Annotated in this window: 40 protein-coding genes and 1 tRNA gene (2 of these 41 running past the window's edge); 36 read left to right on the top strand and 5 right to left on the bottom strand. The window is 42.0% G+C overall.

Features of this window, described 5'->3' with window-relative positions:
- A protein-coding gene (gene rsmI / locus RIL182_RS20330; RefSeq protein ID WP_044998828.1) for a 16S rRNA (cytidine(1402)-2'-O)-methyltransferase crosses the window boundary here: on the top strand, nucleotides 1-265 show its end. 581 nt of this gene lie to the left of the window's left edge; the window shows 265 of its 846 coding nt (coding positions 582-846); its start codon lies off the left edge, out of view; it ends in the stop codon at nucleotides 263-265.
- Between the two features lie 5 nt (nucleotides 266-270).
- Here the strand turns inward: rsmI and RIL182_RS20325 are convergent, their stop codons facing one another.
- Nucleotides 271-2,079, bottom strand: coding sequence for a DUF885 domain-containing protein (locus RIL182_RS20325; protein WP_006856606.1), 1,809 nt, complete (start codon nucleotides 2,077-2,079; stop codon nucleotides 271-273).
- Nucleotides 2,080-2,294: 215 nt separating this feature from the next.
- On the opposite strand from RIL182_RS20325, the gene RIL182_RS20320 reads away from it, so the two are divergent.
- Complete coding sequence (locus tag RIL182_RS20320) at nucleotides 2,295-2,915, top strand: hypothetical protein (RefSeq protein WP_006856607.1); 621 nt, start codon at nucleotides 2,295-2,297, stop codon at nucleotides 2,913-2,915.
- A gap of 138 nt (nucleotides 2,916-3,053) precedes the next feature.
- Here the strand turns inward: RIL182_RS20320 and RIL182_RS20315 are convergent, their stop codons facing one another.
- Entirely contained in the window at nucleotides 3,054-4,781 is a 1,728-nt protein-coding gene (locus RIL182_RS20315) for an IS1634 family transposase (protein ID WP_055195878.1), read from the bottom strand.
- Nucleotides 4,782-5,081: 300 nt separating this feature from the next.
- On the opposite strand from RIL182_RS20315, the gene RIL182_RS20305 reads away from it, so the two are divergent.
- The 9 genes from RIL182_RS20305 (at nucleotide 5,082) to rpsR (ending at nucleotide 10,361) form a co-directional block, all read left to right on the top strand.
- Complete coding sequence (locus RIL182_RS20305; RefSeq protein WP_006856610.1) at nucleotides 5,082-6,746, top strand: two-component system response regulator; 1,665 nt, start codon at nucleotides 5,082-5,084, stop codon at nucleotides 6,744-6,746.
- 52 nt (nucleotides 6,747-6,798) lie between these two features.
- Nucleotides 6,799-7,323, top strand: a complete 525-nt coding sequence (locus RIL182_RS20300) for a spore maturation protein (RefSeq protein ID WP_006856611.1) — start codon at nucleotides 6,799-6,801, stop codon at nucleotides 7,321-7,323.
- Nucleotides 7,324-7,389: 66 nt separating this feature from the next.
- A tRNA-Met gene (locus tag RIL182_RS20295) sits at nucleotides 7,390-7,463 on the top strand.
- Nucleotides 7,464-7,636: 173 nt separating this feature from the next.
- Nucleotides 7,637-8,365: an NAD-dependent protein deacylase gene (locus tag RIL182_RS20290; RefSeq protein ID WP_006856612.1), complete on the top strand. Its 729-nt coding sequence runs from the start codon at nucleotides 7,637-7,639 to the stop codon at nucleotides 8,363-8,365.
- Nucleotides 8,366-8,437: 72 nt separating this feature from the next.
- A complete protein-coding gene (locus RIL182_RS20285) occupies nucleotides 8,438-8,911 on the top strand; it encodes an LURP-one-related/scramblase family protein (protein ID WP_006856613.1) in 474 nt (157 codons plus the stop codon).
- Between the two features lie 22 nt (nucleotides 8,912-8,933).
- Entirely contained in the window at nucleotides 8,934-9,134 is a 201-nt protein-coding gene (locus RIL182_RS20280; protein WP_006856614.1) for a DUF951 domain-containing protein, read from the top strand.
- 118 nt (nucleotides 9,135-9,252) lie between these two features.
- Nucleotides 9,253-9,543 (top strand): 30S ribosomal protein S6, encoded by a 291-nt coding sequence (gene rpsF / locus RIL182_RS20275; RefSeq protein WP_006856615.1) that lies wholly within the window; start codon nucleotides 9,253-9,255, stop codon nucleotides 9,541-9,543.
- Between the two features lie 49 nt (nucleotides 9,544-9,592).
- Nucleotides 9,593-10,039 (top strand): single-stranded DNA-binding protein, encoded by a 447-nt coding sequence (locus RIL182_RS20270; RefSeq protein WP_006856616.1) that lies wholly within the window; start codon nucleotides 9,593-9,595, stop codon nucleotides 10,037-10,039.
- A 58-nt stretch (nucleotides 10,040-10,097) separates the two neighbouring features.
- Complete coding sequence (rpsR, locus tag RIL182_RS20265; RefSeq protein WP_006856617.1) at nucleotides 10,098-10,361, top strand: 30S ribosomal protein S18; 264 nt, start codon at nucleotides 10,098-10,100, stop codon at nucleotides 10,359-10,361.
- A 126-nt stretch (nucleotides 10,362-10,487) separates the two neighbouring features.
- Here the strand turns inward: rpsR and RIL182_RS20260 are convergent, their stop codons facing one another.
- Nucleotides 10,488-12,506 carry a methyl-accepting chemotaxis protein gene (locus RIL182_RS20260; RefSeq protein WP_006856618.1) on the bottom strand — a complete coding sequence of 673 codons (2,019 nt, stop codon included), beginning with the start codon at nucleotides 12,504-12,506 and terminating at the stop codon, nucleotides 10,488-10,490.
- 418 nt (nucleotides 12,507-12,924) lie between these two features.
- Here RIL182_RS20260 and RIL182_RS20255 point away from each other — a divergent pair, with 418 nt between their 5' ends.
- The 18 genes from RIL182_RS20255 (at nucleotide 12,925) to RIL182_RS20170 (ending at nucleotide 43,661) form a co-directional block, all read left to right on the top strand.
- A complete protein-coding gene (locus RIL182_RS20255; protein WP_006856619.1) occupies nucleotides 12,925-14,778 on the top strand; it encodes a glycosyl hydrolase 53 family protein in 1,854 nt (617 codons plus the stop codon).
- A gap of 304 nt (nucleotides 14,779-15,082) precedes the next feature.
- A complete protein-coding gene (locus RIL182_RS20250) occupies nucleotides 15,083-19,201 on the top strand; it encodes an endo-1,4-beta-xylanase (protein ID WP_242655525.1) in 4,119 nt (1,372 codons plus the stop codon).
- A gap of 433 nt (nucleotides 19,202-19,634) precedes the next feature.
- Entirely contained in the window at nucleotides 19,635-21,029 is a 1,395-nt protein-coding gene (locus RIL182_RS20245) for an ABC transporter substrate-binding protein (RefSeq protein ID WP_006856622.1), read from the top strand.
- Nucleotides 21,030-21,162: 133 nt separating this feature from the next.
- Nucleotides 21,163-22,041, top strand: a complete 879-nt coding sequence (locus tag RIL182_RS20240; RefSeq protein WP_006856623.1) for a carbohydrate ABC transporter permease — start codon at nucleotides 21,163-21,165, stop codon at nucleotides 22,039-22,041.
- On the top strand, nucleotides 22,041-22,904 hold the full coding sequence (locus RIL182_RS20235) for a carbohydrate ABC transporter permease (RefSeq protein ID WP_006856624.1): 864 nt from the start codon (nucleotides 22,041-22,043) through the stop codon (nucleotides 22,902-22,904). The genes RIL182_RS20240 and RIL182_RS20235 overlap by 1 nt, the downstream gene beginning before the upstream one ends.
- An 82-nt stretch (nucleotides 22,905-22,986) precedes the next feature.
- The gene (gene gtfA, locus RIL182_RS20230; protein WP_044998851.1) at nucleotides 22,987-24,426 is read left to right on the top strand and encodes a sucrose phosphorylase; all 1,440 of its coding nucleotides are present in this window, start codon (nucleotides 22,987-22,989) and stop codon (nucleotides 24,424-24,426) included.
- Between the two features lie 175 nt (nucleotides 24,427-24,601).
- The gene (locus RIL182_RS20225) at nucleotides 24,602-26,293 is read left to right on the top strand and encodes a glycoside hydrolase family 32 protein (protein WP_006856626.1); all 1,692 of its coding nucleotides are present in this window, start codon (nucleotides 24,602-24,604) and stop codon (nucleotides 26,291-26,293) included.
- Complete coding sequence (locus RIL182_RS20220) at nucleotides 26,281-27,258, top strand: LacI family DNA-binding transcriptional regulator (protein WP_006856627.1); 978 nt, start codon at nucleotides 26,281-26,283, stop codon at nucleotides 27,256-27,258. The genes RIL182_RS20225 and RIL182_RS20220 overlap by 13 nt, the downstream gene beginning before the upstream one ends.
- A gap of 81 nt (nucleotides 27,259-27,339) precedes the next feature.
- Nucleotides 27,340-29,022 (top strand): glycoside hydrolase family 13 protein, encoded by a 1,683-nt coding sequence (locus RIL182_RS20215; protein WP_044998831.1) that lies wholly within the window; start codon nucleotides 27,340-27,342, stop codon nucleotides 29,020-29,022.
- Nucleotides 29,023-29,046: 24 nt separating this feature from the next.
- The gene (locus tag RIL182_RS20210; protein ID WP_006856629.1) at nucleotides 29,047-31,299 is read left to right on the top strand and encodes an alpha-galactosidase; all 2,253 of its coding nucleotides are present in this window, start codon (nucleotides 29,047-29,049) and stop codon (nucleotides 31,297-31,299) included.
- 565 nt (nucleotides 31,300-31,864) lie between these two features.
- Nucleotides 31,865-32,821 (top strand): carbohydrate kinase family protein, encoded by a 957-nt coding sequence (locus RIL182_RS20205; protein ID WP_006856630.1) that lies wholly within the window; start codon nucleotides 31,865-31,867, stop codon nucleotides 32,819-32,821.
- A 131-nt stretch (nucleotides 32,822-32,952) separates the two neighbouring features.
- On the top strand, nucleotides 32,953-33,636 hold the full coding sequence (locus RIL182_RS20200) for an LptM family lipoprotein (RefSeq protein WP_022112026.1): 684 nt from the start codon (nucleotides 32,953-32,955) through the stop codon (nucleotides 33,634-33,636).
- Between the two features lie 204 nt (nucleotides 33,637-33,840).
- Entirely contained in the window at nucleotides 33,841-35,895 is a 2,055-nt protein-coding gene (locus RIL182_RS20195) for a DHH family phosphoesterase (RefSeq protein WP_006856633.1), read from the top strand.
- A gap of 21 nt (nucleotides 35,896-35,916) precedes the next feature.
- Nucleotides 35,917-36,363, top strand: a complete 447-nt coding sequence (gene rplI, locus RIL182_RS20190) for a 50S ribosomal protein L9 (RefSeq protein WP_006856634.1) — start codon at nucleotides 35,917-35,919, stop codon at nucleotides 36,361-36,363.
- Between the two features lie 2 nt (nucleotides 36,364-36,365).
- Nucleotides 36,366-37,700 (top strand): replicative DNA helicase, encoded by a 1,335-nt coding sequence (gene dnaB, locus RIL182_RS20185; protein WP_015521800.1) that lies wholly within the window; start codon nucleotides 36,366-36,368, stop codon nucleotides 37,698-37,700.
- The gene (locus RIL182_RS20180) at nucleotides 37,681-41,157 is read left to right on the top strand and encodes a glycoside hydrolase family 2 TIM barrel-domain containing protein (RefSeq protein ID WP_006856455.1); all 3,477 of its coding nucleotides are present in this window, start codon (nucleotides 37,681-37,683) and stop codon (nucleotides 41,155-41,157) included. Before dnaB ends, RIL182_RS20180 begins: the two co-directional genes overlap by 20 nt.
- The gene (locus tag RIL182_RS20175; RefSeq protein WP_006856456.1) at nucleotides 41,154-42,110 is read left to right on the top strand and encodes a hypothetical protein; all 957 of its coding nucleotides are present in this window, start codon (nucleotides 41,154-41,156) and stop codon (nucleotides 42,108-42,110) included. Before RIL182_RS20180 ends, RIL182_RS20175 begins: the two co-directional genes overlap by 4 nt.
- A gap of 93 nt (nucleotides 42,111-42,203) precedes the next feature.
- Nucleotides 42,204-43,661, top strand: a complete 1,458-nt coding sequence (locus RIL182_RS20170) for an IS5-like element ISRin1 family transposase (protein ID WP_006856457.1) — start codon at nucleotides 42,204-42,206, stop codon at nucleotides 43,659-43,661.
- Nucleotides 43,662-43,870: 209 nt separating this feature from the next.
- Here the strand turns inward: RIL182_RS20170 and RIL182_RS20165 are convergent, their stop codons facing one another.
- On the bottom strand, nucleotides 43,871-45,481 hold the full coding sequence (locus RIL182_RS20165) for a mannitol dehydrogenase family protein (protein ID WP_044998841.1): 1,611 nt from the start codon (nucleotides 45,479-45,481) through the stop codon (nucleotides 43,871-43,873).
- On the bottom strand, nucleotides 45,481-46,551 hold the full coding sequence (gene uxuA, locus RIL182_RS20160) for a mannonate dehydratase (RefSeq protein ID WP_044998813.1): 1,071 nt from the start codon (nucleotides 46,549-46,551) through the stop codon (nucleotides 45,481-45,483). The genes RIL182_RS20165 and uxuA overlap by 1 nt, the downstream gene beginning before the upstream one ends.
- A 283-nt stretch (nucleotides 46,552-46,834) precedes the next feature.
- On the opposite strand from uxuA, the gene RIL182_RS20155 reads away from it, so the two are divergent.
- From RIL182_RS20155 to RIL182_RS20125, 7 genes are all read left to right on the top strand, one after another.
- A complete protein-coding gene (locus RIL182_RS20155; RefSeq protein ID WP_006856478.1) occupies nucleotides 46,835-47,923 on the top strand; it encodes an efflux RND transporter periplasmic adaptor subunit in 1,089 nt (362 codons plus the stop codon).
- A complete protein-coding gene (locus RIL182_RS20150) occupies nucleotides 47,920-49,944 on the top strand; it encodes an efflux RND transporter periplasmic adaptor subunit (protein WP_006856477.1) in 2,025 nt (674 codons plus the stop codon). Before RIL182_RS20155 ends, RIL182_RS20150 begins: the two co-directional genes overlap by 4 nt.
- On the top strand, nucleotides 49,932-52,745 hold the full coding sequence (locus RIL182_RS20145) for an ABC transporter permease (protein WP_006856476.1): 2,814 nt from the start codon (nucleotides 49,932-49,934) through the stop codon (nucleotides 52,743-52,745). The genes RIL182_RS20150 and RIL182_RS20145 overlap by 13 nt, the downstream gene beginning before the upstream one ends.
- Complete coding sequence (locus RIL182_RS20140) at nucleotides 52,745-53,425, top strand: ABC transporter ATP-binding protein (protein ID WP_006856475.1); 681 nt, start codon at nucleotides 52,745-52,747, stop codon at nucleotides 53,423-53,425. Before RIL182_RS20145 ends, RIL182_RS20140 begins: the two co-directional genes overlap by 1 nt.
- Nucleotides 53,410-54,297, top strand: a complete 888-nt coding sequence (locus tag RIL182_RS20135) for an ABC transporter ATP-binding protein (protein ID WP_006856474.1) — start codon at nucleotides 53,410-53,412, stop codon at nucleotides 54,295-54,297. Before RIL182_RS20140 ends, RIL182_RS20135 begins: the two co-directional genes overlap by 16 nt.
- A 180-nt stretch (nucleotides 54,298-54,477) precedes the next feature.
- On the top strand, nucleotides 54,478-55,950 hold the full coding sequence (locus tag RIL182_RS20130) for a glycoside hydrolase family 43 protein (protein WP_242655513.1): 1,473 nt from the start codon (nucleotides 54,478-54,480) through the stop codon (nucleotides 55,948-55,950).
- Between the two features lie 47 nt (nucleotides 55,951-55,997).
- Nucleotides 55,998-57,671: the 5' portion of an alpha/beta hydrolase-fold protein gene (locus RIL182_RS20125; protein ID WP_006856472.1), read on the top strand. 672 nt of this gene lie beyond the right edge of the window; the window shows 1,674 of its 2,346 coding nt (coding positions 1-1,674); its start codon is at nucleotides 55,998-56,000; its stop codon lies beyond the right edge, outside the window.

Genomic DNA, 57,671 nt, shown 5'->3' with positions numbered 1-57,671 from the left:
AAAGATGCGTACGACGTTGTCGGACAGCCTTGTCTATTATGGTGAAAATGAGCCGCGCGGAGAGTATGTGCTCGTGATTCATGGAAAAACCTTCGAGGAACTTGCCGAGGAGGCAAGAAAGTCCTGGGAGGATATGTCGTTAGAGGAACATATGCAGGTATATGAAAGCCAGGGGACACCGCGCAAAGAGGCGATGAAACTGGTGGCAAAAGACCGCGGCATGAGCAAACGGGATGTATATCAGGCACTGCTGAAGGAAGAGTAGATTCGTCACTTCTGGTAAAAATCTTTCAGATAATCCTTTACGATTTGAAACGGTGCCGGGCCGATCGAAAGCACTGCCTGATGAAATGAGATTTCATTATAATCACTGCCAAAGATTTCCTTTGCATAGTCCTTTAATTCCAGAAACTGCAGATAACCCACATAATAACGGAGATAATTTGCCGGTTCTGATATGATATAGCGGTAAATCTCTGCAATGGTGTCCGGATCGCTGATCCCGTAATCGTTCCAGAATTTTATCGTATCGGCAAGCGACCAGCCGTCATAATGGATGCCGATATCGGTCGAGGCATAAAGGCTTAAAAGGGCAGACTGGTTTAAGGCGAGAAGCGTTGCGGCATCCTCCCTCAGCCCGGCATAATGATAGGACATCATCTCCACATAGGTCGCCCAGCCTTCCACATATCCCGGATAGTTTAAAATACTGCGTATCGCCGGCAGTCCGGACTGATAGGACATGATCGTCTGATACAGGTGGCCGGGAAAACCCTCATGGGCGAGCGTTGTGAAATACCGCATGGTGGATGCATCCGTTTTTGCATTGATATAGATAGAATTGGCATTGTAATCATCAATTGGTGCAGTGATATAATAAGCCGGTGCAAGATAATCTTCCATACATTCCTCAATAGGACTGACGGTGTAAGAGACATCAGGAGCCTTTGGGAAATCTGCCTGCATCTGTTCTTTCAACTGTTCTAAAACAGAGGCGGGTTCTGCATAGGAAAGAGAGGCTTTCTGTGCATCCTTCCAGAGAGAGGGATTTGAATCCGTCAGGGCGGCCGCTTCACTTAGATCAGAAAGTCTTTTCTGACCGATCATAGTCTGTATATCCGCAATCGAATCCGCACAGCCGGTATTTTCGTAGACGAGATATTCGTAATAATCCCTGCCGTGTTTCAGATAACAGAGCCCTTTTTCATTTTTTCCGCTGCCAAGCAGGCTGGTTAAGGAAGATGCCAGTGAAGTATAGGCAGGGAAAATCACTTCTTTTACAATCTTTTCATTTTGTTTTTTATAGGCGGTCTTCTGTTCATCTGACAGATCCTTAAAAGCATCCACTTTTTTATTGAAAGTTAAGATCAGATAATGATCGTCCCCATCGTCTGCAAAACGGGAACACTGTTCGATCACACTTTTACAGATGGCATCGGACATAAAGAGCCCGGCGGCAGCTTTTTGTTTTTCAAAAGCAATGATCTGGTCAAAATAGGAACCGGTCAGGGGCAGCAGTTTCAGGTAAGTTTTGATGTCATCTTCGGAGGAAAAACGATACTCTTCATAAAGTACTGGAAGCTGTGCCTGAGTGCCGGAGGAAGGGTTTAAGTATTCTTCATAAAGTGAAAAATCAGTCCCCTTTTGCTCCATGGCAAGGTAATCCGACAAAATATCGTAAGTCAGCTGCCGGGTTTTGGAAAGTTTTTCGCGGTCAAAACGTTTTAGGGCGGCAGTCGTGTTTTCCAGGGCTGCACGGTTTTCATTTGCTGCCTGACTGGAAATACTGCCAAGTGAAATTGGAACTTCTGTGATTCCGTAAGATTCCGGGGAGGAGAGGGAAAAATGAAGGTTTATGGTATTCTGGGCAACCTCCGAGCGGAAAAGCTGCAGTAAAAACTCGTCAAAGGCATTCGCGGATGAGCTGTCTGTGCGTTGATTGTCATTATCAGTGGATTCAGAAGAAACGGAATCTGCCTGATCCGGTTCATATCCGGAAGAGATACGGGCAGACTGATCCGGAGCATGCCTGGAGAAAGCGCATCCGTCTGAGAAAACTGTGGGGAAAACGACCAGCAAAATGAGAAAAAGTGTGGATATCCGGCTTAAGCGTGGAAATTTGTGAAAAATATCAGAAAACCATATCAAAATAAAATACCTCAGTTAAAAAATCCAGGTGTTAGTGATATATATGTTGACATTTGGAAAAAATAACTGAAAAAGTTCTATATGAATAATGGTACATATATGGCGGCATATAGAAATAAAATAAAAGAAAAACCGGAGAGGTACATATGAATTATCTCTGGGCATTTATGATCTTGACAGGCGTTGTATTTGCCGCATTTCACGGCACACTTCCGGCGGTTACGCAGGCAGCGCTTGACTCGGCAAAAGAGGCGGTAACACTCTGTATTACCATGATGGGAGTGATGTCTTTCTGGGTTGGACTGATGAAAATCGCTGAAAAAACAGGTATCATTGCAGGATTGTCAAGGCGTCTTGCGCCGGTGCTGCATTTTCTGTTCCCGGATATTCCAAAAGATCATCCGGCAAATAAATATATTGCTACCAATATGATTGCCAATATATTCGGACTGGGATGGGCGGCAACACCAGCCGGATTAAAAGCGATGGAGGCGCTGGCAGAATTAGAAAAAGAGCGTGGAAATAAAGCATTTTCAGATGAAAAAACAAAAAAAGGAGAGCGGACCGCCAGCAGCGAGATGTGTGATTTTTTGATCATCAATATTTCATCCCTTCAGATCATACCGGTAAACATTATTGCCTACCGCAGCCAGTATGGAAGTGTGAATCCGGCGCAGATCGTCGGTCCGGCACTGATCGCAACGACATGCAGTACACTGACTGCGATTATTTTTTGTAAAATCAGACAAAATATTTACAAAATCTGACAAATAATTCGTTGTACTATTTGATAAAAGACATTATAATCTCATCTTTGACAGTTGATTAGTTAAAAAAGTGCCACAATCCCTGTAAATACAAGGGGCGTGGCACTTTTATCTGCATACACGAAATATAGTAATGTTTTATCTCCGCTTACTTTTTTTCTGAATTCCTTTCATTTTCCGTTTTGTTATGAATTGATAGTCCGTTCTGAATCCGCAGGTTTCATGGAGATCATCAGTGATTTCCTGACGTTCATATACCGGCATGAAGCCCTGTTCTTCTATATCCGTAAATTTTATGTCTTTTAAAGTGTGAAGTAATTGTTCTGTGGTATAAGTCCCTTTCAAGGAGCGGTTTAATAACCGGAAATGTAACAGAGCAAGAAAGCAGGTGAGGAAATGAGCTTTAATCCGATCTTCACGGTTTAAGTAAACGGGTCTGGCTTCAAAGTCTGTTTTCATAGTTCTGAAACAGTCTTCAATCTGCCATCTTCCTTCACTGACTTTTAAGATATCTGCAACGTCATCATCAAGCAGGTCTGTACATACCGCATAAAGTCCGTCATACATTTCTTCTTCAGCAATCTTATCCGTATCGAGATAATAGTGGATCTTAGCTTTTTCTCCTTCGTTGGTTACAGCTACCTTATTTACAAATCTTGCAGGATCATTTGGATTTTTACGCTGTTTTTTTAGAGAGCCATTTGCAACCATTTTTTCTGCCCGACAGATCTGCTCCGCACGGATGGCTTTCTGATAAGCGGCATATTTAGGGGAGTAGGTTATGATTAATTTTTGATCCAGTTTTTTTGTTGTCAATGGTTCGTCTTTATAATAAAGCTGGTTCTTGTCATCATCTGTCAGTTTTGTGAGATCAACAGGTTTATCATCTGAGAGACGTTTGAAGCCAGTTTTCTTTAAAGCCCATGCCCGATCTTCAGCAGGCAGCTTTTTGATGGACTGAGTGACAATAAATGCCCTCTGTCCCATGTGATTAAGAACACGGTTATCCTCAGAAGCAAGTCCGGCGTCACTACAATAGATAAACTTATCACAGCCGAATTGTTGGAGAATCTTTGTTTCTAAAGGTTTTAAGGATTTCTGCTCATTTTGGTTTCCAGGAAAGAGTGAGAAAGCCAAAGGTATTCCGTCACCATCTGTAAAGAGTCCCATTTGAATAATGGGATTCGGACGGTGCTCTTTGCTTTTTCCGTATTTTTTATCTCCATCTTCCTGTTCGATTTCAAAGTAGTAGTTTGTGCAATCATAATAAAGGATCCGATCCATTCTGTCACCAAGAAAAAAGCTGTTTTTATAAACTTCTGATTGAATAAAATCCATTTCAGAAGCAAGAACAGAAAGAGCTCGGTAAACATCATGAAGTTCATAAGTTGGAGGCTCAAGGAACTGTTTTGCTGCTCGAAAGGAAGAACTTTTGCTGGAAGGTTCCAGAACCCTTGTATAAATTAAATCAGATAAAATAGCATTAAGATCATACTCGAATTTATGTCGGCTTTTGATTTTTCGGCAGACAGAATCGAGCTTAAGTCCATAGTAAATAGACTGAAGAAAAAGATATCCGCCAGAAAAAAGTTTCTGCTTATTATAGTCCATGAGTCTGTTGGAATGAAATGGAATCATGACAGTAGCATCCTCTTTTTCACTTTTATATTTCAGTGTTTCAAGACGAGCCTGTTCATTTGCCCATTCAACAACTCCGTCACGATCCGTGTGGAGCTGTGCCGATAATTCAGCTAACGTACCTAATTTTCGGATGGTTTTGGAAGTACTTTTCCCATTGGCATTTGTATAGGACTGAGTGATGTAAAAGGACTCAGAATTTTTTGATTTTGATGTTGTTATACGCACAATAATCACCTCTGTCACTATTATACCACATATCACCAAATATTACTATATAATAAAAATAAAAATTTGACAAAAAAATAAGCCTATTTCAAGGCTTTGTGGTACTTTTTTGGATTTCAATGTGTCAAACTCCCGTGATCGCAACGACATGCAGTACACTGACTGCGATTATTTTTTGTAAAATCAGACAAAATATTTACAAAATCTGACAAATAATTCGTTGTACTATTTGATAAAAGACATTATAATAAGAATAGATTTATGTGTAAGACAAATCCTCAGAGAAAGTGAGGGATACCAATGAAAAAAAATAAGATCTTGATTGTAGATGATAATAAGCTCAACAGGCAGTCCCTGGCTGATATTTTCCGTAAAGCTTATCAGATCGTAGAGTCAGAAGACGGGAAAAAGGCACTGGAGTATCTGAAAAAGGATAAAGGACTTTCGGTAGCGGCAATTATACTGGATCTTATTATGCCTGTAATGGATGGATTTGCTTTCCTGGAGGAATTCAAAAAACACAGCGAATATAAGTATATTCCGATCGTCATTGCGACAACGGAAGACAATGTGGAAAATGAAAAACGCTGTCTGGAGTATGGGGTATGGGATTTTATACCGAAGTCATTCCACCGGGAGATCATCTGGTTTCGTGTCATGAACGCTATCAAAAGGAGCAAACAGCACTTTTTAGAGTATGATTCCCTGACAGGAATTTATAACCGTCAGATGTTTTACCAGAAGACGAGGGAGATGCTAGATGACAGTAAGGATGAGACATTTGCATTTATCCGGCTGGATATTGACCGGTTTAAAATGATCAATTCTTTCTATGGTGCGGCAGAAGGAGACCGTCTGTTAAGATGTATGGCGCACAATATCTGCGGTGTACTCAGTGCATATAAGACGTATACTTATGGCAGATTAAATTCCGATGTTTTTGGAATCTGTGTTGCGGTAGAAAAAGAACAGGATGCACTGCTGATCGCCCAGAAGATCCGGGAACAGGTGAAGAAAAACGGGGAGCTGCGCTGTTATCTTGAGACGTCGGCGGGATGTTATATCATCCGGGACAAGGAGATGGAGGTATCGGCAATCTATGAGCATGCTGTAATTGCGGCACAGGAATGCAAGGGGCAGTATATGCATCATGAGGCACTCTACACGGAACAGATGGGAAAAGAGATGCAGCGGGAGCAGCAGATCATAAACGAAATGGATACGGCACTTGAGGAAAAACAGTTTGTCGTTTATTTTCAGCCGAAGTATGAGTTAGATGGTTATACGCCGCGTGGCGCGGAAGCACTTGTACGCTGGAAAAAACCGGATGGGACGATGGTTTCACCGGGAGAGTTTATACCTGTTTTCGAGAAGAACGGTTTTATTATAAAACTTGATTATTATGTGTGGGATCAGGTCTGCCAGCTTATTGCCACGGCGTTAAGAGCAGGACGTAAGCCGGATCCGATCTCTGTGAATGTTTCCCGTGTCAACCTTTATAATCCAAATTTTTTAGAGTCACTGGTCAATCTTGTGGAAAAATACCGGATACCACCGGAGTACCTGCACTTAGAACTGACGGAGAGTGTTTTTTCCGATACGGAAAATGTCATCTTAAATGCGGTGAATTATCTGCACAAGGCAGGATTTACAATTCTGATGGATGATTTTGGAAGCGGATATTCATCTTTGAACGTGTTAAAGGACATTGATCTGGATGTGCTGAAAATTGATATGAAGTTTCTTTCCAAAGGCAAAGATGATGGGCGCGGAGAAAAGATCTTAGCGGCAGTTATCCAGATGGCAAAAGCGCTGGATATGCCGGTCATTGCAGAAGGCGTTGAAGAAAAGAAACAGGTACAGATGCTAAAGAGACTTGGCTGTAATTATATTCAGGGATATTATTTCGCAAAACCGATGCCGCAGGAGGATTATGAACGGCTGGCGCGAAAATCGCATGAATAATGTGAATCGTTGATACATATAATAAACTAACAGCAGCTTCGGGAAGTGTCCTATGCAGATAATGATGTTTTTATCCGATATCATGATACCACTTCTGATTTTTTTGATTATCGGATATGGGCTGTTGTGCAGGCACAATATCTACGAAGAGTTTATCGAGGGAGCGAAAGACGGATTTGAAACAGTCATAGGGATCATGCCAACACTGATCGGACTGATGGTTGCTGTTGGAATCCTGCGTGCGTCCGGATTTCTGGAATGTTTTTCAAATGTATGTGCTATTTTCACAGAAAAGATCGGATTCCCGTCCGAACTGCTTCCACTTGCTGTTGTGAAAATGTTTTCATCTTCGGCGGCAACAGGTTTGCTTTTAGATATTTATAAGGAGTATGGGACGGATTCGCTGCTTGGGCGGATGGCGTCGATCATGCTCGGAAGCACGGAGACAATTTTTTACACGATGTCTGTTTATTTCATGAGTGTAAAGATTAAAAAAAGCCGGTATACGCTTGCCGGGGCATTGGCTGCAACGGCAGCAGGAATGGCTGCGAGCGTAGTGCTGGCAGGAATGATTTGACAAAAAGAAAAAAAGGTCTATAATAATGTTATGTAAACGAACAGGGCATTTGTTCTGTTGCAATATCGCGGGATGGAGCAGTCTGGAAGCTCGTCGGGCTCATAACCCGAAGGTCACAGGTTCAAATCCTGTTCCCGCAACTCATGTATACAGTGGTTCATAACTGCGGATGGCAGTGTGTGGCCACTGTTTTTTTGATAAAATTTGTCAGTGTCAGAAAGGGCAGCATCAAGGTTGCTGCCCTTGAAAATACATCGAAAATATACTAAAATTATTCGTATCGAAGGCATATTACAAAAGGAAAGGATTGATCATGACAAATATTGAAAAATTCTTAGACATGGTGCAGAAATCAGATAACATTGTATTTTTCGGGGGCGCAGGAGTCTCAACGGAGAGTGGTATCCCGGATTTCAGGAGCGTGGACGGACTCTATAACCAGAAATATGATTATCCGCCGGAAACGATCTTAAGCCACACCTTTTACATGAGGCATACGGAAGAGTTTTATCGTTTTTACCGTGATAAAATGTTGTGCCTGGACGCAAAGCCGAATGTGACGCATCAGAAGCTGGCGGAGTTAGAGGCGGCAGGCAAGGTAAAAGCCGTTATTACACAGAATATTGACGGACTTCATCAGATGGCCGGAAGCAAGCGTGTTTTAGAGCTGCATGGCAGTGTACATCGCAATTACTGCCAGAAATGTGGTAAAGGATTTGATGCAGAGTATATTTTAAATTTCGGTACAAAAATTCCGCTCTGTGATGAATGCGGTGGAAAGATCAAACCAGATGTCGTGCTCTATGAAGAAGGATTAAACCAGCAGACCTTGGAGGATGCCGTATTTTATATCAGTCATGCAGATGTGCTGATTATTGGAGGAACCTCACTGGCGGTATATCCGGCAGCAGGTCTGATTGATTACTACCGTGGTGATAAACTGGTGCTCATCAACAAATCGACGACACCGATGGATGGCAGGGCAGACCTTTTGATCCAGGCGGGGCTTGGTGAGGTGTTTTCACAGATCCCGCAGGCATGAGGAAAGTTGCTGTTTTCTAAAACGGTATATCCGGAGAAAGAAAATGTAATATCTATGAAAAAGGAGTAACGTATGCGTTTACTGATAAAACAGAGAGTGTTTTCATGGTCAGATACTTATGATGTCTATGATGAGGAGGGCAATGTACGGTATTTTGTCAGGGCAGAGGTGTTTGCACTTGGACATCAGATCCATGTCTATGATGCGGCACATGTTGAGGTTGGAATGATCCGTCAGAAGCTGTTTAATCTTCTTCCGGTCTTTGAAATTGAAACAGGTGGGATCAAAAGAGGACAGATCGAAAAACAGTTTACCCTGTTCCAGCCGAAATATGATATTGATTTTAATGGATGGCGTGTGGAGGGAGATTTCCGTGGCTGGGATTATGATGTATATTCCGGCTGCAGTTCCATTATTCATATTTCAAAACAATTACTCCACTGGGGTGATACGTATGTGATCGATTTTACCAATCCGGGCGATGAACTGCTTGGAATGATGCTTGTGATCGCAATTGATGCAGCAAATTGCTCGCAGAATAAATAGTATAGGAGAATAGAGAGGATTTATGGATAAATATGAAGTTGGTGATGTGGTGCGGTTGAAAAAGCAGCATCCGTGCGGCAGCAGTGAATGGGAGATCCTGCGCGTGGGTGCAGATTTCAGGTTGAAATGCTTAGGCTGCGGGCACCAGATCATGATCGCAAGAAAACTTGTGGAGAAAAATACCAGAGAAATCCGCAAAAAGGAAGCTGAGCAAGGAAGCTGAGTAAAAAGTTCTTGCAAACTATTGATTTTTATGATAAAATATATCTTCGTGATATATTATTAAATTCCTTGCTCACTCATATAAGAGCGGGCCAGAGACCAAAAGGAGGAAAATTCGCATGAATAAGTATGAATTAGCACTTGTTGTTAGTGCAAAGATCGAAGACGATGCGAGAACAGCTACCGTAGAAAAGGCAAAAGAGTACATCACTCGTGCCGGTGGTAACGTAACAGAAGTAGAAGAGGCTGGTAAGAAGAAATTAGCATATGAGATCCAGAAGATGTCAGAAGCTTTCTATTATTTCATCCAGTTCGACGCTGCATCTACTGTTCCGGCAGAAGTTGAGCGCGATGTCCGCATCATGGACAATGTTCTTCGTTTCTTAGTAGTAAGAAAAGACGAGAAATAAGATTCTTTGAACTGACAACGGTTTGTTTGATAGAAGAGAGGAATCGTATATGAACAAAGTTATTCTTATGGGAAGATTAACCAGAGACGCAGAGATCCGTTATTCTCAGGGCGAGAGTGCTACTGCGATCGCAAGATTTTCACTTGCAGTAGATCGCCGTTTCCGCCGTGACGGAGATGATCAGAATACAGATTTTATCAACTGTGTTGCATTTGGCAGAACAGCAGAGTTTTTGGAGAGATTCGGACGTAAGGGAACAAAATTCGTTCTGGAAGGTCGTATTCAGACTGGCAGCTACACCAACAAAGACGGACAGCGTGTTTACACGACGGACGTTGTTGCTGAGAACGTAGAGTTTGCAGAAAGCAAGAATGCCAGCGGCGGTGGAGATAACTCCGGTTTTAATCCTTCCGACAGACCGTCACCGAGCAGTGCAGCAGGTGATGGCTTCATGAATATTCCGGATGGAATTGATGAAGAGTTACCATTTAACTAATGGAAATCGTGATGTGGGTTCACATAGCGGTTTACGATAACAACAGGAGGTAATTATCATGGCTTTCAATAAAGCAGCAGACAAAGATGGCGCACCAATGAAGAGACGCCCAATGCATAGAAGAAAAAAAGTTTGCGTTTTCTGTGGAAAAGATAACGTAATCGATTACAAAGATACAAACAAATTAAAGAGATACATCTCTGAGAGAGGAAAAATCCTTCCTCGTCGTATCACAGGCAACTGTGCAAAACATCAGAGAGCTCTTACAGTAGCTATCAAGAGAGCTCGTCACGTTGCATTAATGCCGTACGTATGCGAATAAATTCGCAACGAATAAATTCGCAACGAATAAAATTCACAGTGAATAGAAGAAATCCCCTGCAACCTGCTATATTTGTATTGCTGGTTACAGGGGATTTTTTAACTGTTCCGGCGTTAGATCAGCGTGTTATTCCTCGTTGGTCAGGTCAAATCTCTGTACAAGCTGCTCTAGCGTAGTAGCCTGAGCGGCAAGCTCTTCCGATGTGGCAGAAGTTTCTTCGGCAGCGGCAGAGTTGTCTTCCACTCCTTTAGAAATTTCTTCAATACCAATCTCAAGCTGTTCCATGCTCTGCTCCTGCTGGACATAAGTTTCAGAACTCTTTGAAATCATTTCATTTACTTTCTGAACAGCCTCCATGACTTCCTGAATGGAAGTGACGACGTCATTTACAATCTGGTTTCCATGTTCAATTTCGTTAATGGAAATACCGATGAGATCTTTGGTCGTATTGGCTGCTTTGGAGCTTTCCTCGGCTAAAGAACCTATCTCGGAGGCAACAACAGCAAATCCTTTTCCGGCTTCACCTGCCCGTGCAGCTTCAATGGAAGCATTTAATGCTAACAGATTTGTCTGGTCTGCGATATCTTCAATTGTCTTAATGATGCCGACAACCTCATTGGAGGTCTGTGTGATCTTATTCATTGCTTCTGTCATTAGTGACATCTGATCTTTGCTGTTTCGCATCATATCAGTTACTTTTAATGTTTCATCAGCCGCAACCTGTGCAGCAGCAGTATTTTCTTTTACCTGATCGGTAACAGCAGTTGTGGTGGCAACAAGTTCTTCTACGGAAGCTGATTGTGTGGTGGCGCCTTCCGCAATACTTTGTGCTGCTTTGGCAAGATCCTCAGAACCGGCAGACACCTGACTGGAAGTGTTGATAATATCAGTCATGATGTTTTGCATGGATTCAGAAATATTGATAAGACCTTCTTTTACTTTTGAAAAATCTCCGGCATAATCATATTTCAGTGTAAATTTTAATTTTCCATCTGCTAAACGGTTTAAGGCATAGGTAATCTCATTAATGTAATTAATGTATTCCTTCAGGCGGTCTACCGTTAACTGGATGGAGTCAGAAAGTTCGCCGAGTTCATTGTCAGAGTGAATCTTAAGGGATACATCAAGGTTTCCTTTGGCAAGTTCCTGTGCAACATCATTTAATGTACTGATCGGTTTTGTAATAGCAGAAGCGACTTTGCGGATGGCAATGACAGTGGCTGCAATACCGATGACGATCAGTACAAGCATAATAACCATGCATATGGTGAGGCTGGAAAAATATTCACTGGTTGGCAGACAACTTAAAACAAAATAATCGGTATCTGTAATGTCTACAATATATCCATATCTTGATTTATTTCCAATGGTATATTTTACTGCGGTATTTCCACCTCCAAGAGCATTGACTACATTATCACTTACACCAATCTCAGTAAGAGTTTTTAACTGATAATCTGTATTTGGATGGTAAATGATGGTTCCGTCAGATGTTAAAAGAATTACAAAACCATTATCACCTACTGTGTAGGAGAAAAATAATTCGTTGATATGGTCTAAGGCAATATCCAATCCGGCAACACCGACAATATTTTTTCCGGAAGGATCGTATACGGGTGCGGCGGCGCTTAAAATTAATTTGCCTGTGCTGACATCTGTGTAAGCGTTGGTGAGCATACTTTTACCGGTTTGTGTTACCTGATACCAGTCTCTTTGCGTGATATCAAAAGAACTGTCACTGGTATAGCCGTCTGACTGGGTCAGAGCATTAGCATCAATATCACCGATCCAGGCAGCAAGAATGTTTTCACTGTCTGTTGCCTGATGACTCTGCAGCTCTTTAAATACATCCTGATAAAGGGTGGCTTCTTTAATGGAATCGCCGGATTTAGTTTCAGTCAGGATTTCCCGTATATCGGGATTGAGAGCCATCTGTTCCGCGGTAGTTGTGTACTTTTTAAAAAAGGTTTCAAGCTGATATGAGGCAGCTTTTGACTGTAGTTCCAGTTCGTCTTTTTGTGAGGACAAGCTGATGTTCCCGATCATGATCGCAACTACAATAGAGAAAATGACGAATATTGTGATAACGACCGACAGAATGCGGATTGAGATTTCATTGGAAATCTGTTTTCTTTTGTTTTTCATAACCGTATGCTCCTTTGCGTTTTTCTTCCATTATATACCTATGCAAACGAAAAACAACGAATTTATTGAAAATAATTATAAATAAAGTAAATAAACAGAAATTTTTGCTGATAAAATGGAAAAATATAGTAAAAAAACGAACGCTGTTGCGCAAAAATTGGGCGTGGATTTATAGAAAAATATTTTATAAAAGCACAAAAATAATATGAATAAAATGCAATATAAAGACAAAGTGCATGCAAATTCTATGATTTGTGTCTATTGCGCAAGTTATATGTGGCATATATAATAACAATATGAACAACCGGTTTCGCAAAGAAAAAAACGAGAAATGTTGTTAAAACTGGGAAAATGAAATTTCTTTCAGAGCATAGGAACAACAGCGTTGCGCAAACAAGATGTTGGGGGAGGAAAAATAATGAAAAGTGGGATGGTAAAGCGCATGCTGGCAGCGGCACTGGCAGCGACATTGATTGTGACAAGTGCCGGGACAACGGATGTCTGGGCAGCAGGAAGCGAAGAGACAGTTTCTGTGAGTGTGGAAGAGACAGAGGAAAGTACGGAGAATGTAAAAACTGCAAGCAGCAGTAATCTGATAACAAATGGAGATTTTGAGACAGATGCATCTGGATGGACATTTTTGTTGGGTGGTGGCGATTATTCGCCAAACTTAAAAAAAGGTACAGACACAGGTATGACAAATAATACGACGGGTTATATCAACATTTGGTCGGAAAACGAAGCCGAGTTTGTTATGTCTCAGGAGATTACGGGACTTTCAGCAGGAAATTATACCGCTATGTTAAGTATAGATGGAGCAAATGATAAAACTGCAGATTTAAAGTTTTATGCGGGAGACGAGAGTACAGTATTAAGTACGGAAAATGGCTGGAATAACTGGTCGACGTTTAAGGTTGAAAATATAGTAGTAGATGAAAGCGGAAGTATTATTATTAAAATTGCAGGTACATTAGGTGCCGGATACTGGTTCGATGTAGATGACATTACATTAACAAAAAATCTGTCTGATGGAGAGGAAAAAACCGAAGCAGCAGAGGCTTTAAATACCCTTATCACAGCCTGTGAAGCCCTGACAGAGTCAGATTACACTTCAGATACCTGGAGTGCATTACAGACAGCGCTTACATCAGCAAAAGCAGTTTATGGGGATAAAGACAACAAAACCGTAGAGGAATTAACAGAAGCTAAAACAGTCCTGCAGGCTGCAAAAGATGCACTGGTTGATGCAGGCATCGTTGATACCGGAGCTGATGGTATTTTTGTACAGAAAGTAGATGGACTGAGCAATGATTTTATCAAAGGTGTGGATGTGTCATCTTATGTCAGCTTAAGAGACAGCGGAGTGACATTCAAAGACTGGAACGGTAACGTGATAGGTGATCAGGAGTTCTTCAGCCAGTTAAAAGAAGCAGGTGTCAACTATGTGCGTATACGTGTGTGGAATGATCCATATGACAGCAATGGAAAAGGATACGGTGGTGGAAATAACGATCTTGCAAAAGCAAAGAAAATCGGAAAATGGGCAACCGACGCAGGCATGAAGGTGTTAATTGATTTCCATTATTCTGATTTCTGGGCAGATCCGGGAAAACAGAAGGCGCCGAAAGCCTGGGCGGGTTATACGATCGATCAGAAAGTGACAGCTGTATCTGATTATACAACAGCGAGCATTACAGAACTGTTAGATGCAGGTGTTGATGTTGGAATGGTTCAGGTTGGAAATGAGACAAACAACGGTGTCTGTGGTGAGAGTACATGGGAAAACATGTGCAGGATCTTTGATGCCGGTGCAGATGCGGTTCACGCAGCAGGAGAGGCAAAAGGAAAGAATATCTTGGTTGCTGTTCATTTTGCAAATCCGGAAAAAAGCGCAAACTATGCAACTTATGCAAAAAATCTGAATACATATGATGTAAGCTATGATGTATTTGCATCTTCTTATTATCCATACTGGCATGGAACACTTGACAATCTTACCAGTACTTTAAAGAATATCGCTGATACTTATGACAAAAAAGTAATGGTAGCAGAGACATCCTGGGCAACAAGTTTAGAGGATGGCGATGGACATGAAAATACTGTTCGTAAAGGTAATAATGATACAAAAGTAGATGGTATGGATTATACATTTTCCATACAGGGACAGGCAAATGAAGTAAGAAGTGTTATTTCAGCGATCAACAATATCGGTGACAATGGTAAGCAAACTTTCAAAAGGCAAGACTTATTATGTCAAAGTGCGTGCCTATAAGAAAGATTCCACAGGCGCAAAGGTTTATGGAAGTTTCAGCAGTGTGAAGAAGGTAAAGATCAGTAAGTAGCCCAAAAAGTAAATTTATAATATATGTCATGTGGTAAAAACATGATAGAAAGTGGAGAATTTTGTTTTTTGCAGGATTCTCCACTTTTTTAACTCATGATAATGGATGTCGGCAGAGAGTGTATTCTATTATCTGTCCGGTTTTTTTCTATAAAAATTCCTCTATTTTTAATATTTTCTTCTGCTAACATAAATTTGTAACGGTAGAAAATATATAAAAGGAGGAGAACGGGGTTTGAAACGAAATTGGAAAGCAGGGGTATGCGCAGCCTTGTGCAGTGCTATGGTTTTTACCGGGATAGGACCGGTGCTGACACCATATCTTGAAAATGCAGTTGTCTATGCAGATGAAAACGAAAATTCAGGGGTAAAAAAAGTTTTTACTGCAGATCAGCTGAAAGTGGCATGGGGAGACGCGGATTATGAACTCGCAGATGGACAGTGGAAATTGTCTTTTGCAAAACAGTATAATCAGGTGAAATGGACGTTGCCGGAGAGTATCGAAATGTCACAGGTGAATGCTGTTACATTTCAGGTGGCGGATCAGAAAGTACCGATCAGTCTGAAAGTATACAACGGTGGAGATGATGCAACAGCAGCTAATACACAGTACGGATTAAGCGGACAGACGGAGTATACGATAAATCCATCGGGGGATGGCGCTATTGATGCAGTCGGAATCATGATAACGGAAGATAAACCGGAAAATGCAACGGTAAGTCTTGTGAGCGTGACCTTTGAACTGAAAGCAGGAGCAGGCGATGCAAAATTGGGGGATAATATTATAAAAAACGGTGATTTTGCAGCGTCCGAAGCGGCGGAGTCATGGAACAGTGCAGCCGGAGAATCGGTTGTTTCAGTTGCAGCAGAGGAAGAAGAAATCGCAGATTCCGGTCTTAAAACATACGGTGTACTTACACGTAATCAGGAAACTGCCACCCCTGGGGATTGTTTTTCGCAGGATATCACGGATGCGGTTGAAAAAGGGGAAACATACAAATTCTCATTCTGGGCGAAATTGTCCGATGATTACAAAGATGCTCCGGAAGAGCAGAGAAATGTGGAGTTTGCACCATTCTATGTTTCCGGTGGTGAGGCAACATATCTTGGAAGTTATTCAGCAGGTATTTTGTCAGGAGACTGTACAAAGACATTAAAAGCTGGAGAATGGACAAAATATGAGGGAACTTTCAAAATACCGAAAGCTGCAGATCAGGTGGTCATCCGTATTATAGAACAGGGAACCAACTATGGACAGGGCGATTGCGTAAAAGGGACTTACTATGTGACCGGTGTGTCCATGAATAAGATTGAAAGAGAAAAGCCATCTATTGAGAAGGACATCCCGGACTGGAAAGAAAGTGTGAAAGCTGCTTTAGGCAATGATGTAGTTGCCGGCACAGCAGTGACCGGTGATGAGATCAATGATGATACGCTGATGGAACTGGTGGAAAAACACTTTAATGCGGTTACACTTGGAAACGAATTAAAACCGGATGCATTGTTCAACTATCAGTTAGAGGATAAAGTCAACACAAAGACGATCCAATTTAAAGGACAGGATCTTGAAGTCCCGGTCGTAAATGAAGCCGGTGACAGCTTGGACTTTTCACGTGCAGATAAATTAATAAATAAAATCTGTGAGTGGAATAATGAAAATCCGGATAACAAAATCCGTATCCGTGGTCATGTCCTTGTATGGCATTCCCAGACACAGGAATGGTTTTTCCATGAAAATTATGATAAAACCAAACCTTATGTGGACAAAGAGACCATGAACCGCCGTCTTGAATGGTTTATTTCAAGTGTCTTTGACCATTACTTCGGGGAAGCTGCAAATGGAAAATATGACGGATTATTTTATGGCTGGGATGTTGTAAATGAGGCTGTCATTGGAAACTCTTACCGTACAGATACCGTGAGTGCAGCGGAAAGTCTCGATGAGATCCGTCATGGAAATAATTCAAGCTGGTGGCATGTATATAAGAGCAACGAATTTATCATCAATGCCTTCAGATATGCAAACCAGTATGCACCGAAAAATGTAGAGCTTTATTACAACGATTTTGGTGAGACGGATAATACAAAATGTGAGGGTATTGTAAAACTCATCAATGATGTAAAGGCTGCCGATGGAACCAGACTGGATGCATTTGGCATGCAGGCACATTACAGTGTGGATAGTTTTTCTGCCACGCAGTTTAAAACAGTGGCTGAAAAATATGCAAAAGCTGCAGGAAAAGTACAGCTTACAGAGCTTGATTTTAAATCAAGTGCATCTTATACATCAGGTATGGCAACAAAAGAGAGCGAGTATACTAAAATTGCATATTGCCATAAACAGTTATTCGATGCGATCAAAGGCTTAAAAGCAGATGGTTCGAACGTTTCCGGATTGACCGTATGGGGGGTCATCGAGCCAAATTCATGGTTACATGAACAGTCCGGTGTTGGTGGTGGTGCAGACGGCTCTGCGCAGTGCCCATTGCTTTTTGATGGAAATTATAAAGCAAAACCTGCGTACTGGGCGTATGTAGATGCATCCAGACTCCAGCCGTCAATTCAGGATGTAGTTGCTGCAGAGAAAAAAGGTGATGCAGTGACAGGAAAGACATACAGTATCATGCAGAATGATATCACGGCTTCCTTTATTTCGATGTGGGATAAAGATGGTCTTACCGTGCAGGTTACGGTAGAAGATGCCGTAAAAGATGATAATGATGCAGTTGCTGTTTATGTGGATTCTGCAAATTCCGGAAAAGATGACATCACACCAGTGACCGTAACGGTAAAAAGAAGCGAGGCAGCAGAAGTAGAAAATGGTTATCAGGCAACCATAAAGGTACCGTTATCAGGACTTTCCGTTGCAAAAGTGATCGGAATGGATGTTGTGGTCACAAATGGGGATAAAACAGCCGCATTTAATGATTTGACAGGAAAACAGGGAACAAGCAGTAAATATTACGCGAAAGTAACGATGAAACCAGGGGTGGAGAAAGCTGCCTATGGTACAGTTACCGTAGACGGAGATAAAGATGCGGTATGGGATAATGCCGGAACCATTCCGATTACAATCAATCTCGGCTCCAATGTTTCTGCAAATGCGAAGTTACTCTGGGATAAAGACAATTTTTATGTATATGCCGAGATCAAAGATCCTGTCCTCAATAATACCAACGGTGATGCATGGGAGCAGGATTCCTTAGAAGTATTTATCGACGAAAATAATGGAAAATCCAACTCTTATGAATACGATGACAAGCAGTACAGGATCAGTTATGCAAATGATCACTCATTTAATGGCAAAAAGTGCCTTGAAGAGAATATGAAGTCTGTGGCAAAAATAACTTCTGACGGATATGTTGTTGAAGCGTCATTTAAATGGACGGATATCACACCAAAAGCCGGAGATGAGATCGGACTTGAATTTCAGATCAATGATGCTGATGCAAGTGGCAAAAGAATTGGTACATTGAGCTGGAACGATGAAACAGGAATGGGATGGTCTAAACCGGAAGTATTTGGTACTGTAAAACTTGGAGAAATTAAAAATGCTCCGGAGAAAGATACAGAAAAGAAACCGGAAACAGAGAAGAAAGAAGTAAAAGTTAAAAAAATCACGTTAAATAAAACAAAAGCCGGAATGAAAAAAGGTGCAACGCTTACATTAAAGGCTGTTGTTTCACCATCTGATGCAGATATTAAAGACGTTAAGTGGACATCTTCCAACAAAAAAGTTGCGACTGTTGATAAGCATGGGAAAGTAAAAGCATTGAAAAATGGTGTGACCACGATCACGGCAACGGCAAAAGATGGAAGCAGAGTAAGCGCGTCCTGTAAGATCACGGTAGGTTATAAAATTACCTATAAGTTAGGAAAAGGTAAAAACAGCAGCAAAAACCCGGAATATTATTACAATGAAAAGGTAAATTTAAAATCTGCTTCCAAAAAGGGATATGTCTTTAAGGGCTGGTATACAGACAGCAAGTATACAAAGAGAATTAAAACAATCTCAAAGAGCAGCAAAAAGAATCTTACTTTATATGCGAAATGGCAGAAAGTGACCGTAAAGAAATCTGCAATTAAGAAAATGAAAGCTGTTTCGGGAAGAAAAGCAAAAGTTACAGTCCAGAAAGTGGACGGTGCAGCCGGATATCAGATCGTTTATTCTACGGATAAGCAATTCAAAAAGAATGTAAAGAAAGTAACAATATCAGGCACATCAAAAACACTTGGAAAATTGGCAAAAGGCAAGACATATTATGTAAAAGTACGTGCTTATAAGAAAGATTCCACAGGAGCAAAAGTTTATGGAAGTTTCAGCAGTGCAAAGAAGATAAAGATCAGTAAGTAGTTCCCAAATAAATTTAATATACCCGTCATACAGTAAAATGTGTGGCACACCGGAAAGAGGATTTTGCAACTAAGTTGTGAGGTCCTCTTTTTGCTTTGCATGATAGGTGTGTGTTTTTCCAGTACCATAAACAGGAATCGGAATTGATAAAATTTAAAATGTCAACCGATTGGCATAAAATAGCACGCTATAATAGTTCTAAATACCTAGAAATGATTAGAAATGCAAAAAATTTATTGTAAATATGTACAAAAAATAATGTAATTATTTGATTATAACTGACAAATCATATGTCAACCGCTTGACATAAACAAAAAGCGGTGTTAAAGTAAGGGCACAGTAAGGACAGCGATGACGGACAGCCAAAAAGAATTAGTAAAATGGGAACGGGAACCAATCATATTTTAGATCATGAAAGAGTGGAGGAAAAACAATGAAAGCAAAAAAAGTGGTAGCAGTATTCATGACAGCAGCAATGACAATGGGGATGTTAGCAGGCTGCGGAAGCAACAACAGTACAGGTACAGCAAATGCAGGCAGCAATAGCGCAGAGAGCAAAAGTGATGCCGGTGAGAGCACAGATGCAGCAGGAACAGAGAGTGCCGGAAGCACTGATACATCAGATCTGGCAGGAACACAGATCACCATGTTAAACAGTAAAGCTGAGATCCAGACAGCACTTGAAGATATGGCAGAGGCGTTTAAAGAAGATACAGGAATCGAGCTTGAGGTTCAGGCATGTGGAACCGGTGAGTCTCCGTATACAAGAATTACAAGCGCATACAACTCAGGAACAGCACCGACAATGGCGATCATAGATGCCACAGACGTTGTTGCACTTGCTTCCCAGTATGCAGTTGATCTCTCCGATGAAGAGTGGGTAAAAGAGTGTGTAAACCAGACCACACAGGTTGACGGAAAGATATACAGCTTCCCACTCTGTGTTGAGGGACGTGGAATCATTTACAATAAAACAGCGATCGAGGATACTTTAGGAGAAGAGTTTGATCCATCCACCATCAATTCCTACGATGCATTAAAGGAACTGCTTGAAAACCTTCGTGCAGGCGGCATGGAGAATCCGGTTGTTATCTCCAAAGAAGACTGGTCTTTAGGCGCACATCAGCTTGGATTTATCTATGATTCCTACGACGGAACCACAGAGGGAAGTGCCAAAGTGATCGATGAGTTAAAAGCAGGTACATTAAAGGCAGAAGATTATGACAGATTCAACGAGTTCATGGATACTTTTGATTTATTAAGCCAGTACAACATCAACGGAGAGGATCCTTTAGGCGCTCTTTACGATCAGGATCCGATCTTCTTAGCTGACGGCGATGCCGCTCTCTGGATCAATGGATGCTGGGCTTGGCCAAACTTAAAAGAGGCAGGCGCTTCTGACAGTGATGAGTATGGATTCATTCCATATGTTTTAGGAAATGATACTTCTGATTTTGCAAACAACGGTATTCAGGCAAGCGCAATTAAACAGTTAATGATCGATGCAGAGCAGTCCACACCGGAGCAGCAGGAGGCGGCAAAGGCATTTGTCAACTGGCTGGTATACTCTGACAACGGACAGAAAATGTTAGTAGAAGACGCAGCAGTGATCCCGGCATGTAAAAACAATACTTATGAAGTATTAGATCCGCTTGGAAAAGACATTCAGGCAAAAATGGCAGCAGGAAACACCTATTCATCCAGCTATATCGCACCTTCTGACCACTGGAGCGTACTTGGAGCTTCCATGCAGAAATACCTTGGCGGACAGTGTACAAGAGATGATCTTGCAGCAGACATCGACAACTACTGGACATCACAGAATTAATCGTATCTAAAGAAAAAACAAAAATATCTGAGCGTGACCGTACGGATCACAGCCATATATCATCTCTGCGGGAATGCCATCTGAAAAAGCATGATGGCAGTTTCCGTGGGGATATCAGAAAGGAATTAGGGTTATGGGTAGAAAAACGGGAGAAAAAATTAAAAATCTATGTATCTTTGCACTGCCGGGATGTCTAATTTTCTGTGCAGTTGTCATACTGCCTTTCCTGTATGGTTTTTACCTGACACTGACCGATTGGGATGGAGTCAGCAAAGTAAAAAATATTATCGGCGTGCAGAATTATATTTCCGTATTTAAAGATACGGCATTCTGGTCCTCTATGGGACTTACTTTAAAATATGTAGTTTTATCGGTAATCTTAGTCAATGCAGTAGCATTCCTTTTAGCATATGCACTGACAAACGGAATCAAAGGCCAGAAATTTTTCCGTGCCGGTTTCTTTACACCGAATTTGATCGGTGGTGTCGTACTTGGATTTATCTGGCAGTTCGTATTTTCAAGAGTGCTTGTAAACATGGGAAAGAGCACAGGCTGGGGATTATTTTCCACTTCCTGGTTAGCGGATCCGAATAAAGCATTCTGGTCCATGGTGATCGTTACAGTTTGGCAATTATCCGGTTATATGATGTTAATCTACATCGCCGGTTTCACAGGGCTGTCCACAGATGTGCTTGAGGCAGCCAGCATAGATGGGGCAACAGGTTTCCAGAAAATGAAGAGCATTATCTTACCGCTGATGGTGCCGTCGTTTGTTATCTGTCTGTTCCTTACCTTATCGAGAGCATTCATGGTTTACGATGTAAACCTTACATTGACAGGCGGTGAGCCTTACGGTTCCACCAGACTGGTTGCGATGTATGTCTATGAAAAGGCATTTACATCCAGAAATTATGGCGTAGGCCAGGCTGAAGCACTGATCTTATTTATCATTGTTGCATGCATCAGCGGTGCACAGATCTATATCGGAAAGAAGAAGGAGGTAGAGGCATAATGAGCAGAGGTTCAAAAGTTGGCGGGACAAAACGCCGTGTATTGGATGTTGTTGGCTTTACAGCGATCATTGTTTTATTCCTGCTTTATATGGTACCGTTCATTCTGGTGTTGTTAAACTCCTTTAAACAGAAACGTGATATCATCAAGAATCCATTTTCCTTTATTACAGAAAAGGGATATACACTTGCAAACTATACAAAAGCATTTGAGAAAATGGAATTCATAAAAGCGTTTGGAAACTCCCTGTTTATCACAGGCTTAAGCACATTGCTCGTCATCATTTTCGCATCTATGGTAGCATATTATTTTACCCGCGCAAAAAATACATTTTCCAGAGTATTCTTTGCACTGATGGCAGCATCCATGATCATTCCATTCCAGGCGATCATGATCCCGTTAGTTTCCATTTACGGTTCCGGACTTCATATGTTAAACCACAGACTGACACTGATCTTTATGCATACCGGATTTGCGATGAGTATGTCAGTATTCATTTATCAGGGATTTATTAAGAGCGGTATCCCGCTTTCACTGGAGGAGGCGGCATATCTGGATGGATGTACCAATGTACAGACATTTTTCAAGGTCGTATTTCCTCTGTTAAAACCGACTACGGCAACCCTTGTGATCTTAAACGTACTGGCATTCTGGAACGACTATCTGCTTCCTTCACTGGTACTTGGAAAGAAAAACTTATATACACTTCCGTTATCCACTTATTCTTTCTACGGAACTTACTCATCCGATTACGGTGTGATCATGGCAGCACTGGTACTTACTGTTGCACCGATCCTGGTATTATATCTGTTCCTGCAGAAAGAGATTATCGATGGCGTGGTAGCCGGAGCGGTGAAATCATAAAAGAGTATTATTCCTGTGAAGTGGCAGCAGTGAAATGGTGGTGAGCATAAAAACAGGATTTTATGCAGAAATGGAGACTGATATGAAAAAGTTGGAAAACAAATGTATGCTGATTACTTATTCGGATTCGATGGGACATAATCTGGCAGACTTAAACGAGATCTTAGATAAATATTTTAAAAATGCAGTGGGCGGGATCCATATCCTTCCGTTCTTCCCTTCTTCGGGAGACAGGGGATTTGCACCGATGGATTACCACAAAGTCGATCCGGCATTTGGAGACTGGAGCGACGTGGAACATCTGGCAGAAAAGTATTACCTGATGTTTGATTATATGATCAATCATATTTCGGCACAGAGTCCGTATTACAAAGACTTTCTGGAGAAAAAAGATGCATCTGAGTATCATGACCTGTTCATCCGCTACAAAGATTTCTGGGAAAACGGGGAGCCGACCGAGGAGCAGGTGGATGCAATCTACAAAAGAAAGCCGCGTGCACCGTATGTGGAGGCACATTTTGCAGACGGAACATCTGAAAAAGTATGGTGCACGTTTGATGAAGAGCAGATCGATATCAACTGTAAATCTGAGACAGCAAAACGTTTTATCCGCGACAACTTAACGACATTGTGTGAGCATGGCGCTGCAATGATCCGCCTCGACGCATTTGCCTATGCAACCAAAAAAGCCGGAACAAGCTGCTTTTTCATTGAGCCGGATGTATGGGAGTTCTTAAAAGAGTGTGAGGATATCGTAAAGCCTTACGGAGTCACACTTTTACCGGAAATTCATGAGCATTACACGATGCAGGAGAAGATCGCAAAAGAAGATTACTATGTATACGATTTTGCACTTCCAATGCTGCTCATCAATGCATTATACTATGGACAGACACAGTATTTAAAACACTGGTTTGAGATCTGCCCGCGCAAACAGTTCACAACACTTGATACGCATGACGGAATCGGTGTGGTAGATGTCAAAGATTTGCTGCCGGATGAGGAAATCGGGCGCACCAAGGAGGATATCTTTAAGTTTGGTGCAAATGTCAAGAAAATCTATAATACCGCAGCGTACAATAACCTTGACATTTATCAGGTCAACTGTTCTTATTATTCCGCACTTGGTGATGAGGATGATGCGTATCTGTTAGCGAGAGCGGTTCAGTTTTTTGCACCGGGTATTCCGCAGGTTTACTATGTCGGACTGCTGGCAGGAAAGAATGACTTAAAACTTTTGGAAGAGACGAAAGTGGGACGGAACATCAACCGTCATTATTATACAAAAGAAGAGATCGATGCGGAAGTAAAACGTCCGGTCGTGGCAGAACTTCTGCGCATGATGGAATTTCGTAATGCTCACCCGGCATTCGACGGAACATTTGAACTGGAAACCTGTGACGATGATAAGCTTGTGATCGTGCGAAGAAACGGTGATGCGTGGGCAAAACTTTCCGCTGACTTTAAGGTGAAGAAGTTTACGATCACTTATACAGAAGACGGAGAAGTTCACACGTTTTGAAGATAATTGCACAATAGGGTGTCAATGTTATTAGTAGTACGAATAAGAAAAATGCAAGAATATGTTAACCAATGCAAGATAAGTTATGTGCGTACAAGCATTATAAAGAAAAAATAAGTTATGTGTGTACAAGTGCTGGTTAAAAAGGAAAAATATAAGTAGGAGGTTGTAAGACATGGAAAAGGAAATATACATCAAAAAAGGGTGGCTGTTTATTCCGGTCTGTGCCACGTATGGCGAGCTGCCGTTTGGCGGCAAAAAAAACAACCGTATGCTTGAGATATTCTGCCGGGAGAATAACAGCGAAACAAAGCTGTTTGAGTTTCAGATCCCGGCGGGAGAGGCAGAGGATGAAACATACCCTGTCAGTTATTATGCCCGTTTTCCGGTAAAGCAATTTACCGACAAAACACTAATTCTAAGAGGGGATCTTGGGAAAGCTTTCTTTGACAGAATCAGAAACGAGGACGTACCTGAAACGGAAGAAAAATCTCTCCGTGCTACGCAGGGTGAGGCTTTCCGCCGCCCTTCGATTCATTTTACACCGCAGACCGGATGGATGAATGATCCGAATGGCCTTGTGTATGCAGAGGGCGTGTATCATTTGTATTTCCAGCATAACCCGTTTGATGTGCAGTGGGAAAATATGAGCTGGGGACACGCGGTAAGCAGGGATTTACTGCACTGGGAGCAGAAGGATGATGTACTTTTCCCGGATGAGACCGGAACGATGTTTTCCGGAAGCGGTATTGTAAATGATCGTAAGATGCTCGGACTGCCGGAAGATGCGCTGGTATTTTTCTATACGGCAGCCGGAAATAATAATAAATGGAGCGCAGGGAAACAGTTTACCCAGCGCATTGCATACAGTACGGATGGCGGGGAGACACTCCATAAAATTGACAAAGGTGTGCTTCCGACGGTTTGTAAAGAAAACCGTGATCCGAAGGTGTTCTGGCATGAAAAAAGCGGTGCCTATATCATGACACTGTGGTTAGAGGAAAATGATTTTGGCATTTTTCGTTCCACCGATCTGCTAAAATGGGAACAGACCGACCGCCTGACATTCAAAGAGGCGTGGGAATGTCCGGATCTGGTATGCCTGAAAGATGAAAAAGGAAATGAGACCTGGATGTTCTGGAGCGCAGACGGTTTTTACTTCTGGGGAGAGTTTGATGGATATCAATTTCAGACCGATGGTGTGCGTCATGCGGCATACATTAATAAGATAGCTTATGCGGCGCAGACTTACAGCAATACAGGAAATCGTGTGATCTCAGTTCCGTGGCTCAGATTTCCAAACCGCGGAAGAAATTATACCGGGGCGATGGGACTGCCGAGGGAGTTTTCCGTTGCATATAAGAACGGTGAAAAAGTGCTCAGACAGAAACCGGTCAGGGAGTATGATGACAGCAGGAAACCTGTGTATGACAGTACAATGAAAAATGTCCGGCAGCAGGATACTGAAAATGAGGCACTGATGGCAGACACCGCAGCAAAAGTTGCAGATGAACATGTGTCAGCAAAGGATTTATTTCAGTGGAAATTTGTGCAGGATACTGCAACAGAAATTCAGATTACCCGTGCACAGTCAGAGGACATTTTAAGTGCCCGCATCAACCAGAAGACTGACTTTGTATACAATGCAAAAACCGGAGAGTTAAAAATCGGTGAAGAAACATTTGTAACAGGTGCCGGAATCCGTGATTTTTCTCTGCTTTTTGATGATGTGATTCTTGAAGTGACTGCAGATTGTGGTACAATCACAGGTATATTCGAACTGCCTGAAACTGCAGAAAAATTTTGCATGGAAAAGGGCAGTAGAGAGAAGATACAGGTTTTCGGGGAGGAAGTATGGCAACCTTAAAGGATGTGGCAAAGGAGACAGGGCTTACCGTAAGCACTGTTTCCCGTGTGCTGAATAACCGTGGATATATCAGCGAAGAAACGAGAAAAAAAGTATATGAGGCGATGAAGAAACTCAATTACCGCCCGAACGAAGTAGCGCGTTCGCTTTCCAAACAGACGACGAACACGATCGGTGTGATCGTGCCGCACATCAGACATCCGTATTTTGCGGAGCTGATCAGTAATTTGGAGAGTCAGGCGTATCATTATGATCATAAGATTTTACTGTTTAACTCCCAGGAGAAAAATGAAAAAGAATGGGAGTACATGGAAATGTGCACGAGCAACCGCGTGGCGGGAGTCATTCTCTGCAGTGGAACGGTCGGCGTGGAAAAGTTTACCGGATTAAATGTGCCGCTGATCACGATCGAGCGTTATCTTGAAAATGGAACAGCGGAGGTGGAGTGTGACAATGAGCAGGGCGGACGTCTTGCAGCGCAGCATCTGATCGACTGCGGATGTAAACATCTGATCCACATCAGCGGTGTCCATGAAACTGCCATGCCTGCGGATGCGCGTGCAGTTGGTTTCCGTGCAGTCTGTGAAAAACAGAAGGTTTCTTACCAGATCGCAGATACCACGGCCTTTGAATATAATCATCTCGAATACCATCAGATTCTCGAAAAACTGCTAAAGGAAAACCCGGATACAGACGGAATTTTTGCCAGCAGTGATCTGATCGCAGCGCAGCTTCTTCAGGTGTGCCATAAGTTGAGCATTGATGTGCCGTCGCAGATGAAGATCGTGGGTTTCGATGATGTCAATATTGCATCATTAACAACGCCACCGATCACGACGATCCATCAGCCGATCAAAGAGATGGCAAAAATGGCGGTGGAACTGCTCGTCCGTTCCGGTAACGGGGAACTTGTGCCGAACCGCACTACTCTGCCGGTATCACTTGTGGTAAGGGAGACGACTTGATTCAATATGTATATGAACCAGATATATAACAGGAAGGTAAATAGTGCATGCGCAAAACCGGCGCAGGAATGGAGGATTCCTATGGAAGAAAAAAAATGGTGGAAAGAAGCGGTAGTCTACCAGATCTATCCGCGCAGCTTTATGGACAGCAATGGTGATGGTGTCGGCGATCTTCGCGGCATTAAGAGCCGGCTGTCTTATTTAAAATTATTGGGAATTGACGTGATCTGGTTATCCCCGGTCTATCAGTCTCCGAACGATGACAACGGTTACGATATCAGTGATTACAGAGATATCATGACGGAGTTTGGTACAATCGAAGATTTTGATGAAATGCTTGCCGAGGCACACAAACTTGGCATTAAGATCGTCATGGATCTGGTCGTCAACCACAGTTCCGATGAGCACCGGTGGTTTGTGGAGAGCAGAAAAAGTAAGGATAACCCGTACCGCGATTATTATATCTGGCGTGAGGCAAGAGACGGAAAAGAACCGAATAACTGGGGTTCCTGTTTTGGTGGATCCGCATGGGAGTACGATCAGACAACGGATATGTATTATCTTCACATGTTTTCCAAAAAACAGCCGGATCTCAACTGGGAAAATCCAAAACTCAGACAGGAAGTCTATGACATGATGACCTGGTGGGGCGAGCGCGGCATCGACGGATTTCGTATGGATGTCATTACGATGATATCAAAAGACCAGCGTTTTCCGGACGGTGTGGTGCGTGGCAATGAAAAATTCGGGGATTCTTCTCCTTATGTCAACAATGGCCCGCGTGTACATGAGTATTTAAAAGAGATGAATGAAAAGGTAATCTCCAGATTTGACTGGATGACAGTCGGCGAAGGTGCCGGAGCAGGCGTTGAAGATGCAAAACGCTATGCCGGAACAAACGAAAATGAGCTGGATATGATCTTCACATTTGAGCATGTCAATCTCGGACAGACACAGTATGGCAAATGGAGTGACGGCAGTTTTGATCTGGTGGAGCTCAAAAAGGTATTTCAGAAATGGGAGGACGGACTTGAAGGTGTGGCATGGAACAGTCTTTACTGGGATAACCACGATCAGCCAAGAGCCGTGTCAAGATTTGGAAATGACAGTGAGGAGTACCGCGAGATCTCTGCAAAAATGCTTGCAACCTGTCTGCATTTTATGAAGGGAACACCTTATATTTATCAGGGCGAGGAACTTGGAATGACAAACCGGAAATGCAGGGATTTTTCGGAGTTCCGCGATATTGAGATCAAAAATGCATACCGTGATTTTGTCGGGGGCGGTATTTTGGACGAGGAGACCATGTTAAAATTTGTCAATGCCATCGGCCGTGACAATGCAAGATTCCCGATGCACTGGGATGACAGTGACAATGCGGGATTTACGACAGGAACACCGTGGATCTCTGTCAATGAGAATTATAAAAAGATCAATGCGGCAGCACAGGTAAACGATCCGGATTCTATATTTTCTTATTATAAGAAACTGATCGAACTGCGTCATCAGATGGAGATTATTGTGTATGGTGTATACAAGAGTAAGGCGATTGAACACCCGGATGTGTTTGCGTACACCAGAACACTTGGAGATGAGAAACTGTTTGTGGTCTGCAATTTCAGGGAGCAGGAGATGGATTTTACCCTGGAAGACGGTTTTACTGGGGACGAGAAAGTCCTGATCAGCAATTATGACGATGTGGTAAAAACAGAAAATGGCATCTATTTAAGACCTTACGAGGCAAAGGTATTTTACCGGAAATAAGTTTGGAGTGGAAGGGGAAAAACTATGGCAATCATCATAGATCAGGAGCAGAAACTGATCACACTGCATACAAAAAATACGACTTACCAGATGGGAGTCGGCAATTACGGGCAGTTGCTCCATCTTTATTATGGAAAACGTTTAACAGGCGATATGCGGTATCTTCTGACCTATTATGACAGGGGATTTTCCGGCAATCCGTATGAGGCGGAGTGCGACAAGACATATTCCATGGATGCACTGCCACAGGAGTATCCGTGTTTTGGAAACGGGGATTTCCGCAGTCCGGCATTTATCCTGAAAAATGCGGATGGAAGTTACTGTGCCGATCTGCGGTTTGTATCCTGCGAAATTTGTGAGGGAAAATATCGGATACCGGGTCTTCCGGCAGCTTATGACGAGACGGGGACGGAGAGTGAGACTTTAAAGGTATATCTGGAGGACAAGCCAAGTGGCGTGCAGGTGACACTGCTTTATGGTATATTTGCAGAGCTCGATATTATTACAAGGGCTGTGCAGATTACAAACCGGGGGCAGGAGGCTGTTCATATTGAAAAAGCAGCAAGCGCTGTACTTGATTTTATGACCGGAGAATTTGATGTGATTCATTTTCATGGCAGACACGGGATGGAGCGGATCTTAGAGCGTACGCCGGTGGAGCATGGCAATCAGGTATTTGGAAGCAGGCGCGGGTCATCCAGCCATCAGCAGAATCCGTTTGTGATGCTGGCGGGAAAACAGACCGGGGAAGATGCCGGTGAATGTTACGGCTGTATGCTTTTGTACAGCGGCAATTTTAAGGCGGAGGCAGAAAAAGACCAGTATGAGCAGACGAGGCTTGTTATGGGCTTGTCCGACGAAATGTTCTCCTGGAAATTAGAGCCGGGAGAGACGTTTGATACACCGGAGACGGCATTTAGTTATTCGGCAAATGGTTTTTCAACACTTTCGTGGAATCTGCATCGTCTGATCCGCAGCCACATCTGCCGCAGTGCATACCGCGATACCAAAAGACCGGTTCTGATCAATAACTGGGAGGCAACTTATTTTGATTTTACCGGAGAAAAAATCATAGAGATCGCAAAACAGGCGGCGGAGCTTGGCGTGGAGATGCTGGTGCTCGATGATGGGTGGTTTGGAAAACGTGATGATGATCTGGCAGGACTGGGCGACTGGACGGTCAATGAGAAAAAACTTGGCATGCCGCTTTCACAAGTTGCAGAAAAAATTCGTGGGCTTGGCATGAAATTTGGGATCTGGATCGAGCCGGAAATGGTCTGTGAGGACAGTGACCTCTATCGGGAACACCCGGACTGGGCATTTACCATTCCTGGACGAAAACCGGTGCGTGCACGCTATCAGCTTGTGCTCGACTATTCCAGAAAAGAAGTGGTGGACGGTATTTTTGCACAGATTGCGAAAGTGCTCGATGACACGAAGGCTGATTATGTCAAGATGGATATGAACCGTCATCTCACGGATATCTGGTCGAAAACGGCGGCAGAGCAGAATCAGGGTGCGATCCTGCACCGCTATGTGCTCGGTGTTTATGATTTTTTGGAACGGCTGCATGAACGTTACCCGGATCTTCTGATTGAGGGATGCAGCGGTGGCGGCGGCAGGTTTGATGCGGGAATGTTGTATTATACACCACAGATCTGGTGCAGTGACAATACGGATGCGGTTGAGCGTATTAAAATACAGTATGGAACATCCTTTGCCTATCCGTCCTGCACGGTCGGTTCCCATGTGTCGGCAGTTCCGAACCATCAGACCGGAAGAATGACAGAACTTGCGACACGGGCAGCAGTTGCCATGGCGGGCAGTTTTGGTTATGAACTGGACTTAAATCTGCTGACGGAAGAAGAAAAGGAACAGGTCAGAGAGCAGATCAAAAACTATCACCGTTTTGAGATGCTGATCCGGCAGGGCAGGTATTACAGGCTGACAGATGTCTGGCAGAAAAAAGAATATGCTGCGTGGGAGTATTGCAGGCCGGATGGAAGCGAGGCGCTGGTTACTGTGGTAACGCTGGATACGCAGTGTAATCCGGCGACGGAGTATGTGAAGTTGCGGGGACTTGGCGAAGATAAAAAGTACCGGGTGGAAGTTGTCGGAATGCAGACCGGTGGCGAAAATGGGCAGCGGATCAATGGGACACCGAACTCTGTTGAGCCGGAGTACTATACAGGGGCACAGCTTGTGCATGCGGGGCTGCCGGTTCCGCGGCTTGGGAATGAGTATAAGTCGTGGCAGGTGTACGTTAAGGAAGTGTAAGGAAAATATATGGAAAGGTGGATGCCGGAGGTGCTGTGAAGGCAAATTGAGCGAAGCCGGGGCGTGTTTTGTTCCGATGTCCGAAAATAAGAAAAGCTAAGTATGCCTGCGGGGGTGTGTGGCGGAGTGACGTGTGCGTCCTAAATGTGCCATCCGGGCACATTAGGACTTGGGCTGCCGTCCGTGGCGGCACAACACTGTGTGTTAACAGGCATACTAAGTTTTTCTAATTTTCTACCAAAGTCACAAAAGCAGCCCCGGCTTCGCTCAATTTGCCAGCCATTACCTTGCGGCACGCCTTTTGCGGAGATATTCGTCAGTCACTACCGAGAAGCCAGGGCGAAATCTGCCACAGACTGCAGGCAGTTGAGAGAACGGCACGGATTTATAAGAAGGTGCTGGGGAGCCGCCGGTACTTAGTGAGCGTATTTTGCTCACTTAGTATCCGCTGCGAGCGACAGGCAGCGAGAGCGTGCCTTCGTTAAATCTGTGCCGTTCTCTCAACGTTCCAACAAACCAAACCAGAACTTTGCATTAGCTTAACATAGCAGAAAGGAGCACATAAATGAACAAACAATATGATGTAGCCGCTCTCGGCGAGCTATTAATCGATTTTACAGAAAACGGCACCAGTGGTCAGGGCAACCCGGTCTATGAGGCAAATCCGGGAGGGGCACCGTGTAATGTACTTTCAATGTTAAATAAGTTAGGTCATCGCACCGCATTTTTAGGAAAAGTCGGAAATGATATTTTTGGCAGACAGCTTCGTGCTGCCGTGGAATCAGCCGGAATTGATGTGAGCGGACTTCTGACAGATGAGGATGTACGCACCACGCTTGCGTTTGTTGAGACAAAGCCGGACGGCGACCGCGATTTTTCCTTTTACCGGAATCCGGGTGCAGATATGATGCTCCGGGAGGATGAGGTCAGGCATGACATTATTGCAGATGCAAAAATCTTTCATTTTGGCACACTATCCATGACCAATGAACCGGTCAGAAGTGCGACAAGACATGCAATTAAAGTCGCAAAAGAAAACGGCGCGATTCTTTCCTTTGATCCGAATATCAGGGAGCCGCTCTGGAAAGACATGGAAGATGCAAGAACGCAGATGGCATATGGTTTATCCGTCTGTGATATCTTAAAAATTTCGGACAATGAGATCCAGTGGTTTTCCGGGAAAGAAGATTACACCGAAGGGATCCACATGCTGCAGCAGACCTATCAGATCCCGCTCATCCTTTTATCCATGGGAAAGGACGGAAGCAGAGCCTATTATAAGGATATGCTGGTTGAAGTTCCTGCATTTTTACAGAAAAACACGATCGAAACCACCGGTGCCGGAGACACCTTTGGGGCATGCTGCCTGCACCATATATTAAAGTATGGCTTAGATAACCTTACAAAACAGCAGTTAAAAGAAATGCTCACATTTGCCAATGCAGCAGCATCCATCATTACAACAAGAAAAGGTGCCCTGCGTGTCATGCCGTCGTTGGAGGAGATTCAGAGATTGTTGTAGGGTTTGGATGTAAGAGTAAAATGTCTAAAGGATTTCTTAAACTTCGCAAGAATGTCTTGGAATTGTGCATGGAATCATATAATATATATGATAAACCAAAACGGTAAGCAGTACGGACAGGTGGAGGACACATGAAAAAGACATTATGTATGGTATTTTTCCTGACAGTGCTGGCAGGTACGGCAGGCTGCGGACAAAAAAATACTGCAAATACAATGGAACAGACAGATACCCAGACGGAGAAAACATTAGAAGAACATTTCTTTTCGGCAGAGCAGGACGAACAAAACTACAATGTGATGGAAGAATATTCTGAGGATGAGGAATATCCGGATCTTGCAGCATTTCTGACGGAGTATTATCAGATTCCGGAAGAAGAATGCAAAGAGACACGGTATTACTATAATTACACGGATCTTAACGAGGACGGAACGGATGAGATCGTAGCGGTCACGATCGGAGATACAACATCTGATAATCGCGGGGATGCGGCACTTATTTTAAGACCGGGAGAAAATGGTCAGTTCGAGGTGCTTGGAGCATTTTCGCAGATCCATACTCCGGTAATGATCAGTGAAGATATGGAAAATGACTGGCATACGATCATTTTTCCAATTTATGGCGGTGGACAGGAATCCGGATTTATCAGCGCTGTTTACAGGGAAGAAACGGGGTATGAACTCGACGAGGAGAGTTTCGTGCGGGAAGAACCGAAAGTTTCCGGTGACAGGATTTTATCGGATAATCTGATCAATGATATGGATACTGACAATTATCTGACGATCGCGCCACGTGATACGGAGAGCCAGAACTGAATACAGCAGGATCAGACTGCAAATGGAAAGAAAAGGGAATCGGGCAGATGAGGTGACTGCGTCGGTTCCTTTTTTAAAAAGTACTTTATCTTAAGGGGGCAAAATGCTATAATTGTTAGCAAAGACTATTCCAAGACGGATGGAAAAGTAAGCAGTGATGAGCACATTTCCTGCCGTAGGTTTCTTTTTATTTAGGAGAAGACTATGAAAAGTAATAAAGTAAAGCTCAGAGGGAGACTTCGTAAATCTCTCTACTGGCCGATGTTCATGACGATTCTTCTGGTATGTATGAATGTTGTCATCTATACGGAAGATATATTGTCAGGTATTATGTTTTCAATATTTACGGCAATCTATTTTGTTGTTTCCATGATCGTGTATGTCAGGAATAAGCCGGTGTTGGTTAATGAGCTGATCAACTTCGCAACGCAGTACGGAACAGTACAAAAGCAGCTCTTAAATGAGTTTGAAATACCGTATGCACTCGTCGATTATAATGCAAAGATATTATGGGTCAATGAGCAGTTTACAGAACTGACCGGTAAGGATAAAAAATATCACAAATCGATCACGACGATTTTTCCGGCACTGACAAAGGAACTTCTGCAGAAGAGTGATGGAGAGAAATCCATAAACCTCACGCTGAAAGAACAGGATTTTCGTGTTGCCTTAAAAAGAATCTACTTTGAAGAGTTAAACAGCGTGGACAGTCTTGTTACACTTGATGAGAGTAACGAATATCTGACGGCGGTATATCTCTTTGATGAGACAGAAAAGAATCAGTACATGAGAGAGAACCAGGAACAGAAAATGGTTGCTGGTCTTGTATATATCGATAACTATGATGAGGCACTTGACAGTATTGAAGATGTCAAAAGATCTCTTCTCGTTGCCCTGATCGACCGGAAAGTCAATAAATATTTTACGGAACTGGATGCGTTAGTCCGCAAGATTGAAAAAGATAAGTATTTTGTTGTATTGAAATATCAGTATCTTGCAAAACTCCGCGAAGACCGCTTCAGCCTGATCGAGGATGTAAAAACAGTTAAGGTCGGCAATGAGATGGCGGTGACACTCAGTATTGGTATCGGTGCAAATGGCGAAAGTTATACACAGAATTATGAGTATGCGCGTATGTCCATTGACCTTGCATTAGGACGTGGCGGTGACCAGGTCGTTGTGCGTGATGGCGAGGATATTACTTATTATGGTGGAAAGACGCAGCAGGTAGAGCGCAACACCAGAGTTAAGGCGAGGGTAAAAGCACATGCGCTCCGTGAGATCATCGAGAGCAGGGAGCATGTGATCATTATGGGACACAGCATCAGCGATGTGGATTCCCTCGGTGCAGCGATCGGTATTTACTGTGCGGCAAAGGTACTTGGCAAAAAGGCACAGATCGTGTTAAATGAGATTACTTCGTCCCTGCGCCCGTTGGTAGAGTGTTTTACCGAGGAAAAGGGATATCCGGCAGACCTTTTTATCAAAAATGAAGAGGCACTTATGCTTACCAATGAAAATACACTGGTGGTCGTTGTGGATGTAAACCGTCCGAGCTACACCGAATGTCCGGAACTGTTAAAGTGCACGCAGACCGTCTGTGTATTCGATCATCACAGACAGACAAATGAGGTGATCGAGAATCCGGTTCTTTCTTATGTGGAGCCGTATGCTTCAAGTGCATGTGAGATGATTGCCGAGGTGCTGCAGTATTTTTCCGAAAATATCCGTCTCGCTCCGTGTGAGGCAGACTGTATTTATGCGGGTATCCTGATCGATACCAACAACTTTATGACAAAAACCGGTGTACGAACCTTTGAGGCGGCAGCCTATTTAAGACGTGCGGGTGCGGAGGTGACGAGAGTGCGCAAGATGCTCCGCAACGATATGGCAGCTTACAAAGCGCGCGCGGAAGCAGTGCGTCATGCAGAAGTTTACCGGGGAGCATTTGCAATTTCCATCTGTCCGGCAGATGAGGTGGAGAGCCCGACCATCGTCTGTGCACAGGCAGCAAATGAGCTTTTAAATATTGTGGGGATCAAGGCATCCTTTGTTCTCACGGAATATCAGGGAAAAATTTATGTAAGTTCCCGTTCCATTGATGAGATCAATGTACAGCTTATTATGGAGCGGCTTGGCGGCGGCGGACACTTAAACGTTGCCGGAGCCCAGCTTACCAACTGCTCACTGCAGCAGGCAAAACATATCATTCAGGATACGATTGATGAGATGTTAAAAGAGGGCGATATATCAGAATAATCAGGAAAGAAGGTTTTATATATGAAAGTTATTTTATTAGAAGATGTAAAAGCATTAGGGAAAAAAGGAGAGATCGTGAATGTCAGCGACGGCTATGCGCGCAATGCGATTTTCCCGAAAAAATTAGGTGTGGAGGCAACACCAAAAAACCTCAATGATTTAAAACTGCAGAACCAGCACGCAGACAAAGTGGCACAGGAGCAGTATGAAGCTGCACTGGCACTTGCGGAAGAGTTAAAAGATAAAAAAGTTACCGTAAAAATGAAGGCCGGTGAGGGCGGACGTACATTCGGTTCCGTTTCCACCAAAGAGATCGCTGTTGCAGCCAAAGCACAGCTTGGCATGGAACTTGACAAAAAGAAAATGCAGCTGCCGGAGCCGATCCGTACCTTTGGTGTGACAGAAGTTGCAATTAAGCTTCATCCGAAGGTAGTAGGAAAATTTAACGTACATGTAGTAGAGGAATAGGAATGGAAGAAACACTGATCAACCGCACGATGCCGAACAGCCGCGAGGCAGAACAGTCGGTCATCGGCTCTATGATCATGGACAAGGACGCGATCCTCACTGCTATGGAAATGCTCATCAGTGAGGATTTTTATTATAAGCAGTACGGGATACTGTTTGATACCATGATCGAATTATACAGCAAAGGACTTCCAGTCGATCTGGTCACTTTGCAGAATAAATTAAAAGAAAAAGATGTGCCTGCAGAGATTGCAAGTTTAGAGTTTGTGAGGGATCTTTTAAATGCAGTTCCAACATCGGCAAATGTAAAATATTATGCCCAGATCGTAAAAGATAACTCCATGCGGCGTAAACTCATCAAATTAAATGAAGAGATCGAAAACGAGTGCTACATGGGAAAAGAGAGTGTTGAAACAGTCATGGATATCACCGAAAAAAAGGTGTTTGATCTGCTTTCCACACGCGGCGGAGGCGGTGATTACGTGCCGATCCGCCAGGTCGTTATGAATGCGCTCGAAAAGATCGAGAATGCGGCCAAGACATCCGGCACTGTTACGGGAATCCCGACCGGCTTCATTGATCTTGATTACCGCACAGCAGGCTTACAGCCGTCCGATCTGATTCTGATCGCGGCGCGTCCTTCTATGGGTAAAACGGCGTTTGTTCTTAACATTGCGCAGTATGTGGCATTTCATGAGCATATGTGCACGGCGATCTTTTCACTCGAGATGTCAAAGGAGCAGCTTGTAAACCGTCTGTTTTCCTTAGAGTCAAGGGTGGATGCACAGGCACTCCGAACCGGTAACCTCTCAGATTCTGACTGGGAGAAGCTGATCGAAGGTGCCGGAACGATCGGTAATTCGGAGCTTATCATCGATGATACGCCTGGTATTTCCATCGCGGAGATGCGGAGCAAATGCCGGAAATATAAGTTAGAGCATGATCTGAAGCTGATCATCATTGACTACTTACAGTTGATGTCCGGTTCCGGCAGGGGATCTGATTCCCGTCAGCAGGAGATCTCAGATATCTCCCGTTCCCTAAAAGCACTTGCAAGGGAGCTTTCCGTGCCGGTGATCGCATTGTCCCAGCTGTCACGAGCCGTAGAGCAGCGTCCGGATCACCGTCCGATGCTTTCTGACCTGCGTGAGTCCGGTGCGATTGAGCAGGATGCCGACGTTGTTATGTTTATCTATCGTGATGATTATTATAATCATGATTCTGAGATGAAAGGAATCTCAGAGATCATCATTGCCAAACAGAGAAATGGTCCGATCGGTACCGTCAACCTGGTATGGCTGCCGCAGTACACGAAGTTTGCGAATATGGAAAAATAATAAGAAAGAGGCTGTAAAAAAAGAAAGAGGTTTTCTTCCGGTTGAAATACCACATGACTGGCAGATTTATGACGCATCTTTTTTTTATGAAGATTGTTCCGGATGGTATCGAAAAAAAGTAATCTGTAAAAAAGAGAAGAATCTTCGGTATCTGCTGCGATTTGAGGGAATTTATATGGATTCTGAGCTTTATGTGAATAGCCGAAAGGTGTTGGAATGGAAGTATGGATATTCTACTTTTGAAGCAGATATAACAGATTTTTTGGAAAATGGTAATAATGAGATCATGGTTGGAGTGCATGTGAAGCATCCAAACAGCAGATGGTATGCAGGTGCAGGCATTTATCGAAATGTATGGCTTAAGACGGTTCATACGGAACATTTGGTTTCTGATGGAATATATGTTAGTACGGAAGAACAAAAGGATGGTTATCAGGTATTAGTTTATGTAGAGACATCCCAGGCAGCAGGGACAGAGGTGCAATGTAATTTGGAAGGAATAGAAAAAAAACTGCCGATTAGAAGAGATGGAGATAGAGCAGAATTTTCTTTTTTTCTTAAAAATCCTAAACTATGGGAACCGGAAACGCCAAATCTCTATATGATAACAGTTCGGCTATATAAAAAAGGGAAGCTGTTAGAAGAGGAGCATGTAAATTTTGGATGCAGAACAATTGAAACGGATCCACAACAGGGATTTCTTTTAAATCACAAGAAAAGAAAGTTAAAGGGAGTCTGTCTTCACCATAATCTCGGTGCGCTTGGCTCAGCAGTAAAAAAAGATGCAATAAAGCGTCAGCTTACGTTAATGAAGGAAATGGGGGCGGATGCAATCCGTACCGCACATAATATGCCGGCGGTGGAATTGATGGAACTGGCAGATGAAATGGGCTTTTTAATCGTTTCCGAGGCATTCGATTGTTGGGAAAGACCTAAAAATCCATATGATTATGCAAGATTTTTTACAGATTGGTGGAAAAGAGATATTGCAAGCTGGGTAAGAAGGGACAGAAATCATCCATCACTTATTTTCTGGAGTATTGGAAATGAAATATACGATATGCATGCGGATGAGCGTGGACAAACATTTACCAGACTTTTGATGGAAGAGGTATATCGTCATGATTTTAAAAGAAATGGAAGGGTTACCTTTGGTTCCAATTTTATGCCATGGGAGAAGGCACAGAAATGTGCCGATATTGTTAAAATTGCAGGCTATAATTATTCTGAAAAATATTATGAAGAACATCACAGAGAGCATCCGGACTGGGTTATATATGGTAGTGAGACAGCTTCGACCGTGCAGAGCAGAGGTGTATATCATTTTCCATTAAAGCAGTCTGTTCTTGCGGATGTGGATGAACAATGTTCGGCACTTGGAAACAGTACGACCAGCTGGGGGGCAAAAAGTGCGGAGGCTTGTATCATTGCAGAGCGGGAGCATCCATATTCTATGGGACAATTTTTGTGGAGTGGGATAGATTATATCGGAGAGCCGACACCGTATCATACAAAAAATTCTTATCTGGGTCAGGTAGATACAGCAGGTTTTCCAAAAGATTCTTATTATATTTATCAGGCAGAATGGGTAAGTTTTCAAAGGAAACCAGTACTTCATCTATTCCCGTATTGGGATTTTAATAAGGACCAGACAATTGATGTACGCATCTGCTCTAATGCGTCTGATGTGGAATTGTTTGTCAATGGCGTTTCAAAAGGACGAAAACAAATCGATCATTTACAGGGAAGAAAGCTTACGGCAGATTATCAGGTTCCTTATGAAGAAGGAGAAATTGCTGCAGTGGCTTACGATGAGACAGGAAAAGAAGTATTGCGTGAATGCAGACATTCTTTTGGAGATTCAGCTGAAATTATAGTCAGATGTGTAAAAGCAGATGGGACAGAGTATCAGTATTATAAAGTGAAACCTGTTGTAGAAGAAAATAGAAGAAACAAAAGCTTATATTTTGCAACAGCTAAATATATGGAAATATGGACAAATAGGAAAGAATTGCTTTTTTTGGAAATCGGTATGACAGATCAGGAAGGAAATCCGGTAGAAAATGCAAATAATCGTATTAAAGTAAAGGTGACAGGGGAAGGCAGATTGATTGGTCTGGATAATGGAGACAGTACAGATTATGATTCTTATAAGGGAAGCAGCCGGAAATTATTCAGTGGGAAGCTTCTGGCAATGATTGAGACTTCGGGGAGAGAAGGCATTGTACAGATAGAATTGTCAGAAATCAGTCAGAGCGAAGGAGTGTTACAGAAAGAAAATAATGCTGTTTCAGTTGAAGAAGAAAGAATGAGTAGGGAAGAGAATAGTCCCTGGGTTCGAAAGATTGAGTTGATCTGCGAGGAAGAAAAGAATTTCTCAGAAGAACACAGGCAGGCAATAGTCGGGGTAAAAGTTTTACCAAAAGAAGCTGCAAACCGTAAAATTATGTGCGAAATTACAACCAATGCAGGAATTCCGTCAGACTTGGCAGAAATGACCGAAATTCCGTCAAACGAACTATCAGAAAACGAAAGAAATGATGGAATTGTAAAGAAAATCTGTATTCGTGCCAGAGGAGATGGAGAATTCAGACTCCGGGCCTGTGCCTCAAATGGACAGCAACAGGTAAAGGTTATTTCATCTTATGATTTTGTGGCAGAAGGTCTTGGAAAAATGTACTTTGATCCATATAAACTGGTGGCTGGAGGACTGTATAATGATTCGGTTGGAGATGTTGGAAATGGGAATGAACATGGGGTCTCAACTGCAAGGGACGGAAAAACAATTGTGGGATTTCGGGGAATAGATTTTGGAAAAATTGGTTCAGATTCTATCACACTTCCGATTTTTGAATTAGGCGGCGTAGAAACTCCTATTGGGATCTGGGACGGAAAACCCGGAGAAAAGGAAAGCAGGCTTTTGATCACAGCTGTTTATCAAAAGGCTTCTATCTGGAATACTTATCAGGAGGAAACATATCTTTTGCCGGAGAGATTAAAAGGAATTCATGATCTGTATTTTGAACTGCATCAGAAAATACATTTGAAGGGATTCGTATTTCGAAAATATCCAAAAGCATTTGAATGCCTATATGCAAATGAGAGCGAAGCAATTTATGGAGATCAGATGAGAGTAACAGAGAAAGGTGTTATGGATATAGGAAACAACGTAACACTGGAGTTTTCAGATATGGATTTTGGAAGTGACGGAACAGATAAAATATGTATTTGTGGAAGAACTCAAAACGAGAAAAATACAATTCATATACGTTTCTTTGATGGAGAAAAAGAAAATCGTCAGATCATTGAGTTCCCACAGGAAGATGAATTTACTATGCAGGAATTTAAAATAGAATCGGTATTTGGCCTGCAACAGGTGTCTTTTATTTTTATGCCGGGAAGTCAGTTTGATTTTTATTCATTTCAATTTTTAAAGAAAGAAGGAGAAGAAGGATGAGTGTAAAATTTCATTTGCCGGGATTACGAAATAATTTTCCGCTAAATATGCTACTTGTTGATCTGATGGAAAAATCTCCGGAAATGTTCCGGGAGGGAATAAAAATTGCATCTATGTTTGGAGAATTTCCAACCTCCAGATGGAATGGAGGAAGATTTAATCAGGGAGATCAATGTAATGCAAAATATATTCGTGGCGTAATTGCTGCAATTAATGGCAAGGGAATTCCAATTCGCTATACATATACGAATCCCCTTTTGACAGAGGCAGATCTGTCAGATGAATACTGCAATTTCTGTATGCAGGCAGCAGATAATGGCATGAATGAGGTGATTGTAGTTTCTGATATTTTGGAAGAATATATCAGAAAAACATATCCGGGTTTTAAAATTATCAGTTCTACGTGTAAAGAAATTAAGAATATGAATGTTTTAAATGCAGAGCTTGCAAAGGATTATAAACTGGTAGTTCTGGATTACAATCTTAATAATCAATTTGAAAAACTGGAACAGATTAAGGATAAGGATCGCTGTGAGCTGCTGGTAAATTGTTGCTGTAGACCGGAGTGCCCACGTAGAGGTGAACATTATCGTTTTATGGCAAAACAGGAGCAGATTGCATTAAAAAACAGAAAAATGCCATTGGATAAACAGATACCGATTCCGAGATGGTATTGTGAATATGGAGAAAAGACATCCCTGTATACCCTGAAAAATTATAGAACCCATATTTCTCCGGAGGCAATCTGGGATGTGTATGTTCCGATGGGCTTTTCGAATTTTAAATTGGAAGGAAGAACAGCAAATATTTTCCTGTTAATTGATACCTATGCATATTATTTTGCAAAACCGGAATATCGGGACGAGGTACGTTTTCTTTTGACAACCAATTTAGAAGCAAATAAAGTAATTGTAGTAAATAGCGCCTGCTCATTAACTAAAAAACACAGATAAATAGTGGATTTTATATAGGGTTTGCGCTATAATAAATGCATATGTAAATTAGCATTCAGACAAAAAACTTTGCATTTTGGAGGCACAAAGCTCATGTATATTCCTGAAAAACGTAAAAATCGTCAAATTACACTGTTCGACTTCAACCAGTCATGTGGCATGGAGCTCGATCCTATTAATGAGTGGATCAAGCTGGCTCATGCCATTCCATGGAGCAAAATGGAAGCAAAATATGTGGCAATGTTCCCTTCCAAGACAGGTCGTCCGGCGACTCCGTTTAGAATGGCTCTTGGTGTATTGATCATTCAGAAGCGCAAGAAACTTTCTGACAGAGATGTCATAAAAGAGATTCAGGAAAACCCATATCTGCAGTACTTCCTTGGAATGGAGAAATTCAGTCATCAAGCACCAATAAAGCCTTCTGTCATTGTCAGTTTTCGCAAGCGTCTGACTGCTGACTACCTGATGGAAGTAAACGAGTACATCCTTGAAATCAGTGGCGTTACAAAAGAGCATGAACCCAAGAACGAAAGCAAAAATGCAAAGGCTGCCAATACACGCTCAGATGACATTGAAAATCTTGGGACAGCGATTCTTGATGCCACCTGCTCTCCATCCAACATAAGATATCCACAAGATTTTTCTCTTCTCAATGAAGCACGTGAGAAGCTTGAGGATATGATTGACTATTTTCACAAGAACTATCATCCATGGGATAAGCCCCGCACCTACCGCAGGATAGCCAGAAAAGAGTATCTTGCACTTGCAAAGTCCAAAAAGCGTACAGAAAAGAAAATACGTGCAACAATCAGGAAGCAGCTTGGCTATGTCAAGCGTGATTTAGAGTACCTGGAAGACTATATGGAAGCGGGCTATGCGCTGCCTTCAAAGCACATAGACTACTACCTTACCATCCAGAAGCTCTACGAACAGCAGAAATACATGTATGAGAATAAAACCCATAGTGTGGAGGATCGTATTGTCAGCATCAGCCAGCCCTATCTGCGTCCGATTGTCCGGGGAAAAGCCAAGTCACCAGTGGAATTTGGCGCAAAATATGATGTCAGCATAGATGAAAAAGGACATGCAAGACTGGAAAAGCTGTCCTTTGATGCATACAATGAGAATACCATTTTTGTAGATGCCATGAACCGTTATAAGGAGCGTACAGGGCATTATCCCAAACGTGTTCTGGTAGATCAGATCTATAGAACACGCGACAACCGTAATTTCTGCAAAGACCATAACATTACAATGTCTGGTCCGAAGCTTGGACGTCCTTCAAAGGATAAGAAAAGTACCAAAGAGGAATACCAGGATAACACTGACAGAATAGAAGTTGAAAGATTTTTCAGCACTGAAAAACGCTGCAATGGAGCAGGTCTTATCATGACAAAACTTGAGGAGACCACGCTGTCCTCTATTGCAATGTCAGTACTGGTAACGAATCTCTTTGCTGTAGATCTTACCGGTATTTTTTTGCTCTTTTTTTCAGACAACATATCAAGCGAAAAAACAGAGCATTATATCATTATAGATGATGTTGTTTAAGCTCATTGGAACATGCTTCAGTTAAAGTTGTCGTATGGAACCGAAAAAATAAGTTGCTTAATGAGCAGACACTAAATAAACCGGCAAAGGGTATGTGGCCATAAAAAGGGGACTGCCGCACGACTGAGAAAATATATATTCTCATGTCATGTGGCAGTCCCCTTCTTAAGGAAGGTTCTCAAATATTGCTGTTTATGTGAGGAAAATATCTATATATATTTTTTTAATGTATTAAGAACTGCACCGGGACTTTTGATCATTTCAGAGAAGAAAGTGCAGACAGTATCGGCAAGACCGACATGATAAAGGTTTACTCCCCATATAGTTGCATTGGAAAGCAGCGGAGCAAGCAGGGTTTCCACATCAATGATATCGCCGAGGTGAATATCGGAAAAGTATGGCTGAACCAGAGAAAGCATTGGATCCGGACTCAACGTGAATGGGTTTCCGTTGTCATCAATTCCCATCAGATATCGGAGCCATCCGGCAAATACCAGCGGAATAAGTGTAAGGTCATACGTGTGAAGCTCTTTGGATGCTTCATATGCTTTAATTGTCTCACCGAAACGGATTGCAAGTTTTTGTGAAGTATCCGTTGCAATGCGTTGCGGGGTATCCGGCATAAATGGATTTGGAAGTCTTACGTTTAGAACAGTATCAAGGAAGTCTTTTGGAGAAATGATTCCGGGGTTTACTACAACAGGAAGACCTTCTCGATAACCAATTCCTTCAATAAGCTTTCGCAATGTTTCATTATTTAGTTCTTCTGAAATCAGATGATAGTCCAGCAGACAGCCAAAGATGGCAAGGGCTGTATGAAGCGGATTTAAGCAGGTGCAGACTTTCATTTTCTCCACTTTGTCAACAGTCTCTCGATCGGTGAAAAGGAAACCGCCCTGTTCAAGTGGTGGCCTTTTGTTTGGGAAATGATCTTCAATGACCAGATATTCACATTCTTCTGCATTGACATAAGGGGCAATATAAGTATTTTTACCTGTAATTATTGCATGAGAATCTGTAATTCCATCGGTCTGCAGCATAGCTTCTATAGATGAATCCGGTCTTGGAGTAATTTTATCGATCATTGTCCATGGAAATGAAACAGAATCCGGATTTTTGATATATGTTACAAATCCGGAATCCACGAGACCGCGTTTAAGCCATTCGCTGGCATAAGTGAAAACAGCGTCAAAAAGCTTACTGCCGTTGTGAGAGCAGTTGTCCATACTGACAAGCGCAATCGGTTTTTTACCGGCAAGATAACGGGTATGGAGTAGGGAAACAACTTTTCCCATATAGCTGATTGTATGGTCGGGACCGGATATGATGTCTGCCATTACGTCTTTGCGATAAGAACCATTCGGCTGACAAAGCTGATAACCTTTCTCTGTAATGGTAAAGCTTGCAATTTGTAGGGAATCGCTTCGGAAAACTTCCTGCAGTCTGGAAAAAGCTGAAAGATTTTCTGAATCCAGAACAAGGGATTCTGCAACGCTTCCAATTACAGATTTTTCTACTGTTCCGTCTGTTTTCAATGTTACCAGAATACTGTGATTGTCATAGGGGTGATATATTTTATCGATGATTTCATAATCATATCCTTCAGCAACAATTAATCCACGATCTAATACACCCTTGTTTAAAAGCTGTTCGATAACATTTGCCTGAAAAGCACGAAAAATATTGCCGGCACCAAAATGAATCCAGAAGGGGGACTCCATGGTTTTTGTCACCATTTTTTTTCTGTTATATTTGGGAACACGATAGCCTGCATTTTCGAAGGAGTCGTATCCTTTTGTACTGATATCTGATAAAAGCATCATTTTTTATTTCCTTTCTCAATTGCTTCCCATAATCCATTCAGGTAAGTAGCCCCTAAGGCTCTGTCATAAAGGCCATATCCTGGCATTGCTATTTCACCCCATATCATTCTACCGTGATCAGGACGGATAGGACCATCGAAACCGATGTCATAAAGGGCTTTCATGATTTCATACATATCAAAGGAACCATCTGAAGAAAGATGGGCAGATTCTTCGAAATCAGTTGGACTATTGAATTTAAGATTGCGAACATGTGCAAAGTGAATTCGTCCTTGTAGAGAACGGATCATATCAGGCAGGTCATTTTCCAGATTTGTTCCATAGGAACCGGAGCAAAATGTAATGCCGTTGTGAGGATCATCCACCATTTTCATCATACGAAAAAGGTTCTGTTTATTTGTGATTATTCGTGGGAGTCCAAAAACACTCCAAGCAGGATCATCCGGATGGATTGCCATTTTAATGTCATATTGATTGCAGACAGGCATAATTCTCTCCAGAAAATATTTCAGATTTGCGAAAAGTGCTTCTTCGTCGATGTCTTGATACATAGCAAAAAGTTCTTTGATTTTGCTCATGCGTTCCGGCTCCCAACCAGGCATGACGCATCCATTGGAATCGCCGGAAATAGACGCGAACATATCTTCCGGATTCAAGTCATCAACAGCAGCCTGATTATAGGCAAGGACTGTAGACCCGTCCGGGCGTTTGCGTGCCAATTCAGTTCTTGTCCAGTCAAAGACTGGCATGAAATTATAGCATACAAGATGAATGTCTTCTTTTCCTAGATTTTCCAGTGTCTGTATATAATTGTCGATATAAATATCACGCTCCGGGGCACCGGTTTTAATTGCATCATGCACATTAACGCTTTCAATTCCGGAAATGTGCAGTCCTTTTGCCTCTACTTCCTTCTTCAGCGCATGAATCTCTTCTGGAAGCCAGATATCTCCCGGGGAGGTGCCATAGAGGGTCGTGATAACGCCGGTTACACCGGGAATTTGTCGTATTTGCTCCAGAGTTACGGTATCATAGTCTGACCCGTACCATCTTAATGTCATTTCCATTAGTTGTTCCTCTTTTCTATACATTTTCTGATGTCCTGCTTTTATCATGACATGATATAAAGAAAATATCTTCTTATATATTGTCTTTTCCTTTTCAGATATTGCGGTAATAAGTAAAAAAAACGTCGTGTTGGGTAAATGGAATAGAGAAAAAGTCACAAAAAGATGTTTAAAAATGTATGGTTTTTAGCAATAAATGAGAAGGAGAAAGCAATATCTCAATAGGAATGAAAAAGAAAGTTTTATAGAATAACCATATACAAATATATAGGGAGGGCAGAACATGCTTTGGGGGAAAAGAAGACTTTGTCTGTCAGGGTGTATATTAATTTTCTTTGGCAGTGCTGCCGGTTGCGGTAATGTACAGAAAGATACGGATCATATTGTAATTTTAGAACAGGAACAGGAAGAAAATGAATATCAACTGGTGGCAGTAACAGAAGGGGATGTACAGGTGGTACAGAAGATAAACTGCATTTATCAACAGTCTGATGAAGAAGAATTAAGCTTTGAGATTAATGGGAAAAAAATTGAGAAGGTATATGTAGAAGAAGGAGATGAAGTAAAAAAAGGAGAAGTTCTGGCAGAAGTGTCATTGGGAGAAATAGACCTTGAATTATCGGAAATACAGTATCAGTTTGATCGCAATACCATCCTGCTTCGCCAGACACAGGAGGACATGAAGCTGGCGGTTGACAGAATTGTAACGACAGGTACAAGCATGATTGAGGAAGAAAAACGTGCATATGCGAAAAATCTGGCAACTGTACAACAGACTTATGAATATCAGATAGAGGATTATCAGGATAAAGTTACCGTATTAAGTACAAAATTATCAGAATTGCAGGAACAAAAGAAACAACAGTATCTATATGCAGAAATGAACGGAACGGTTTCTTATGTAAAGGATAATTTAGAAGGTACTTCTTCTGTTGCAGGGGAACACATTATTACTGTTATGGATGACAGTGAGTGTACCTTTTGTTCAGAGCAGACAGAGTATGCAGATTTCTTTACAAAAGATCAGACGGTGGAAATGAAAATCAGTGGTATTTCTGGGAGTTATTCTGTTATTCCCTATCAAATGGATAATTGGAATGAAAAAATGCAATTTACGTTCTGTGATGAATCGGATAAACAGAATTTTGATGTAGGAACATCAGGAGAAATAAGCCTTATATTAGAAGAACATAAAAATGTACTGACATTGCCGGTTGATGCAGTTCATAATGCGGATGGGAAAAATTATGTCTATGTTTTGGGGGAAAACAATATTTGGGAAACAAAGTGGATTACAGTGGGACTTGAAGGTAAAGACAACGTTGAGATTACAGACGGATTATCAGAGGGGGATATGGTGATATTGAAATGAATAAGAAGAGAACAGGCATAATTTCGGTATTAATATCAGGAATATTGCTCGTTATGACAGGGTGTGGAAGTAGGCAGCAGGTGGAAGCGTCTGACTCGATTGAATTGCTGGAACCGGTAAGCGCGGCTGCGAATACAGAAGCCGCCGCGTATCGTAATATTTATGAGTATAAAGTATTGGCAGGAACGGTTTATCCATATATCAGAGAGTATTCTTTTACACAGGATGTGGTACTGACAAAATATGAAAAGGCACCCGGCGATAGGATTTCGAAGGGAGATCTGCTGATATCAGCAGATATTTCTTCGATAGAACAGCAGATAAAAGAAACAGAGGAGAAGATAGAACAGATAAATGATGACTATAATACGGCAGTAGAAGAAATGGAGAAAAACATTCAAGAAGAGAAAAATCAGAAGGAGAATGAGGAAGAAGAAACGGAACAGGATAAGTTAAATGAGCGGGGATGGGAGTTGGAGAAGAATCACAGATACGAGCTGTACACACTTGATATTTCTTACTATACAGACAGATTAGAAGCTCTCAAAAAGAAGAAAACAGCATATTGTCTGACTTCCGGAATGAATGGAGTGATAGTTTCAGCAGGAAGTTATATGCCGGGAACTTATATTGCAGCAGATACACCATTAATAGCGGTAGCAGATGAAAGCCAGAAAATTCTCAAATGTGAGTATGTCAGTAAATCGGATGTGGCAAAATGCGAAGATTTATATGCAGTCATTGATGGAAAACGTTATGAAGTGACGTATCAGCCATATGATCAGAGTGTGTATGAAAAAATAACGACAGAAGGAAATGTTGCTTATTCTTCCTTTGTGATAGAAGATCCCAATAATGAAGTCGAACAAGGAGATTTTGCAGTCTTAGCGGAAATATACAGCAGGGTAGAGCAGGTATTGTCAATTCCGAAGTCCGCGGTACATAAGGATGCAAAAGGAGCTTATGTGTATTGCGTCGTGAATGGGGAAAGCAAATATACGCAGGTGAAGACCGGTAAGGATGATGGTACTTATATAGAAATTATAGATGGATTGAAAGAGGGAGATTTAGTGCTTCTTTCAGAAAATAATCTGCCGGGAGATAATACGGCAGAAGTAAAACGTGGAGATTTTTCCAGTGAGTTTGAGGGAAGTGCATTCATTGCTTATCCGATATCCGATTCTGTAATAAATCCGGTGTCTTATGGAACAATGTATTTTACGGAGTACCAGGTAGAGCTATTTCAGACAGTAAAAGCAGGAGATGTGATTGCAAAAGTTCATGTTGAAAATGATGAGGCAGAACTGCTGGAAAAACAACTTCAACTTCAAAGACAGACAGAACGAATGGCGGATGCAGTGGAAGCGGGCGAAAGTGAAAATCTGCTTGCAGGCCGACAGAAAACAATCGATAAGTTAAAAAATACAATTATGGAAATGCAACAGGATGCAGACACAGTAACAATTACAGCCCAAACTGATGGAATTATTTTCTGGCTTGCGGATTTAAAAGCAGAGGATGAAATAGAACAGGGAGCAGCAATTGCAATGATTGCAGAGAGTAGCAACTGCTTTCTGACAGTACAGAATGAAAATCAGCAATTAAATTATGGAAATACAGTGCAAGTTGAGTATAACGACTTAAATCAGGTGAAATGTCAGACAGAAGGAAAAGTTGTAACTTCCGGAGCAGCAGGACTGACAGCCGGTTTAAAAAGCGAGGCAGCATATATTAAGCTTCCACAGGAAGTTCTGGATGTGATAGTGGAAAATACATTACAAGGAAATACAGACTATTATAGAAATTCACAGTTCGAAGTCAGAACAGAAATCAGAAAAATGTCAAATGTACTTTTAATCCCCAAACAGGCAGTAAAAGAGAAAAATGGAAACACATATGTCTATATCAAAAACAGTGATGGAACGGTAACAGCACAAAGCTTTATTGCGGGGGGAAGCAATCAGACGGAGTATTGGGTGCTGGAAGGATTGGAAGAGGGAATGACGATATGTTTGGAGTAATGCTGCAAAAATTATGGCATAAGAAATGGATGGCATTTAGTCTGCTGGTTGGAATTACACTTCTGGTCGCAACCGCAGTCAGTTTTCCGATGTACCGAAGCGCGGCATATAATCGAATGCTTCAGGATGAGTTTAATGCTTTTTTTTCTGAAAATGGGGAATGGCCAGGAAAAAATTGTATGGTGATCATTTCAAAGAAGGACAATGGCGGAAAATCAATTTCTAAGATGGAAGAATTTACAGCAGGAATTTTTGAAGAACTTGGTGTAAAGGAAAAAGAATCTATCCGCTATTATAGTCTGGCAAGTGCCGATGCCGATTCGCTGATGAATCGGGATGATGTATCGAAGCTGGAAATAAGACTTGGTTGTTTATCTGGATTAGAAGAGCATGCAGAAATTATAGCTGGAACAATGTATTCAGAAAGTGGTCTCACAGAAGATGGAGACATAGAAGTTTTGATCAGTGAGGCGGCTATGGTGAATCTGAATCTTCTGGTAGGAGAGACAATTGAATATCAATCATTACGAGATCCAGAGGGTAAGGTGATAAGGCTGAAAATTGCAGGAGTATATAAGGAGATGGATAGTAATGATCCGTATTGGCAAGTTTCACCGGAGAACATGGGAAATGAATGTCTTATGAAAGAAGAACTGTTCCGGGAATACTTTACCGGTGAGAATGCTTCCGGATATACGATTACCTGTAGTTATTATTCCTTATTCGACTATACCCAGATAGATGCCTCCGAAGTAGAGCATTTGGTAAAAGAAACAAAATATCTGCTTGATGAGAGTGCGTTTCGAGGCACTATGAAGGAGCCGGCGTATTTATCTATTCTTGAAACTTTTCAGGCAAAGCAAAAAAGAATCAGTGCAACATTGTTCATTTTACAGATACCTGTGCTGGTTCTTCTTGGAGCCTTTTTACTTATGATTTCAGGACAAATGTACGAAATGGAACGAAATGAGATTTCTGTATTAAAAAGTCGTGGCGCCTCTGGTGGTCAGATTATGCGCCTGTACCTGTACCAAAGCATTGCACTTACAGGGGCAGGCTGTTTATTTGGACTGCCACTTGGCAGGGCATTCTGTCAGATGCTTGGGGCGGCCGATGACTTCCTTCGATTCAAAGCGTCAAGAAAACTGGAAATACATTACAATGCTGAGGTATGGTTTTATGCACTGGTTTCTTTTGTAACTTGTATTTTGATTATTACTATCCCTGCAGTGAAACATAGCAGAGTGACGATTGTAAATCTAAAACAGCAAAGAGCAATCAAGAAGCAATCCTGGTGGGAAACATGTTTTCTGGATCTCATTTTTCTGGCAATTTCTTTTTATGGATATTATAACTATAAAAATCATACGGCAGAACTTACCGAACGTGTTTTAAGGGGAGAACCATTGGACCCGCTGTTATATATCAGCTCTTCATTGTTTATTCTTGGAGCAGGGCTCTTTGTACTTCGTATAGTACCGCTACTGGTAAAGGGAATTTTTATGATTGGGAAGAAAAGGTGGAAACCTGCCAGTTATGTTTCTTTTATGGAAATCATGAAGAATGGAAGAAAGCAGCAGTTTATTATGTTGTTTCTGATATTGACTTTGTCAATGGGGATGTTTCATGCAACAGTCGCACGTACCATTTCACAGAATGCAAGAGAGAACCGGAATTATCTGGATGGTGCAGATTTAGTGTTGGAAGAGGTCTGGGATACAAATGCATCTTTTGCATCTGTGACGGGGGAACAGACAGAGCTTCAGTATTATGAGCCGGACTACGGAAGATATGCGTCTATGACAGAAGCAGAGTCTTATACGAAAGTTATATATGATGAAAAGGCTTTTGTAAAAACAGAAGATAACATCTGGCAGAGTATAGCATTAATGGGAATTCATACAAAAGAGTTCGGAGAAAATACAGAGCTCTCGGATACACTGCTGGCAGAGCCATATCACCAGCTTTTAAATAAACTTGCAGTTGAACCGGAAGGAATTTTGGTATCGGATAGTTTTCGGACAGAGCTTGGAATGAAAGAGGGAGATACACTGTACTTTAAAAATGGTGACGAAAAGGAAGCCAAGGGGAAAATTGTAGGCTTTGTTTCGTACTGGCCGGGTTTTCAGACAAAGACAATCGAATTGAATGAAGCAGGGGAGCTAAGGGAAAAAGATAATTACCTGATAGTAGCCGATTACGCTGCTTTGCGGCAGTATTTCGGAGTAACACCATACCAGGTATGGATTACAGTGAAAGAGGGAGAAAGCACAGATTTCTTTTATCAGTGGATGGAAGAAAATGAGGTGTCCGTAAAATCATATACGGATAGGGACAGAGATCTTGCCAATGTATCTATCGATCCACTTTTACAGGGAACGAACGGAGTACTTACCATGAGTTTTATTGTAACAATGATATTGTGTGCAGCAGGATATCTTATTTACTGGATTATGTCGATTCGATCGAGGGAGTTGATGTTCGGCATACTGAGAGCATGTGGAATGCATAAAGAAGAAATTTTCCATATGCTGATTGTTGAGCAGATTTTTTCGGGAGCAGTTTCCGTATTTGCCGGGTTTGGAATCGGAAAAATTGCATCTGTAATGTTTACGTCCATATTTCAGGCTGCCTATGCGGGAGCAGATCAAGTGCTTCCGGTAAAAATGGTGACGAATTCAGGTGATCTGGCACAGCTATATGGAGTGACAGCAACGGTAATGATTATATGCTTAGGTGTACTTACAATTCTGGTATTAAAAATGAATATTGCAAAGGCACTGAAATTAGGAGAGGAATAATGGAAAGGATAATTGAAACTGAACATGTAAACCGGGTTTTTGCAGTGAGTAGCGGGGAGTTTTGTGCATTGAAGGATATTAATGTTTCTATTCCGGAAGGAGCGTTTGCTATATTAAAGGGACGATCCGGTTCCGGAAAAACTACCTTGATGAATATTATAGGTGCATTGGATTATCCTACTTCCGGAAAAGTAAGAATTGCCGGAAATGATATTACGGAAATGTCCGAAACGGACAGGGAAAACATGAGAAGAAATATGTTTGGCTTCGTTTTTCAGGCAGTATCGCTGATTCCTACCATGAATGCATTTGAAAATGTGGAATTTTCTCTTCGCATGGCAGGAATCAGCGAGAATCGGAAAGAACGGGTGGAAGAGTGCTTGAGACGTGTAGGATTGGCAGGCAGAATGAGGCATATGCCGGCTGAAATGTCTGGTGGGGAACAGCAGAGAGTAGCAATCGCAAGAGCCATCGCGCATCATCCAAGAATTCTTTTTGCAGATGAACCTACTGCTGAATTAGACAGTGTAATGGCAGCAGAGATTGTGCAGATGTTTCAGGAGATTACGAAGAAGGAACGGGTGACAATTTTGATGACAACCCATGATACAGGTCTCATGGATGCAGGTGATATGTTAATCGAACTTCAGAATGGAGAACAGATATGTCAGAAGCAATGATACAAGCAGACGGGCTGGTAAAAATTTACAAGACAAAGCAGACGGAAGTGCTTGCCCTCCAGGGATTGGATCTTACAGTGGAAGCGGGAGAACTGACCGCATTGATTGGAAATAGTGGGAGCGGAAAGTCTACGTTTTTGAATATGATTGGTGGTCTGGACAGACCAAGTGCGGGAAGCCTTACTGTATGTGGGAAAAACCTTTTTAAAATGAGTGAAAAGGAACTGGTGGAGTATAAAAGGGATACAGTTGGATTCGTCTGGCAGAATAATGGACGAAATCTTCTACCCTACCTGTCGGCACTGGAAAATGTTATGCTTCCGATGCATTTGTCGGATAAAAGAAAGAAAAAAGAGAAGGCACTGGAATTGTTGGAACGTGTTGGAATGGAAACAAAAAAGAACAGTAAAATGAGCACCATGTCGGGAGGAGAGCAGCAAAGGGTTGCAATTGCAATTGCATTGGCGAATTCCCCCGGACTTTTACTGGCAGATGAACCCACCGGAAGCGTCGATACAAGAACGGCAGATGTGATTTTTGATATTTTTACAGAATTAAACAAAGCCGGACAGACTATTTTGATTGTTACACATGATGTGGCATTATCAAAAAAAGTAAAAAGGGTAGTAGCAATCCGGGATGGAAAGATAAGCAGTGAGAGAATTCTGAAGGAAAAATATGCGGACCGGTTAAAGGAAATTACCGTAGATTGGAGAAACGAGGATACTCAGGAGGAGTATGTCATCATAGATAAAGCGGGACGTGTTCAGATTCCCAGAGAAATTCTCGATAAGATGAATCTTAGGGATAATAAGGTAAAACTGGAATACCAGGATGATAAAGTCATCATTGGTGCACCGGAGGAAATATAAAATATGAAAAAGCAAATGGGGTTAAGCCGGAGTTTGTGGAAAAAAATTATACTTGCACAATTGTCAATCAGCTTGGCATTTGGCATATATGGCTGTGATAGTGAAAAAATGACAGTGGAAAAAAAACAAAAGGTGGAAAACGAGTCTACAGAAATTCAACAAGAATCAGAAGGAGAGAAAATGAGAATGACAACAACAGAGATGGAAAAAATATTTGAGAGCGTACTTCCGGAAAAGGCTTATAAGGAAATCGGGAATCATAATCCTGTTATGACACAGCGTTTTGGCGCAGATCCATATGCAATGGTTTATGATGGGCGAGTGTATCTTTATATGACATGTGATGAACCAATGCTGGATGAAAATGGAGAAATATTGGAAAATGACTATTCCAATATATATAAGATTAATGTGATCTCATCTGCAGATCTGGTAAATTGGACAGATCATGGAAGTGTTTATGCAGCTTCGAAAAATGGGGCAGCAACTTGGGGAAATAATTCCTGGGCACCGGCAGCAGCCTGTAAAGAAATTGATGGAAAAATGAGATTTTTCCTGTATTTTGCAAACAGTGGAAATGGAATTGCAGTATTAACAAGTGACAGTCCGACAGGTCCATTTACGGATCCATTAGGAGAGGCGCTGATTTCACGGGCAACGCCGACCTGTGCTGAGGTCACATGGTTGTTCGATCCTGCGGTATTAATGGATGATGATGGATCTGCTTATATCTATTTTGGCGGAGGAATTCCAAGTGAAGATAAAGCTGCTAATCCGGGAACGGCGCGTGTCGCAAAGCTTTCTGATAATATGATAAGTCTCGACGGAGATCCGGTTATAATCGAAAATGTTTCTTATTTGTTTGAAGATTCCGGTATTAATAAGATCAATGGCATTTATTACTATTCTTATTGTTCAAACTTTAATGTGCCGAATGAGAAGGAAGATGAGATTGGATTCAGCAGTGGAGAAATCATTACGATGTCCAGTGATAATCCAATGGGACCATTTACGTTATGCGGACCGATTTTAAAGAACCCACAGTACTATTTTGGAAGAGGCGGAAATAATCACCACTGTATGTTTGAGTTTGAAGGACAGTGGTATATGGCATACCATACAAGAATTTTAGAAGAAGCGATGGGAATAAACAAAGGCTATCGCAGTACCAATATTGATAAAGTAACATTTGATGAGGAAGGAAATATTGAAATGATACAGGGAACATTAACAGGGGTAGAACAGTTTGGAGCATTAAATCCATATCAGAAAGTAGAGGCTGTGACCATGGGAGTTATGGGTGGAATTGAAACAACACAATATGGTGAGAAAAGCATAGAATGCGGTTCTGGAGATATGATAGTTACTGGAATTCATACCGGAAGCTGGATTGGTGTTTATGGAGTAGATTTCGGAACAAGACATGTGGAAGAATTTAGTGTTGCTGCAAGAGGCAAGGGAACAGGATACATAAAAATCTGTATGGATTCACTGGATGGAGAGGTATTGGGATATGCAGAGATTGATCCGGATGATGCGATGGAATTCACAGAAATCACAACACAGATTGATAGAAAAATTGCAGGAAAGCATGATATTTATTTTATTTTCAGTGGAAAAGGATTTGAATTGGAGTCATGGTATTTTAATTAAAAAACAGGAGATAAAAAAAACAGAGAAAGGGTAAGGGGGAAAACTGTATGTATGAGTCAGAAAATCAGGCACTCAGCACTCATCCGGATTTTTTTGATCCGATTCATAAATCAGCAGAAGTTGTTATGATAGCAGGAGATGAAAACTATGCAAGAGTTGTATATCGGGATGAGAGGCAGAGTGTTACAGTAGGAAAAGATGGGGAAGTAGAATTTTATCTGTATGCTCCAAATGCAAAAAAAGTTGAAATTGGATGTCTTGGCGGATTTGCCGGAACCGGCCGTTATGAATTAGAGCCAGATGGGCAGGGAGGTTTTGTCGGAAAGAAGAAGTTTCACTTTGGATTTCATGATTATCACTGGTATGTAGATGGAGTGAGGATTTGGAATCCCAAAGCAGGTGTTTCTTATGGCTGCTTTTCTGCAATGAATACATTTGAGGTAGCAGAAAAGGGGGTGGATTTCTATTATCTAAAAGATGTTTTGCATGGAACAGTCAGCATATGCAAGTATACGTCCAGTATCAACAGGCATTTGAAGGAGTGTTATGTGTATACACCGGCTGGTTATGAAGAAAAAGTAAAATCAGGTGTGAAATATCCGGTATTATATCTGTTTCATGGAGTTGGAGAAAATGAAACAGACTGGGTATGGCAGGGCAAGATGAATTTTATTATGGATAATTTGATTGCAGAGGGAAAATGCAGGGAGATGTTAGTGGTAATGACCTGTGGCTATGCATTCAAACCGGGAGAAGATCCGGTATTTTATCCTGGGGATTTTGACGGAGAACTGGTAAATGATGTAATCCCATATATAGATGCACATTTTTCTACAAAAAAAGGGCGTAGCAACCGGGCAGTGGCAGGTCTTTCTCTTGGATCAGCGCAGGCGGCCCTTGCTATGGCAAAACACCCACAGTTATTTTCGGCATTTGGAGTTTTTTCGGGAGTTTCCTTAGAACCGTTAAATACGATATTGAATGAAAAAAAATATAAGGCAGAACTGGCATTCTTAGGATGTGGAAGTGAAGAAAAAGAAATTCTGACTGGACAGAAGTATTATGATACATGTTTCGAGAATATAGGAATTAATTGTATCTGCAGAGATTATGAAGGGTATCATGAGTGGCATGTCTGGAAAAAATGCCTCGCAGATTTTGTGCCGGAGTTGTTTCGATGGGAAGAGAAGACAGATGATGCTGTATCTGAGTATGAGAACCTTTCATGTGGAATGCTTCCAGTGGGAGAAGAACAGCTATTAAAACAGACTTTAGAGGAACAGATACTGTTTTTTGATCCGGTATATAAGCAGGTGATCTTCGCAACTGATAAGGATGGAAAACCGGCTGGACGATATGTGGATATTCGTCCCGGATTTTTACATACCGGTGAACAAAGTGTAGAAATATCTTTGTATGCGCCGGGAGCAGAAACGGTGGAAGTGGATGTATTTGATTGTGGAAAAATTAGTCTTAAAAAGGATGCAAAGCAGGAAGGCTATTGGGTTGGAGAAGTGAAAGAGGTAGAACCGGGGTTCCATTATGTGGCGTTTGAAGTAAATGGAACAAGGGTCATCAATGAGCAGGCTCCCATCGGCTATGGATGCTTTCAGACGATCAATTATCTGGAAGTGCCGGAACGGGAATTTCATTTCCATGAATTAAAGAATGTACCACATGGGCAGATTCATATGAATTATTACAAATCCACCCAGACGAAA

Origin of the sequence: Roseburia intestinalis L1-82 (assembly GCF_900537995.1) — a bacterium.
Classification (GTDB): Bacteria; Bacillota; Clostridia; order Lachnospirales; family Lachnospiraceae; genus Roseburia; species Roseburia intestinalis.
Note: the sequence above shows the minus strand (reverse complement) of the source record. Positions and strands in the feature narration are given on the sequence as shown.

Excerpts from the sequence above, each read along its gene's own strand:
- RIL182_RS20320 (WP_006856607.1), top strand. The coding sequence starts at position 2,295 with ATGAATTATCTCTGGGCATTTATGATCTTGACAGGCGTTGTATTTGCC.
- RIL182_RS20305 (WP_006856610.1), top strand. The coding sequence starts at position 5,082 with ATGAAAAAAAATAAGATCTTGATTGTAGATGATAATAAGCTCAACAGG.
- RIL182_RS20300 (WP_006856611.1), top strand. The coding sequence starts at position 6,799 with ATGCAGATAATGATGTTTTTATCCGATATCATGATACCACTTCTGATT.
- RIL182_RS20290 (WP_006856612.1), top strand. The coding sequence starts at position 7,637 with ATGACAAATATTGAAAAATTCTTAGACATGGTGCAGAAATCAGATAAC.
- RIL182_RS20285 (WP_006856613.1), top strand. The coding sequence starts at position 8,438 with ATGCGTTTACTGATAAAACAGAGAGTGTTTTCATGGTCAGATACTTAT.
- RIL182_RS20280 (WP_006856614.1), top strand. The coding sequence starts at position 8,934 with ATGGATAAATATGAAGTTGGTGATGTGGTGCGGTTGAAAAAGCAGCAT.
- rpsF (WP_006856615.1), top strand. The coding sequence starts at position 9,253 with ATGAATAAGTATGAATTAGCACTTGTTGTTAGTGCAAAGATCGAAGAC.
- RIL182_RS20270 (WP_006856616.1), top strand. The coding sequence starts at position 9,593 with ATGAACAAAGTTATTCTTATGGGAAGATTAACCAGAGACGCAGAGATC.
- rpsR (WP_006856617.1), top strand. The coding sequence starts at position 10,098 with ATGGCTTTCAATAAAGCAGCAGACAAAGATGGCGCACCAATGAAGAGA.
- RIL182_RS20260 (WP_006856618.1), bottom strand. The coding sequence starts at position 12,506 with ATGAAAAACAAAAGAAAACAGATTTCCAATGAAATCTCAATCCGCATT.
- RIL182_RS20255 (WP_006856619.1), top strand. The coding sequence starts at position 12,925 with ATGAAAAGTGGGATGGTAAAGCGCATGCTGGCAGCGGCACTGGCAGCG.
- RIL182_RS20245 (WP_006856622.1), top strand. The coding sequence starts at position 19,635 with ATGAAAGCAAAAAAAGTGGTAGCAGTATTCATGACAGCAGCAATGACA.
- RIL182_RS20240 (WP_006856623.1), top strand. The coding sequence starts at position 21,163 with ATGGGTAGAAAAACGGGAGAAAAAATTAAAAATCTATGTATCTTTGCA.
- RIL182_RS20235 (WP_006856624.1), top strand. The coding sequence starts at position 22,041 with ATGAGCAGAGGTTCAAAAGTTGGCGGGACAAAACGCCGTGTATTGGAT.
- gtfA (WP_044998851.1), top strand. The coding sequence starts at position 22,987 with ATGAAAAAGTTGGAAAACAAATGTATGCTGATTACTTATTCGGATTCG.
- RIL182_RS20225 (WP_006856626.1), top strand. The coding sequence starts at position 24,602 with ATGGAAAAGGAAATATACATCAAAAAAGGGTGGCTGTTTATTCCGGTC.
- RIL182_RS20220 (WP_006856627.1), top strand. The coding sequence starts at position 26,281 with ATGGCAACCTTAAAGGATGTGGCAAAGGAGACAGGGCTTACCGTAAGC.
- RIL182_RS20215 (WP_044998831.1), top strand. The coding sequence starts at position 27,340 with ATGGAAGAAAAAAAATGGTGGAAAGAAGCGGTAGTCTACCAGATCTAT.
- RIL182_RS20210 (WP_006856629.1), top strand. The coding sequence starts at position 29,047 with ATGGCAATCATCATAGATCAGGAGCAGAAACTGATCACACTGCATACA.
- RIL182_RS20205 (WP_006856630.1), top strand. The coding sequence starts at position 31,865 with ATGAACAAACAATATGATGTAGCCGCTCTCGGCGAGCTATTAATCGAT.
- RIL182_RS20200 (WP_022112026.1), top strand. The coding sequence starts at position 32,953 with ATGAAAAAGACATTATGTATGGTATTTTTCCTGACAGTGCTGGCAGGT.
- RIL182_RS20195 (WP_006856633.1), top strand. The coding sequence starts at position 33,841 with ATGAAAAGTAATAAAGTAAAGCTCAGAGGGAGACTTCGTAAATCTCTC.
- rplI (WP_006856634.1), top strand. The coding sequence starts at position 35,917 with ATGAAAGTTATTTTATTAGAAGATGTAAAAGCATTAGGGAAAAAAGGA.
- dnaB (WP_015521800.1), top strand. The coding sequence starts at position 36,366 with ATGGAAGAAACACTGATCAACCGCACGATGCCGAACAGCCGCGAGGCA.
- RIL182_RS20175 (WP_006856456.1), top strand. The coding sequence starts at position 41,154 with ATGAGTGTAAAATTTCATTTGCCGGGATTACGAAATAATTTTCCGCTA.
- RIL182_RS20170 (WP_006856457.1), top strand. The coding sequence starts at position 42,204 with ATGTATATTCCTGAAAAACGTAAAAATCGTCAAATTACACTGTTCGAC.
- RIL182_RS20165 (WP_044998841.1), bottom strand. The coding sequence starts at position 45,481 with ATGCTTTTATCAGATATCAGTACAAAAGGATACGACTCCTTCGAAAAT.
- uxuA (WP_044998813.1), bottom strand. The coding sequence starts at position 46,551 with ATGGAAATGACATTAAGATGGTACGGGTCAGACTATGATACCGTAACT.
- RIL182_RS20155 (WP_006856478.1), top strand. The coding sequence starts at position 46,835 with ATGCTTTGGGGGAAAAGAAGACTTTGTCTGTCAGGGTGTATATTAATT.
- RIL182_RS20150 (WP_006856477.1), top strand. The coding sequence starts at position 47,920 with ATGAATAAGAAGAGAACAGGCATAATTTCGGTATTAATATCAGGAATA.
- RIL182_RS20145 (WP_006856476.1), top strand. The coding sequence starts at position 49,932 with ATGTTTGGAGTAATGCTGCAAAAATTATGGCATAAGAAATGGATGGCA.
- RIL182_RS20140 (WP_006856475.1), top strand. The coding sequence starts at position 52,745 with ATGGAAAGGATAATTGAAACTGAACATGTAAACCGGGTTTTTGCAGTG.
- RIL182_RS20135 (WP_006856474.1), top strand. The coding sequence starts at position 53,410 with ATGTCAGAAGCAATGATACAAGCAGACGGGCTGGTAAAAATTTACAAG.
- RIL182_RS20130 (WP_242655513.1), top strand. The coding sequence starts at position 54,478 with ATGAGAATGACAACAACAGAGATGGAAAAAATATTTGAGAGCGTACTT.